This window comes from Nocardia sp. NPDC050378 (assembly GCF_040655675.1).
GTDB lineage: Bacteria > Actinomycetota > Actinomycetes > Mycobacteriales > Mycobacteriaceae > Nocardia > Nocardia coubleae.
The window spans coordinates 513,724-570,900 of record NZ_JBFAKI010000002.1 but is presented as its reverse complement, the minus strand read 5'-3'; the positions used below and the strand labels follow the sequence as shown (position 1 = coordinate 570,900).

Here is a 57,177-nt window from a genome sequence, read left to right as displayed (position 1 = left end):
CGGACACCGAGGAGTCACATCATGGGTTTCAAGGTCATCGGCATCGTCGTCGTAGCGGTCATCGCATTCTGGATCATCGGGGCGATCCTCGAGGCGGTGCTGCCGATTCTGGTGCTCGCCGCGATCGGCACCGGGCTGTACCTGCTGTACAAGGCGGTGACAGGGTCGGGAGACAAGACGCCGGTCAGCAAGATCTAGCCCTAGCATGGGCGGGGTGGAACAGCTACCCGAGGATTGGCAGCGCGGACTCGTGATCGTCGCGCATCCGGACGACATCGAATACGGTGCGGCGGCGGCCGTCGCGCGCTGGACGAAGCAGGGCAAGGACATTCGCTATCTGCTCGTCACCCGTGGGGAAGCCGGGATCGCGGGCGTTCCCCCCGCGCAGGCCGCGCCGTTGCGGGAGGCCGAGGAGATCGCGGGCGCACGCGAAGTCGGCGTGCATACCGTCGAATTCCTCGACTACCCCGACGGGCGCATCGAGGAGAGTCTTGCGCTGCGCCGTGACCTGGCCGCCGCGATCCGCAGGCATCGCCCCGAGATGGTCGTGCTGTTCAACTTCGGCGATACCTGGGCGCCCGGCTTCGTGAACAGCGCCGATCACCGGGCCGTCGGCCGCTCGGCGATGGACGCGATCTCCGATGCGGGCAACGAATGGATCTTCCCCGAGATCGCCGATCTCGCGCCGTGGTCCGCGCGCTGGGCCGCCGTCGTCGGCCCGGTCGCCACCCACGCGGTGGACGTGAGTGATCAGCTGGACCGGGCACGGGCCAGCCTGGCCGCGCATCGGCGCTATCTGCAGGTGCTGAGCTCGGTCCCGGTGGAAGAACAGGTGGACGAGATCGTGGCGATGGCAACGGGTCCCAAGGACGGATTCCCGGCCGCGCACGCGGTCGGTTTCGAACTGTTCACCTTCGCGGGCTGAGCGCACGCCGGAATCGGTGACGCGGCCCGATTGTCTTGGGCGCGTGGGCGAGTCGGCCCGGCATCGGCCGATGTGGGTCGTATCGACGGGGTCGCGACCGTGCGGCCTGCGGATATGGCATGGTGAGGCGCATGCGAGTAGCTGTGGTGGCCGGGCCCGACCCAGGGCATGCGTTTCCCGCGATCGCGTTGTGTCTGCGGTTGCTGGACGCCGGAGACGAGCCGGTGTTGTTCACCGGTCCCCGGTGGCTCGACGCGGCGCGGGCCGCGGGCATCGGTGTGCGCAAACTCAAAGGGCTGGCGCCGCGCTCGGTCGACGACGACACCGACGCGGGCGCCCGCATCCACGAACGCGCCGCCTACATCGCCACGGAGAACCTGCCCGAACTCGGTGCCATGCTGCCCGACCTGGTCGTCTCCGATGTGCTCACCGCCGGGGGCGGTCTCGCGGCCGAACGCCTCGGCGTGCCATGGGTGGAGCTCTCACCGCACCCGCTGTACCGCCCGTCGAAGGGCCTGCCGCCGATCGGGAGTGGCCTGGCACCGGGCGAGGGAGTGCGCGGCCGGCTGCGCGACACCGTGCTGCGCACCATGACCGATCGTGCGGTGCGGGCCGGTGAGCGGCAGCGTTCGGCGGCACGGGTGAGTATCGGGCTGCCCGCCGAGGACCCGGGTCCCGCCGCTCGCCTCATCGCCACCCTGCCCGCGCTCGAGCTGCCACGTCCCGACTGGCCCGCCGACACCTACGTCGTCGGCCCGCTGCTCTGGGAGCCCACCGATGCCGTGCTCGAACTGCCACCCGGCGACGAACCACTGGTGATGGTTGCCCCGTCCACCGCCCACACCGGGGTGGCGGGCATGGCCGAGACCGTGCTCGACGGCCTGTCCGGACTCGGTGTGCGCGCGGCGGTTTCGATGCTCGACACCCCACCGGCAGACCTGCCCGCCTGGGCGACGGCAGGGCTGGGCCGTCAGGACGAACTGCTCACCCACGCCGCGGTGGTCGTCGGTGGGGGCGGGCACGGGTTGCTCGCGAAATCCCTCTCCGCCGGGGTGCCGGTGGTGACCGTGCCCGGCGGCGGCGACCAGTGGGAGCTGGCCAATCGTGCGGTGCGCCAAGGCAGTTCGCTGCTGATCCGGCCGCTCACCCCGGACGCCGTCGCCGCGGCCGTGCGGCAGGTCCTCGACGACAAGGCGTTCGCCGCCGCCGCGCGCCGGGCCGCGGACGGCCTCGACGAGGTCGCTGACCCGGTCGAGATCTGTCATCGCGTCGGGGCCACGGTCTGAGGAACCGGCCGGGCTCGCAACGGCCGCATCTTCGGTCGACCGTCGAACGCAGGCGGCACTGGACCGGCGTCCTGACGGGTGCGCGACAGCGCGAGTATCTTGGGCAAGGTGCGGTTGACCGAATTCCAGGAGCTGATGCACACCGAGTTCGGCGTTGCGCGCGCCGACGCCATGCTGGCCGATCATGTCATTCCGGCCTTCGGGATGACCGGTGTGGCCGCGATCGAGGCGGGAGTCGACCCGCGCGAGGTATGGCGGGCGCTGTGTGCCGACTTCGACGTCCCCAGAAACCGGTGGTGACCAGACTATGTCCGTGACAGCGCAGAACTCGTCGGCACGCCCCTACCGGTTCGACGAACGATTGCGGATGATCCCGGTCGACGCCGAATCCCTCGCCGCCCGTGTCGCCGCCGCCGATCCGCACGACTTCGGTGGGCTGCGCAGGCTCGGCATCGCGCTGATGCTGCTCGGGCGCCATGACGAGGCGCTCGACCGCCTGGATCAGGCCCTCGAACTGGCAGATACCGAGCGCCGCCGCATCACCGTGTGGATCAATCTGGCCGATGTGTACCGCTATCAGGGCGAACCCGGTCGCGCCGAGATCCTCTACCGCCGCGCGTTGGACGCCAGCCGGGCCCTCGACCCCGAACTCGTCTCCTTCGCCGCTCATCACCTGGGCAAATCGCTGGCCGAACAGCATCGGCCCGCCGAAGCGCGCGAGCTGCTCAACGAGGCGATGCGATTGCGGGTGGCCGATGGCGACTCCGAGCTGATCGAGTCGACCAGGGCGGCGCTCGACCACCTCGACGAGCTGGCTCTGCCCTTGCCGCCCGAGGTGATCGCTTTGGTCGGACCGCTGGCCGATTGGTCCGACGAGCACGAGGGCCGCGGCGGCAATGTGCTGCGGGCGGGGGAGTACTGGATCAAACGCGGCCCGCGCGCCGTCGCCGAACACGAGCGCCTGATCTGGTTGCGCGACAAGGGCATCGCCGTTCCCGAGGTGGCGGCGTTCGCCGAGGACGTGCTGGTTCTCGCGGACGTGGGCGGTGGGTCGGTGTCGTCGCAGGCACCCGACCCGGCCGCCGCCGGTACGCTGCTCGGTTCGCGGCTGCGGGCCCTGCACGACCTGCCGGTAGCGGACTGCCCGTTCGACGCCGGGCTCGACGTCACCCTCGCCCGGGCGCACCGCGATGTCGTCGAGGGGTTCGTCGACGCCGACGATTTCGACGCCGATCACCGCGGTCGGACACCGGCCGAGCTGCTCGCCGAACTGGTCCGCCGCCGACCGGCGAGCGAGGACCTCGTCGTCGCGCACGGCGATTTCACCCCGGGCAATGTGCTGGCCGGTGGCGTGCTGATCGACGTCGCCGAGCTCGGCCGCGCCGACCGCTACCGCGACCTCGCGCTGGCCGAACGCGACCTCGGTGAGGATTTCGGTGCCGAGGCGGTGACGGCGTTCCGCGCGGCCTACGGCCTGACCGAACCCGATGCGGACAAGCTCGACTACTACCGCCTGCTCGACGAATTGTTCTGAACGCTCACCCGCTCTTGGCGTAGTGGCGGGCGGCCTTGGCGCGGTTGCCGCAGGTCGCCATGGAATGCCAGCGGCGGGTGCCGTTCTTGGACGTGTCGTAGAAGAAGAGCACGCAGTCGGGGTGGGCGCACTGGCGGATCCGTTGCGGCGCTTCGGCGATCAGGTGCAGCAGGTTGTCGGCGGCGAGCCAGCCGGGCAACCAGGCGGGGTCGGCCACTTCGGGGATGTCCCGTGGGCCGTCGTCGGCGAGTTCGCGCCGGATGCGGCCCTGGTCGAGAACCCGGTTGAGGGCGGTGTGGTCGGCGCGGGTGACCGCGTCGTGGACGGCGTCGCGGGCGGTGTGCAGCGCGGTGAGGGTGTGCTCGTCGGCGGGCACCCGGTCGGTCAGGTCGAGCAGGGCCAGCCAGGTACGCAACCCGTCGAGATCGGCCAGCAGATCGCCCGGTTCGGCGCCCGCCCATCGGGTGTTGAGCAGGTCGAGAGCAGGTGGTTCGCCGGGGTGCGGACGGGGATCGCGCATGTCTGAGGCTATCAACTCGCGCTCCTAACCATCAAAAAGTATTTCAAGGGTTGACGACAGCGTTTTGTCGTCTTATGTTCTAACCATCAAAACAATTTTCGGTAGTTACACATTCCTGGAGGACTCATGACCGCCGTCACCGCTCCCGTGCTCACCACGGGCCACATCGGGCTCAATGTCACCGACCTGGACCGCTCCGCGGAGTTCTACCGCCGTGGTCTCGGCTTCGAGGAACTCGGCAGCGGCGCCGACGGTGCGCGCCGCTGGGCCTTCCTCGGTGTCGACGGCGTGCTGATGCTCACGCTGTGGCAGCAGAGCACCGGCGAATTCGGCACCGCCACACCGGGACTGCATCATCTCGCCTTCCAGGTTGCCGACCTCGACTCGGTGCGCGCCGTCGAGTCGGCGCTGCGCGAACTGGCCACCGAGTTCTTCCACGAAGGAGTGGTCGCCCACGGTGAGGGCGCGTCCTCGGGCGGGATCTTCTTCGCCGACCCCGACGGCATCCGGCTCGAGGTGTACGCCCCGGCCGGCGCCGAAACCGCACCCGCCCCCGCGGGTAGCGCACCGACCTGCGGCTTCTTCTGAGGAGTCGTCATGTTCCATCCGGGTGAGCTGGCCGTGCAGCAACGCCTCGGCCAGGCCGGGATCGCCGATCGCGTCGGGCGTTCGATCCGCACCGGGATCCCGGCCGTCGCCGCGGACTTCCTCGCCGAGCAGCCGATGGTCGTCCTCGCGGCGGCCGACGCGGCGGGGCGGCTGTGGGCGAGCCCGCTCACCGGACCTGCCGGATTCGTCCACGCGATCGACGACACCACCATCGACATCGCCGCGCGGCCCGGTGACGACGACCCCCTGTTCGACGCGCTGACCGGCGATATCGCGGTCGGGATGATCGCCCTGCAGGCGCAGCGGCGGCGCCGGATGCGCGTCAACGGGACCGCGACGCCACTACCCGGCGGCGTCCGGATCACCACCGAACAGGTGTACGCGAACTGCCCGAAATACATCGCACGCAGAGCGATCCGCGCCGTGTCGACCGGGCAGGCCGGTCCGGCGCGGCACGATACGGAACTCACCGCCGAGCAGGGCGCGATGATCGCCGCCGCCGACACCTTCTTCGTCGCCACCGCCGACGTCGACGGGCATGCCGACGCCTCCCATCGCGGCGGCAACCCCGGCTTCCTCGAGCTGCTGTCGCCGACCCGGCTGCGCTGGCCGGACTATCGCGGCAACTCGATGTTCATGACCCTGGGCAACCTCGCCGTGTACCCACGGTGCGGATTGCTGATCGCCGACTGGTCGACCGGTACGCTGCTGCAACTCGCCGGCCGGGCCGAAATCATCTGGGACACCGCCGATCTCACCACCGGTGCGCAATGCGCCGTCGACTACACCGTCGAGCGGGTGATCGAACGCCCCGGCGCGCTACCACTGCGCTTCGGCGCCCCCGAACTGTCACCGCACAACCCATGAAAGGCGAAACCGTGCGACCACCGCTGCCTCCCTTCGACCTCGACTCCGCCCGCGCCAAGGTGCGGGCCGCCGAAAATGCCTGGAACACCCGTGATCCCGAGCGGGTCGCCGCCGCCTACACCGAGGATTCGGTGTGGCGCAACCGCGACGAATTCTTCACCGGCCGCGCCGCGATCGTCGAGTTCCTCACCCGCAAATGGGCCACCGAGAACGGCTACGCACTGCGCAAGGACCTGTGGGCCTTCCACGACAACCGCATCGCCGTGCGCTTCCAGTACGAATGGCACGACGACACCGGACAGTGGTGGCGCAGCTACGGCAACGAACAGTGGGAGTTCGCGCCCGACGGGCGGATGGCCCGGCGCGAGGCGAGCATCAACGATGTGCCCATCGAACAGTCGCAACGGCGCATCCTCGGGCCGCGTGCCGAGGGCGACGAATCGGTGCTGCCGCAGCACTGACGGCAGTCGTGGCGTGTTTGCGGGCGCGTCGCTTGACTCGAAAGAGTGTTCGAGTAATCTGGGCGACAGAACTTGTCGGTGCCGCCCTCTACTGTGGGCGCCAACCAGAGAGACACTCACCTCGAGAAGGGGACCACATCATGGCACCGCAGGCCTACGATCGCGACAAAGCGCTGGAACTGGCGCTGGCTCAGGTGGAGAAGAGCTTCGGCAAGGGCGCGGTCATGCGCCTGGGCGAAGAGGCCCGCCAGCCCATCTCCGTCATCCCGACCGGTTCCATCGCCCTCGACGTCGCGCTCGGGATCGGCGGGTTGCCGCGCGGTCGCGTCGTCGAGATCTACGGCCCGGAATCCTCGGGTAAGACCACCGTCGCGCTGCACGCGGTGGCCAATGCCCAGGCCGCGGGCGGTGTCGCCGCCTTCATCGACGCCGAGCACGCGCTCGATCCCGACTACGCCCGCAAGCTGGGCGTCGACACCGACGCGCTGCTCGTCTCCCAGCCCGACACCGGTGAGCAGGCCCTCGAGATCGCCGACATGCTCGTGCGCTCGGGTGCCATCGACATCATCGTCATCGACTCGGTCGCGGCCCTGGTGCCGCGCGCCGAGATCGAGGGCGAGATGGGCGACAGCCACGTCGGCCTGCAGGCCCGCCTGATGAGCCAGGCGCTGCGCAAGATGACCGGCGCGCTGAGCACCTCGGGCACCACCGCCATCTTCATCAACCAGCTGCGCGAGAAGATCGGCGTGATGTTCGGTTCGCCCGAGACCACCACCGGTGGTAAGGCGCTCAAGTTCTACGCCTCGGTGCGCCTGGACGTGCGCCGTATCGAAACCCTCAAGGACGGCAGCGACGCGGTCGGTAACCGCACCCGCGTGAAGGTCGTCAAGAACAAGGTGAGCCCGCCGTTCAAGCAGGCCGAGTTCGACATCCTCTACGGACACGGCATCTCCAAGGAGGGCTCACTCATCGATATGGGTGTCGAGCACGGCTTCATCCGCAAGTCCGGCTCCTGGTACACCTACGAGGGCGACCAGCTGGGCCAGGGCAAGGAGAACGCCCGCAAGTTCCTGCTGGAGAACACCGATGTGCGCGACGAGATCGAGAAGAAGATCAAGGAAAAGCTCGGTATCGGCGCGGACCTGACCGCCGAGGCCGACGCACCCGCCGACTTCTGAGCCGATGCGCACGCCGAACCCCGGCCGCGCGCGCCGCGACCCGGCCGATCCGGTCGAGGACATGAGACGTCAGCTGGCTCGCCTCGGTATCGAGGTGCCACCGCAGCCGCTGACGTCCGAGGTGACGCGCGAACCGGGGTCGGCCGCCGAACTCGCCCCGGCGTCTCGTGCCGAACGAGCCGTCTCGGGCGCGAAGGGAATTCGGTCGGGTGCGGGCGATCCGCAGCGCGCGCACCCGACCGGATTCACCGATGAACACAATCGGGCCGATTCCGCCCCGCGAACCGGTGTTGATCATGAAGAGTGGGGGAGCGGGGCCGCGATGCCCCGCCGCGCCCGGCGTTCTCGCCGATCCACGCGGCGCGACACAGACTCCCTGTCGACCGTCGTCGGTGGTGACGACGGGCGGCAGGTGGATCCGGTGGCGGCCGGATCCCCACCGGGAGAGCCCGAGAGGCGAGCCGGCACACGCCGGCTCGCCCCGGGTGACCGGCCCGAAGCCACCGTGGAACAGGCCAAGGACGCCTGCCTGCGGTTGCTGGCCGTGCGGGCCCGCAGCCGCGCCGAACTGGAAAAACGGCTCGGCGAGAAGGGTTTCCGGCTCGAGGTCACCGCAGCGGCCATCGACCGGCTCACCGAAGTGGGCCTCGTCGACGACAGCTCCTTCGCCGAACAGTGGGTACACGCCCGCCACACCTACTCCGGCAAGGGAAAGAAGGCCCTTCAGCGCGAACTGCGCGACAAAGGAGTAGCCCCCACCGACGCCGAACAGGCTTTGTCGATGGTCTCCGACGACGCCGAACGCGACCGCGCCACCGACCTGGTCCGCCGCAAACTGCGCACCCTGCCCCGCGACCTCGACCGTGACAAGGCGGTTCGTCGCCTGGTCGGCATGCTGGCCCGTCGGGGCTACGACCAGTCCACCGCCTTCGCTGTGGTCACCACGGAACTCGATGCCGCAGGTTTCGCCCGAACCTCGGTCACCGGCCCCGATTACCGCGCGAACCACGCCGGCGCCGAGCAGCCCGGCACCGACGACGGCCGCGCCCGGCAGGCCCGGGCCGACACTGCCCGAGGGCCCGCTCGTGACACCGCCGCGCCCGCACGCCGCACCCGTCCGGAGCCTGGCGACGACGAGACCGCCGCCGATCTGGTCCGCCGCAAACTCCGCACCACACCCCCCGACCTCGACCGAACCAAACTCACCCGCCGCCTGGTCGACATGCTCGCCCGCCGCGGCTACGACCCCTCCACCGCCTACACCGTGGTGAAAGCGGAACTGGCCGAAGCTGGTCGGTAGTGAGTCGGCGCGATATGAAGCTCGAGCCGAACCCCGGCGCCGTGGGATGTGGAACCAGCAAATACACAGTCAGCTGGTGAGCTCGGCGCGCCGCCTGTGCCTGTAGCGGGACACGCTGGTGTGGTGATCAGGGGGTGCGGGCCGGGGCGCTCGAACGGCCACGGGTGTCGGGGTGGGGCGTTAGCATGAGGCGGAAGTGAAACGCGGGTCCGCGCAGGTGGATTCGGGTGCATGCTTGGCCGAGGGTGTGGGACGGGTTGTTTCGCCCGGGTTGTGGGTGGGCATCTTGGGGCAGGGCCCGTTGGGCCGCCGGACGATGGGGAGGTGGGGATCCTGGACGCACTGTGGTCGTTCGTGGTGAACCGGCGTGAGCAGTTGCTGGTCGATTCGTATCTGCATGTGTCGGCGGTGGTGCAGTCGCTGCTGCTGGCGACGGTGATCGCTGTGCTCGTGGGAATTCTGGTCTACCGGAGTCCGCTCGGATCGGCGGCGGCGACCGCGACGGCGGGCGCGATTCTCACCGTGCCGTCGTTCGCGCTGCTCGGGCTGCTGATCCCGTTCCTCGGACTCGGCGTGGCACCGACCATCGTCGCGCTGGTCCTCTACGCGCTGCTGCCGATTCTGCGCAACACCGTGCTCGGGTTGTCCACCGTCGACCCGGCCGCCGTCGATGCCGCACGTGGCGTCGGGATGGGCCGGTGGCAGTTGCTCACCAGGATCGAATTGCCGCTGGCGTGGCCGTCGATCCTCACCGGGATGCGAGTGAGCGCCCAGATGATCATGGGCATCCTCGCGCTCGCGGCCTACGCGAAAGGCCCGGGGCTCGGCAACCTGATCTTCTCCGGGCTCGCGCGCCTCGGTAGTCCCAACGCGGTGCCGCAGGCACTCACCGGCACCATCCTCATCGTCGTGCTCGCACTCGCGCTCGACGGCGTCCTGGTTCTGCTCGGACGGTTCACCATCTCGAGGGGTATTCGTGACTGACACCAGCACCGCCGAAACCAGCGCCGCCTCCGCCGTTTCCGGAGTGGAGATCGTCCTGGACCGGGTGACCAAACGGTATCCGGAGCAGCCGGACCCCGCGGTCGAAGAGGTGAGCATGACGATCCCCGCCGGGGAGATCGTCGTGCTCGTCGGCCCGTCCGGCTGTGGCAAGACCACAACCATGCGGATGATCAACCGCCTCATCGAACCGACCTCGGGCACGATCACCATCGGTGGCCGCGACGCGCTCGCCATCGACGCCGACGAGTTGCGCCGTGGCATCGGCTATTCCATCCAACAGGCCGGGCTGTTCCCACACATGACGGTCGCCAAGAACATCGCCACGGTGCCGGGCCTGCTCGGCTGGGACCGGCGCCGCGTCGCCGCCCGCACCGACGAAATGCTCGATCTCGTAGGCCTCGATCCCGACACCTATCGCGACCGCTACCCGCGCCAGCTCTCCGGCGGCCAGCAGCAGCGCGTCGGAGTCGCACGGGCGTTGGCGGCCGACCCACCGGTACTGCTGATGGACGAACCGTTCGGCGCCGTCGACCCCATCACCCGCGCCCTGCTGCAGGACGAATTGCTGCGCCTGCAGAGCGAACTCGGCAAGACCATCGTGTTCGTCACCCACGATTTCGGTGAGGCGGTGAAACTGGGCGACCGCATCGCGGTGCTCGGCGACCGCTCCCGCATCCTGCAGTACGACACCCCCGCCGCGATCCTGGCCGCTCCCGCCGACGACACCGTCGCCGGCTTCGTCGGCGCCACCGCGACCATCGACCGCCTCGGTCTCGCGGTCCTGGCCGACCTCGACCTCGACCAGGGTGTCGCCGTCACCGAGGACACCGCCCCCACGGCACTGACCACCGCATTGCACGAGGCGGACCGTCCCTGGGGGATCCTCCTGGACTCCCAACGGCGACCACTTCGCCGGATCTCCAGAGATGAACTCGCACAGGCGGATTCCCTCACCACCGCGGGCACCCCCATCGGTGCGACCCTCCCCGCCGACGCCACCCTCCAAGACGCCCTCGCCGCCCTGCTCACCGAACGCACCGCCTCGGCGATCGTGCTCGACGCGAGCGGCGGCTACGCCGGAGTCGTCACCGTCGACACCCTCATCGAACACCTGGCCACGTCGGAAAAGGCGTCGTCATGATGCGGGCTCGCGTTGTGGAGGGGGTGCGCTCATGGTGACCGCTGCTCCCTCCACGCGTCCGGTCGTCGACCTCCCCGCCGTCGCGTCCGCACCGGCGACCCAGCGGCGCGCCGAACTCCTGCGTTTGCTCGCCCAACCGGTGATCGTGCTGATCCTCACCGTCGGTGTGCTGGTGTGGGCGTTCCGGCGTGAGCTCACCACCATTCAACAGGCCAGTATCAGTGCGGGCAATATCGCCGAGGTCACCTGGCAGCACGTGCTCATCACGGCGGCCGTGGTCGCGATCGTCGTGGTGGTCGCGGTGCCGTTGGGCACGCTGCTCACCCGCCGCCGATTCCGCCGTCTCGCACCGTTTTTCGTCGGGATCGCCAATATCGGGGCGGCGGCGCCCGCGATCGGGTTGATCGTGCTGTGCTACCTGCTCACCCGGACCACCGGGTTCTGGGTGGGTGTCGCGCCGATCGCGTTCTGTTCGTTGCTGCCGGTGTTGCGCAACACGATCCTCGGCTATCAGCAGGTGGACCCGGCTGTCATCGATGCCGGTCGCGGCCAGGGAATGTCGGCCGTGCAGGTGTTGCGGCGCATCGAGTTTCCGCTCGCCATTCCCTACATCCTCGCCGGGTTGCGCACATCGCTGGTGCTCGCCGTGGGTACCGCGACGCTGTCGTTCATGGTGAGTGCGGGTGGTCTCGGCATCCTCATCGACACCGGCTACAAACTGCGCGACACCGTCACCCTGACGGTCGGCGCGGTGCTCGCGGTGGCACTGGCCCTGTTCGTCGACTGGCTCGGCGCGCTGGCCGAACAGTTTCTCGGGCCGAGGGGGCTGCGTTGAGAAAGAGCGGATGGTTGCGTGGGCTGATCCCAATCCTCGCGGTGGTGCTCGCCGGATGCGGTCTGCAATCGGGCGGTTCGGTGCCGCTGCCGGTGGGGCCGGGCAGCATCACCCCGGTCCCGGAACTCGACGGTGTCGCGGTGACGGTGGGTTCCAAGGATTTCACCGAGGCCAATATCCTCGGCTACCTCATCGAATTCGCCCTCACCGCCGCAGGCGCGAACGTGCGCGACCTGACCAACATCCAGGGCTCCAACAGCCTGCGTGACGCGCAACTCAACGGCCAGATCGATGTAGCCTACGACTACACCGGCACGGGCTGGATCAACTATCTCGGCAACGAGACCCCCGAACCCGACGAACGCAAACAGTTCGACCTCGTCCGCGACGCCGACCGCGCACAGCACGACATGGTCTGGGCGGCCATGGCACCGATGAACAACACCTACGCCCTGGTCACCAGCAGGCGTACCGCCGAGGAAACGGGGGTGCGCACCCTGTCGGACTACGCGGAACTGCTCGCCGCCGACCCGGCCGCGGCAGCCACCTGCGTCGGCACCGAGTTCAACGTCCGCCCAGACGGCTACCCGGGCCTGGCGCAGAAATACGGCATCGACGCGGGCCGAGCGCAAAAGCAGATCGTGCAGGACGCCCTGGTCTACCAGGCCACCGCCGACGCGAAACAGTGCCGCTTCGGTTCCGTCGCCGCCACCGACGGTCGCATCCCGGCCCTGGACCTGGTGTTGCTCGAAGACGACAAGGGCTTCTTCCCCAAGTACAACGCGGCCCTGGTGATGCACGGCCCGTTCGCCGACGCCAACCCGCGTGTGGTCGACATCATGGCGCCGATCTCGGCCCGGCTCACCAACGAGGTCATCACCGAACTCAACCGCCAGGTCGACATCGACGGTCGCGAACCCGCCGACGTCGCCCGCGACTGGATGATCGCCGAGGGCCTCGTCACGGCCGGCTGACCCGCCCCGGCGCTCGGGCCGGACCACCTCCCCACGATGCCGACCGTTCGGGCCATGATGGACGGTGGCTACACACCGGCACACCGACATCGCTGGGAGGAACACGCATGACCATCGCATTCCGCAAGGTGACAGTTCTGGGAACCGGCGTCCTCGGTTCCCAGATCGCGTTCCAGACCGCGTTCCACGGCTTCGACGTGACGTCCTACGACATCGACGACAAGGCGATCGCGGCCGCCCGCACCCGGTTCGACGAGCTGGCGAAGACCTACCAGGCCGAAGTGGACGGAGCCGACAGCGCCAAGACGGAGGCGACGGCGGCGGGCATCACGCTGACCACCGATCTGGCCGCCGCGGTCGCCGACGCCGACCTCGTCGTCGAGGCGGTGCCGGAGGTGCTGTCCATCAAACGCGACCTGTACACGAAGCTGGGCCCCCTCGCCCCGGAACGCACGGTCTTCGCGACGAACTCCTCCACCCTGCTGCCCAGCGACATGGCCGGTTTCACCGGGCGCGCCGACCGTTTCCTCGCCCTGCATTTCGCCAACCACGTGTGGAAGTTCAACACCGCCGAGGTGATGGGCACACCGGAGACCGACGCGGAGGTGTTCGCCTCGGTCGTGAAGTTCGCCTCCGACATCGGCATGGTGCCCATCGAATTGCACAAGGAGAAGGCGGGTTACGTGCTCAACTCGCTGCTCGTCCCGTTCCTGAACGCCGGCATGGGGCTGGTAGCGGGCGGCTATGCCGAACCGAAGGCCGTCGACGAGACCTGGCGCATCGGCACCGGCGCACCGATGGGACCGATGCAGATTCTCGACATCGTCGGGCTCACCACGCCCTACAACATCCTGGCCAACGGCGGCCCGCAAGAGCAGAAGCTCGCCGACTGGCTGAAGCAGAACTATCTCGACAAGGGCAAACTCGGCCTGTCGACCGGTGAGGGCTTCTACCGTTACACCGAATGACGCGAACGGGGCCCGGTCCAGAAGATGGACCGGGCCCCGTCGGTTCACCGGGCCTATTTCTTGGTGATGTCCACGCCGGGCGCGGCGTCGGTGACGATCGAGTCGGCGGCCAGCACCGCACCACCGCCCTTCTTGCGCCGCGACCGCAGCCGCTTCTCCAACCGGGTCGCCAGGAACGACAGTGCGATATTGAGCGAGATCATGATGATCGCGATCACCATCAGGGCGGGGATCGTGTTCTGCTCCGCCGCACCTACCTGCTGACCCGAGCGCACCAGCTCCACATAGGTGATCTGGTAGCCGAGCGCGGTGTCCTTGAGCACCACCACCATCTGCGAGACCAGTGCGGGCAGCATCGCGGTGATCGCCTGCGGCAGCAGCACCAGGCGCATGAGCTGGGTCTTGCGCATGCCGAGCGCGACGGCGGCCTCGCTCTGGCCCTTGGGCAGCGACCGGATACCGGCCCGCACGATCTCGGCGATGACGGAGGCGTTGTAGACGATCAAGGCGATGACCACCGCGGCCAGCGCGAGCTGATCGGACGGGAACACCTTGTAGTCGCCGAACACGGCGAACAGGAAGATCATCAGGATCAGCACCGGGATGGCCCGGGCCAGTTCGACGATCGCGCCCGCCACCCAGCGCACCCAGGTGTGATCCGAGAGGCGAAGGATGCCGAAGATCATGCCGAAGATCAGCGCACCGATGATCGAGAGCACCGCGGCTGTGAGCGTGCCCTCGAGACCGGGCAGCAGGTAGGTCTCCCAGACCTCGGCCTCGAGAAACGGCTTCCACTTCTCGGCGGTGAACTGACCTTCCCGCTGGAAGGCCAGGAACATCCACACCGCGATCGCGACGAGCACCGCCGCTACCAGGACCGAGTAGATCCAGTGCCGCACCCGGGCCTTGGGGCCGGGAGCGTCGAACAGAACCGAAGCGCCTGAACTCACCGGACAACCTCGAATCGCTTGGCCAGCCAGCCGAAGAACAAGCCGGTCGGCAGGGTGAGCACGACGAAGCCGAGCGCGAAGATCGCACCGATGGCGAGCACCGCCGCCTCGTTCTCGTTCATCTCGCTCATCAGGAACGCGGCCTCACCGACGCCGATCACCGAGGCGATCGTCGAGTTCTTGGTCAGCGCGATCAGCACGCTGCCCAGCGGGGCGATGACGGCCCGGAAGGCCTGTGGCAGCACGATCAGGCGCAGATTCTGGGCGAACCCGAAGCCCAGCGAGCGGCCCGCCTCGGACTGCCCGATGTGGACGGTGTTGATGCCCGACCGCAGCGATTCGCACACGAAAGCCGCGGTGTAGACGCTCAATCCGATGATCGCCCACCAGTAGTTGTTGTCCTTGATCGAATCACCGGCCAGCTCCCACCGCAGCGTGCTGTAGAGGCCGAGCGAGCAGAACACGATGATCAGCGTGAGGGGGGTGTTGCGAAAGATCGACACGTAGGCGGTGCCGACCCAGCGCGCGACGGGGATGGGAGACACACGCATTCCGGCGACGATGGTGCCGAGAATCAGGGCGCCGATCGCCGAGAGGAACGTCAGCTTGATGGTCACCCAGAAGGCAGCGAGGATTCGGGAGTCATACTCCGAGATCAGGTCGAACACGGACGCGCGTCCTCCGATCGATGAGAAAGGCCAGCAGGACAAAGACCGTCGCGGTGGCACACGGCCACCGCGACGGTGTTCGGGATCAGTAGCGGTCGACCTTCGGCGGCTCCGGGACCTTGAAACCGGTGCCGGGGAAGGACTTCTCCAGCGCGGCCTTCCACGAACCGTCGGCGATCATCGCCTCGATCGCGTCGTTGATCTTGGTGCGGGCCTCGGTGTCGTCCTTCTTCAGGCCGATGCCGTAGTTCTCGGTGGTGAAGGTCTTGCCCACCAGCTTGTAGGTGCCGGGCGCCTGCGCGGCGTAACCGGCCAGGATCACATCGTCGGTGGTCATCGCGTCGATGGCACCGCCACGCAGGCCCTCGAGGCACAGTGAGTACGTGTCGTAGGTCTGCAGCTGGGCCTGCGGGTAGTTCTTCTCGATGTTCTGGGCCGGGGTGGAGCCCTTCACCGAGCAGACCTTCTTGCCCGCGAGCGAATCGGGGCCGGTGATGTCGGTGTTGTCGGCACGCACCAGCAGGTCCTGGCCCGCCACGTAGTACGGGCCGGCGAAATCGACCTTTTCCTTGCGCTTGTCGTTGATCGAGTAGGTCGCGACGATGAAGTCGACCTGACCGTTCTCGATCATCGTCTCGCGCTGCGCCGACGGGGTTTCCTTGAACGTGATGGCCTCGGGCTTCACCCCGAGCTTGTCGGCGACGTACTTGGCGACCTCGACATCGAAGCCGCTGTAGGTGCCGTCGGTGTTGCGAAGGCCGAGACCCGGCTGGTCGAACTTGATGCCGACGGTCAGCTTGCCTTCCTTGGCGTGGTCGAGCGCGCTGCCCTCGTCACCGCCGCCGCAGGCCGCCGTCACGGTGGCGGCGAGAGCCAGAGCCACAGCGCCGACGCCGACGCGCACCGCACGATTGATCCTCATCGAGTTTCCTTCTCCCTCTTGTGGTGTCGCTACAAGTCAGTGGCTGAGAATTTTGCCGAGGAAGTCCTTGGCGCGGTCGGATCGCGGTGCGGTGAAGAATGTTTCGGGCTCCGCGTCCTCGACCACCTCGCCGTCGGCCATGAACAGCACCCGGTCGCCGGCACGGCGGGCGAAGCCCATCTCATGGGTGACCACGAGCATCGTCATGCCCTCCTTGGCGAGGGAAACCATCACCTCGAGCACTTCGTTGACCATCTCCGGGTCCAGTGCGGAGGTGGGCTCGTCGAACAGCATCACCTTCGGGTCCATCGCCAGCGACCGCGCGATCGCCACGCGCTGCTGCTGGCCGCCCGACAGCTGGGCGGGGTACTTGTCGGCCTGGTTGGCGATGCCGACCCGGTCGAGCAGCGCGAGCGCGTGCTTGCGTGCTTCGTCCTTCTTGATGCCGCGCACCTTCATCGGCGCGAGCATCACGTTCTCGAGAATTGTCTTGTGCGCGAACAAATTGAACGATTGGAAGACCATGCCCACCTCGGCGCGCAGCGCGGCGAGGGCCTTGCCTTCGGCGGGCAGATCCACCCCGTCGATGGCGATGCGGCCCGAGTCGATCGGTTCGAGCCGGTTGATGGTGCGGCACAGGGTGGACTTCCCCGAACCCGAGGGGCCGAGGACGATCACGACCTGCCCGCGGGGCACTTCCAGGTTGATATTGCGCAGAACATGGAGCTCACCGAAGTGTTTGTCCACGTTGTGCATCGAGATCATCGGCGGCGCGCCTGCAGTGGCAGCGGCGTCGGCTTTCCCGGTCGCGGGTGCGGCGTCGTCGGTCATGCTCAGAAACCTTAGGCGTTCTTCGGAGATTTGCCCTGCTTTCCGTGACTCGCCGTCTCGGCTCGCCGAGAAGACACCTGCCGGTAACCGGGCGGCAGCCTCCTCGTCGCGGTCGGCCTGCCCGACCGCGACGCAGGTCACCGGGGCGGTGGCCGTACCCTGGACGGGTGGATTCGAACGGACAGAATGCGACGCACGGCTCGGTCACCGAGGCGCGCACCTACGAGGTCCGCACCTTCGGTTGCCAGATGAACGTCCATGATTCCGAACGCTTGTCCGGCCTGCTCGAAGACGCGGGTTATGTGAAGGTCGCGCCGAGCGACACCCCGGACCTGGTGGTCTTCAACACCTGCGCGGTGCGGGAGAACGCCGACAACAAGCTCTACGGCACCCTCGGGCACCTCGCGCCGGTGAAGCAGGGCAGGCCAGGCATGCAGATCGCCGTCGGCGGCTGCCTGGCCCAGAAGGACCGCGACACCGTGGTGCGCAAGGCGCCGTGGGTGGACGTGGTGTTCGGCACACACAACATCGGTTCGCTGCCGGTGCTGCTCGAACGCGCGCGGCACAACGAGCAGGCCCAGGTGGAGATCCTCGAATCGCTCGAGGCCTTCCCGTCCACGCTGCCCGCCAAGCGTGAGTCGGCCTACGCGGGTTGGGTGTCGATCTCGGTGGGCTGCAACAACACCTGCACCTTCTGCATCGTGCCCGCGCTGCGCGGCAAAGAGGTCGACCGCCGCCCCGGTGACGTCCTCGCCGAGGTGCAGGCCCTGGTCGACCAGGGTGTGCTCGAGGTGACCCTGCTCGGCCAGAACGTGAACTCCTACGGCGTGAACTTCGTCGACCCCGAACAGCCGCGCGACCGGGGCGCCTTCGCCCAGTTGCTGCGCGCGACGGGGCGCATCGAGGGACTCGAGCGGGTGCGGTTCACCTCGCCGCACCCGGCGGAATTCACCGACGACGTCATCGAGGCGATGGCCGAGACACCCAATGTCTGCCCGCAGCTGCACATGCCGTTGCAGTCGGGTTCGGACCGGGTGCTCAAGGCGATGCGCCGCTCCTACCGCAAGGAACGCTTCCTCGGCATCATCGACAAGGTGCGCGCCGCGATGCCGCACGCCTCGATCACCACCGACATCATCGTCGGCTTCCCCGGCGAGACCGAGGAGGACTTCCAGGAGACCCTGGACGTGGTGCGCCGGGCCCGCTTCACCAGCGCCTACACCTTCCAGTACTCCAAGCGCCCCGGCACCCCGGCCGCCGAACTGGCCGATCAGGTGCCCAAGGCCGTGGTGCAGGAACGCTACGACCGGCTCATCGCCCTGCAGGAACAGGTGTCGCTCGAGGAGAACCAGGCGCTGATCGGCACCGAGGTGGAATTGCTCGTCGCCGAGGGCGCGGGCAAGAAGAACGCGGCGACCGCGCGGATGAGCGGACGCGCCCGCGACGGCAGACTGGTGCACTTCCGGCCCGGAACCGACGCGGGGATCCGGCCCGGTGACCTCGTCGTCGTCGACATCACCGCCGCCGCACCACACCACCTGATCGCCGACGGTGTCGTGAAATCGCATCGCCGCACCCGAGCGGGTGACGCGCACGAGCGAGGCGTCACGCCCAAGACCGCGCCGATCGGTGTCGGCTTGGGATTGCCGCGCATCGGCGCGCCCGCGGTCGAGCCGGTGGACAGCGGTTGTTCGACCGGGTGTCCGGCATGAACGCCGAGGACCCGGACTCTACTACCGGCCGTAGTGGGTCGGGTGCCGAGGACGGCGCAGGGGATGGCAGAGTGGAGCCCGGCGCACACGAGCCGAGTAACCCTGCGGACAGGAGCGATGTGAACCGGGTGGGCAACGATCAGGAATTCGAGCAGTTCCGCGGCGAGATCGACGCCGTCGAACGGCGGATCGCCGGTGAGATCGATCCCGGCGCACGGGCCATGGTGGTGGCGGGCGCGGTGTTCGCCCTGCTGGTCTCGCTGATCCTGCCGCACGCAGGTGCCGCGCGCGGCTTCGATGTGCTGCTGAGCACCGATGCGGCCCGCCTCGAACACATCGGGCTGCCCTCACGCGTCTTCGTGTGGCTGGTCATCGTGTTCGGTGTCGGCTTCTCGCTGCTGGCCCTGACCACCCGGCGCTGGGTGCTGGCCTGGCTGGCCTGTGCGGGCTCGGCCGTGGCGAGTGTGTTCGGCGTGCTGTCGATCTGGCACCGCCAGACCCCCGGCCTGGGCAACTACGAGGGCGCCGGGCCCGGCATCGGCCTGATCCTCGGCACCCTGGCCGTCATGGTGCTCACCTTCCACTGGATCCGCGTGGTCTGGAGTCGCACCGCCGTGCAGCTGGCAGCGGAGGAACAGCGCCGTAATGCCGCCCGCGAAGCCGAGGAACGCGACCGCAAACGCCTGATGGGCGAATAGCTGTTCCGCCTCCCCGGGACTCTTTGCCGGTCATGGGAAGGTAGCTGGTTCCTCGTCGGTCTCACCGGGGTGCGCCGCGAGTTCTGGGCGTGCCCGGTGAGTTACCGATGTACTGGCGAAATCAGTTGTCGCGCAAGCCAAGTGCTGCGCGATCGACATCAGAGGTTGCTGACGGCACCCTCAGCTGCCTCGGCCCACTCACGCCACTGCTTGGCCTGTTCGAGTGCCTTTTCCGCGTCGCGCTTCTTGCCCGCGGCCTCGGCCTTGGCGGCCTGCTCCTCGAACTGGGCGACGCGCTCACGGAACTGCGCGGCCCGGGCCACGGCCTCCGGGTCGGTGCGACGCCACTGCTGGTCGGCCGCGTCGCGCACCCGCTTCTCGATCGCGCGCAACCTGCCTTCGAGTTCCTGCATCCGCTCGCGCGGGACCTTGCCGATGGCGTCCCACTTGTCCTGCAGTTCGCGCAGGGCGGCGCGGGCGCCTTCGAGGCCGTTGGCCGGGTCGATGTGCTCGTAGGCGTCGAGCAGTTCCTGCTTGGCGACGGCGTTGTGCTCGAACTCCGCGTCGCGTTCGGAGACCGCCGCGTTGCGGGCGGCGAAGAACACGTCCTGCGCGCTCTTGAACCGGCGCCACAGCGCCTCGTCTGCCTCGCGGGGCGCCCGGCCCGCCGCCTTCCACTCGGTGAGCAGATCGCGGAACACCGCGGCGGTGCCGGTCCAATCGGTGGAGCCGGACAGCTCCTCGGCGCGCACGCACAGCTCTTCCTTGCGCGTCTTGGCCGTGGCGCGTTCGCGATCGAGCTCGGCGAAATGCGCGCCGCGGCGGCGGTTGAACGCCTCACGCGCCTTGGAGTAGCGCTTCCACAGCGCGTCGTCGACCTTGCGATCGACACCGCGGATCGACTTCCACTCGTCGAGGATCTCGCGCAACCGGTCGCCCGCGGCCTTCCACTGGGTGGATTCGGCGGCGATCTGCTCGGCCTCGGCGGCCAGGGCTTCCTTGCGTTCGGTGTGCTCGTGGCGGGCGCGTTCCTTCTCCTCCTTGGCGTGCGCGGCGGCTTCCTCGGAGTGCTCGGTGATGGCCTGCAGGCGGGCGGCCAGGCCGTCGATGTCACCGATGACGGCGGCGGTCGGCAGCGTCTCGGCCAGCGCGAGTGCGGCGGCCTTGGTCTTGCGGGCATCGGCGCCCGCGGCCAGGCGCGCCTCGAGCAACGCCACCTCGGTGGCCAGGTCGTCGAAGCGGCGGCCGAAGTGGGCAAGGCCCTCGGCGGCGTCACCGGCCTGCCAGGAGCCAACGACGCGTTCGCCGTCGGCGGTCTTCACCCAGGCGGTGCCGTCCTCGTCGACACGGCCCCACTTGCTCGGATCGGTGGACGCGGGCACCACGACGGCGTGCGGATGCGCCTGATCGGGGCCGGGGGCGGGTTTCACGGCATGCGGTTTGGGCGGGCGCGCGGCCTTGCCGCCGGGCTTCGGGGTGCCGGAGGGTCGCGGGCCCGGTCCGGGGGTGGGCTTCGCGGTTCCGTTGCTGTCGGTCATTGCTCTCCGTCCCTGCCGCGCGTCACGGCTGCCTGGTTACGCTCTAGCACATCCCATTGAACCCGCTTCGAGCCGAGGAAACCATCGATCCCGGGGATCGGATGCCGCGTTTCCTGGGATTTCGTCCCGGACGACGGGGGTGGTCGCATCAGAAAACACTAGCAATCTCGCGGGGCGTCACGGCGCCGGACACTCGCTGACCCCGGTGCGCTCCTCCTGCGCCGGATGCTGGTCGGGGCCACCGGTGCGGCTACGGTTACCTCGTGTTCTCGATAGCGGCCCTGGTCCCGTCGCCGCCGATGCTGGTGCCACAACTGTGCGGACACCAGGTGGCCTCCGGCGATGCTCCCGACGAGCCGGTGGTGGTGTTGCGCGCGGCCGCGCTAGGGGCCGCCGCCACCCTCGCCGCCCATGCCGATCGCTGGATCGTCGTCGGCGCCGGCGCGCGTGCCGAAACATTCGACCCCGGTGTGCGGGGTACTTTCCGTGGCTTCGGCGCCGACGTCGTCGTCGGTCTCGGCCCGGGCGCGAACGCCGACGCACCGGCAGACCCCCAGCTTCCGCTGCCCGTCCTGATCGCCGCGTGGTTGCGGGAGCAGGCCGCGCCCGGTGTCTCCGTGCGGGCGCGCGTGATCGCCGCGGACACGGCACCGCAGGAGTGCGCCCGCTTCGGTGCCGACCTGCGCGCCGAACTCGACGCCGATGCGGCGCCGTGGGCGGTTCTGGTCGTCGCCGACGGAGCCGCCACCCTCACCCTCAAATCACCGGGCTACCTCGACGAGCGCGCCGGTCCGTTCCAAACGGACCTGGACGCTGCCCTGCGGGAGGGTTCCCGAGCCGGGCTCGCCGCACTGGATCCCGACCTGTGCGCGCGATTGCGGGTCGAGGGTCGCGCCGCCTACCAGGTGCTCGGCGGCCTGTTCGCCACCGATCCGGCCGACCCGCGGGTTCGCACCCGCTACCAGGGCGCACCGTACGGCGTGGGCTACGACGTGAGCGTGTGGGAGGTCGGCCGATGACGAAGCGTCCCCTCGCGGTCGTCGGACCCACCGCGGCCGGGAAGTCCGATCTGGCCCTCGACCTGGCCGAACGGCTCGACGGCGAGATCGTCAACATCGACGCGATGCAGCTGTACCGCGGCATGGACGTCGGTACCGCGAAACTGCCGCCCCCGCAGCGGCGCGGCATCCCACACCACCTCCTCGACGTTCTCGACGTCACCGAGACCGCCACGGTCGCCGCCTACCAGAGCGCGGCCAGCGACGTCGTCGAGGACATCATGGCGCGCGGACGCACCCCGGTGGTCGTCGGTGGCTCGATGATGTACGTGCAGGCGCTGCTCGACCAGTGGGACTTCCCGGCCACCGACCCCGGGGTGCGCGCCCGCTGGGAAGCCGTGCTGGCCGACGGCGGTGTCGCGGCCGTGCACGCGGCGCTGCGGGCAGCCGACCCGGTCGCGGCCGACACCATCCTGCCCACCGACGGGCGACGGATGGTCCGCGCGCTGGAAGTCGTCGAACTCACCGGCAAACCGTTCGCGGCCTCGGCCCCGACCATCGGCGCCCCGCGCTGGAACACCGTCATCGTCGGCGTCGACCGGGCGACCGCCGCCCTCGACGCCCGCATCGAGGCCCGCACCGCGCACATGTTCGACTCGGGCCTGGTCGAGGAGGTCCGCACCCTGCTCGACGCCGGACTGCGCGAAGGCCGGACCGCCCGCCGCGCGATCGGGTACGCCCAGGTGCTGGCCTATCTCGACGGCGAATACGATCTCGCGCACGCCCGCGAACGCACCCTCATCGGCACCCGCCGCTATGTGCGACGGCAGCGCTCGTGGTTCCGCCGCGACCCGAGGGTGACCTGGGTCGACGGCGCCGACCCCGACCTCGCCGCCACCACGCTCACCCTGCTCGACGAACAGACAGGACGGACCGCGCAGTGACCCGACGAGTGAGTACCCGCAACGCCTCGGTGCAGGTGTGGCAGGCCTACCTCAACAACCGGACCAAGCGTCATCGCGACAGCCGCTTCCTCGTGCAGGGCGTACGCCCGATCACCCAGGCCCTGGCCAACGACTGGCCGCTGGAGACGCTGCTCTACCGGCTCGGCACACCCGATCTGTCCAGCTGGGCGCGCGAACTGCTCGACACCACCGACATACCGCAGGTGGGTCTGGTACCCGAACTGATGGCCGAGCTGGGGGAGAAGTCGGGCACGATTCCGGAGATCGTGGCGGTGGCCCATTCGCGGCAACCCGATCTGGGCGAGTACGCACCCGGCGAACCAGGTGAGGACTTCCCGGTCGTCGTGGTGTTCGATCGGCCCAACTCGCCCGGCAACCTCGGCACCCTCATCCGGTCGGCCGACGCCTTCGGAGCCTCGGGCGTGATCGTCACCGGTCACGGTGCCGATCAGTTCGACCCGCAGGCCGTGCGCGCCTCCACCGGTTCGCTGTTCGCCGTGCCCGTCCTGCGGGCGTCGGGCCCCGCCCAGGTCGTGGAGTTCCGTGACCGTCAGGTGGCGCGCGGTATCCCCACCCGCATCGTCGGCACCGACGAACACGCGCCGTCGACCATCTACGACTACGACTTCACCGAGGCCACGATCCTGGTGGTCGGCAACGAGACCACCGGTATGAGTTCGGCCTGGTCGCAGGCCTGCGACGACCTGGTGACCATCCCGATGGGCGGCACCGCGAGCTCGCTCGGCGCCCCGTCGGCCGGCGCGATCGGCCTGTACGAGATCGCCCGGCAGCGCCGCACCTTCGCCCGATGACGGGATCGGCTCCCGCACAGGGGACAATGGCGGACGTGTCCGACATCGAATTCAGCAAGGGCCACGGCACCCAGAACGACTTCGTGGTGCTGCCCGACCTCGAGGTGCGTCTCGACCTGAACGCCGACCGCGTCGCCGCCCTGTGCGACCGCCGTCGCGGCCTCGGCGCCGACGGTGTGCTGCGCGTAGCCAAGGCGGGTGCCCTGCGCGGGGCGGGCGTGCTCGCCGCCCTGCCCGACGGTGTCGCCGACGACGACTGGTTCATGGACTACCGCAACGCCGACGGGTCGATCGCCGAGATGTGCGGCAACGGCACCCGCGTGTTCGCCCACTACCTCAATGCCACCGGCCTGGAAACCCGCACCGAGTACGTGGTCGGCAGCCGCGCCGGTGGGCGACCGGTCGAGGTGCACAGCGCGGGCCCGGTCGACGGCGAGGTCACCGTCGACATGGGCGCCGTGCGTGAACTCGGCAGCTCCACCGCGACCCTGGCCGGCTGGGCACTGTCCGGAATCGGCATCGACGTGGGCAATCCTCACCTGGCCTGCGTCGACGAGAGCCTGACCGCCGACGCGCTGGCCAAGCTCGATCTCAGCGTGTCGCCCGGCTTCGACCCCGACCTGTTCCCGCACGGCGTGAACGTCGAGATCCTCACCGCGCTCGGCCCCGACAACGCCGTCGACATGCGCGTCTACGAGCGCGGTGTCGGCGAGACCCGTTCCTGCGGAACCGGAACCGTCGCCGCAGCGGCTGCCGCGCTGACCGCCGCCGGTGTGCCGGTCGGGTCGGGCCGGGGCGAGGTCACCGTGCGCGTGCCGGGCGGACAGGTGCGCGTCACCATCGACAACGGCCGCGCCTGGATGCGTGGCCCCTCGGTCCTGCTCGCCGCGGGCACACTGGCGCGCGACTGGTGGAACGCGCGAGCCCAGGGATAACCGGATGCGCCGTGTCACTGTGACGTGGCAGCATGGAAGGCGTATGACGAAACCAGAAGTACCCTCAGACACCACATCGGACCGCGACACCACCGCGGCCGATGCCGACGTGGCCGCCGACCGCGGCGACGTCGACGACGCGCTGGCCCGCCACGCGGCGCGGATGCAGCGCCCGGGCTGGTCACCCGAACCGACCGTCGGTGAGATGCAGCTCGACGAACGCACCTCGCTGCGTCGCGTCGCGGGGCTGTCCACCGAACTCACCGACATCACAGAGGTCGAATACCGCCAGCTGCGCCTGGAACGGGTCGTGCTCGTCGGCGTGTGGACCACCGGCAGCGCCGCGCAGGCCGAGGCGAGCATGGTCGAGCTGGCCGCGTTGGCGGAGACCGCGGGCTCGGAGGTCCTCGAAGGCCTCATCCAGCGCCGCGACAAGCCCGACCCGGCCACCTACATCGGCTCCGGCAAGGCCGAGGAACTACGCACCGTCGTCCTCGACACCGGCGCCGATACCGTGATCTGCGACGGCGAACTCACCCCTGCCCAGCTCACCGCGCTGGAGAAGGTCGTGAAGGTGAAGGTCATCGACCGCACCGCCCTGATCCTCGACATCTTCGCCCAGCACGCCACCTCCCGCGAGGGCAAGGCCCAGGTCGCGCTCGCCCAGATGGAATACATGCTGCCGCGGCTGCGTGGTTGGGGTGAGTCGATGTCCCGGCAGGCCGGTGGTCGTGCCGGTTCCAACGGCGGTGTCGGTCTGCGTGGTCCGGGTGAGACCAAGATCGAAACCGACCGCCGCCGCATCCGTGAGCGAATGGCCAAGTTGCGCCGCGAGATTCGCGAGATGAAGACCGCACGCGACACCATGCGCGCGCGCCGCAGCGCCAGCGGAGTGCCGTCGGTGGCCATCGTCGGCTACACCAACGCGGGCAAGTCCAGCCTGATGAACTCCCTGACCGGAGCGGGCCTGCTGGTGCAGGACGCGCTGTTCGCCACCCTCGACCCGACCACCCGCCGGGCCGCGCTCGACGACGGTCGCGAGATGGTGTTCACCGACACCGTCGGCTTCGTGCGCCACCTGCCCACCCAGTTGGTCGAGGCGTTCCGGTCCACCCTGGAAGAGGTCACCGGTGCCGACCTGCTGCTGCACGTGGTCGACGGGTCCGACCCGTTGCCGCTCGAGCAGATCCGCGCGGTGCGCGAGGTCATCACCGACGTGATCAAGGAGCAGGGCACGGCGGCTCCGCCGGAACTGCTGGTGGTCAACAAGATCGACGCCGCCGACCCCGACGAGCTCACCCGCCTGCGCGGGCTGCTGCCGGGCGCCGCGTTCGTCTCGGCCCACACCGGGGCAGGCATCGAGGAACTGCGCGAACGCCTCTCCGAGGTACTCGGCGGGCTCGACGTCGACATCAGTGTGCTGCTGCCCTACAGCCGGGGCGACCTGCTCGCCCGCATCCACGCCGACGGCCGGATCATCTCCTCCGATCACGAGGAGGGTGGCACCCGGGTGCGCGCGCGCGTCCCGCACGCCCTCGCCGCGGCCCTGTCGGAATACGCCCATTCCGGACCCGCGGGGGCGGCTCGGCAGTAGCCGGCGTGGCTTGTTTGCCGCCCGGTTGCGGCCGATCGCGATGCGACACAGCCATATTCGTTCGCTATGGTCGAATGTCGACAGCAGGAGGGTGTTATGTCGAACGACCGAACGAGCGTAGTCGAGCAGGGCGATCACGTTCTCACCGATGGCGCGCCGCTGGATCCGGCGCCCAGCGAGTGGGAGATCCGGGCTTTCGAGGCGGTGTTCGCGCCGCTGCGTGCCTGGGCGAGTCCGCGCTTCTACGGCCTGGACAACATTCCGGCCGAGGGCCCGGTGCTGATCGTGGCCAACCACAACCTGCTCGGCGGCATCGACGCCCCGCTACTGATGCCCGCGATCCTGCGCGAACGCGGGCGTCTGGTGCGCGGGCTGGCCGAGCACGTGCTGATGGTCCCCGGTGTGCGCGAGATCCTGCACCGCTTCGGTGCCGTGCGCGGCACCCGCTCGAACTGCCTGACGCTGCTCGAGCGCGGCGAGGCGGTGGTGGTGTTCCCCGGTGGTGGTCGCGAGGCGATCCGCCGCAAGGGGGAGAAGTACGTTCTCAAGTGGGAGGGGCGGACCGGTTTCGCCCGGATGGCGATCCAGGCGGGGGTCCCGATCGTGCCGTTGGCGATGATCGGCATCGACGACGCCTACGACATCGTCTTCGACGGCCAGCACGCGGTGATGGCCCCGCTGCGGTGGACCTGTCGGCTGCTCGGCATCAATCCCGAGCTGAACCCGCCGCTGGTGAAGGGCATCGGACCCACGCCGATCCCACGCCCGGAACGGTTCTATTACTCGGCGGGCACCCCGATCGATCCCACCCCGTGGCTGGGTGCCGAAGATCTCGACAGTGCCGCCGCCGACCTGCGTGATGTGGTGCAGAAGAGCCTGGAGGAGGAACTGCAGTTCCTGTTCTCCGAGCGTGAGCGCGATACCGGCCGCGGCCTGATCGGCCGTTTGCGCGGCGCGCTGCCCTTCTGACCTGGCCGGGCGGCGGGTGTTCCCGGAATACCCTCCGCTCACCTCGCGTTACGCGCTATACGGACCATGGTCCGAATAGCGGGAGGTGAGGTCGATGACGGCACAGGTGCAGGTGATCCCGGCCACGGAGCGCAGATACTGGCGCAACGAGTGGCTCGATTCGCGCCAGTCGTTCCCCGTGACCGGGAACTTCGTGCTCGAGGACTACGCGCACGGGCTGCTGCTGGTCCACAACGAGGACATCGTCGATCCGGGCGAGGGCTTCGACACGCATCAGCACCGGGACACCGAGATCGTGACCTGGGTGCTGGAAGGCACCGTGGTGCACCAGGATTCGGCGGGCAATTCCGGGCTGATCCGGCCCGGTCTGGCGCAACGGATGAGTGCGGGCACCGGCATTCTGCATTCCGAACGCAACGGCGCGGGCCTGTTGGAACGCGACAGACTGCACGTGGTGCAGATGTGGATCCCACCGGACACTTCCGGTGCGGCGCCGGGCTATCAGGAATCCGACATCGAGGGTGAGTTGCGTCGCAATTCCCTGATGCCGGTCGCCTCCGGAATGCCGAGGTATCGAGGCGAGGCCCCGATCGGTATCGGCAACCGCCACGCCACTTTCCATGTCGCGCGACTGGATCCCGGCCACAGCATCACCGTGCCCGACGCGCCGTTCGGTCATGTCTTCGTCGCCCGTGGCAGCGTCGACTTCGAAAGCCATGGAGTGCTGGGGCAGGGTGACGCCGTCCGGCTCACCGCGACGGGCGGCCACCGCGTGCGCGCGACGACCGCCGCCGAGGTGCTGATCTGGGAGATGGACGCGGCGGCGAGCCGCTGACCTCACACCTTGCGGATGACGGTGACGACTTTCCCCAGGATTTGCGCGTCGTTTCCTGGGATCGGTTCGAAATGTGGGTTGTGTGGCATCAGCCACACGTCTTTGCCGGTGCGCTTGAAGGTCTTCACGGTCGCCTCGCCGTCGATCATGGCCGCGACGATGTCGCCGCCCTCGGCGACGTTCTGCTGACGAACCACCACCCAGTCGCCGTCGCAGATCGCGGCATCGACCATCGACTGGCCGACCACCTTGAGCAAAAACAGCGACCCGTCGCCGACGAGTTCGCGCGGCAGCGGGAACACTTCCTCCACGGCCTGCTCGGCCAGGATCGGCCCGCCGGCGGCGATCCGGCCGAGGACGGGGACGAAGGTGGGGGTGGGGCGGCTCGGATCGGCCACGTCGTCGACGGGTTCGGCGGGCAGTGTGGTGACCGCGCGCACCGCTTCGTCGAGTCCGCGCACATTCACCGCGCGCGGCCGGTTCGGGTCGCGGCGCAGGTAGCCCTTGCGTTCCAGGGCGCGCAGCTGATGGGCCACCGAGGAGGTGGAGGTGAGCCCGACCGCGTCGCCGATCTCGCGGATGCTCGGCGGGTAGCCGCGTTCGGTCACCGAGGAGCGGATGACCTCGAGGACCGTGCGCTGACGCACGGTGAGATCCGCGCCGGATCCCGATGTGACGGTGCCGGTAGCGCTTTCGTCACCCGTGTCGTCTGTGTGGGTCACCTGTCCCGCCCTTCCGCTGGTCGAATTCGCCTCTCTCACGCTAGTCGGGCCACGCCGAAGTATCAAACATCTGTTCGAGCATGTCGGGCGTTTCGTGCTGACATGCGCGCCGCCGCGTGGTAGAAATCGAACATCAGTTCGTCGCACAGGTGTTCGAACAGGTTCGGTCATCGTCGCCTCACCTGCCCTTTCATCCAGCGGAGCACACCACCCCGGAGGTTCTTCCGATGAGCACAGCGATCAGCGCCCTGCGTTCCCACGATCCCGCCGAAGTCCCCGAACCGGTGCTGCGTCGCCGCCGAACCGCCCGCGCCCCACGTCCTTTCCGGCTCGTGCGCGGGTCGGCCAGGGCTGCGGTCGCGCGGCCGGGGGTTCCCGCCCGGTTCATCCCGCATCCGCCACGGCCGTCGGCCCCCGTCGAGACGATCGGCGACGCACGTGGCGGCGATGCGGCGCGCGATCCACGCGTCGCGGTCCGCGGCGCACGTGTGGCCGGGGCGGTGCGCGTCTCCCGTGGCGTTGATGGGTCGCCGGGTGTCGAGCCGCGGGCCAGGGGTGCGCGCACGTTCGACATCACTGTGGCCGAAGTCGATCTGGCGTTCGCCACGGTGCCGCGCTGGGACGCGCGGCCCCCGCGATCGGTGACGCGCGACGGCGCGGGCGAGGCTTCGGTTCGGGTGTCGACGATCGACGCGCCGACCCGCCGGGTGCGCGCGGACGTGCGGTCATCCGATCGGGGGCCCGGATTTCGTGGGCCCCGCCGCGCAGCGACGCTCTACGGGGAGTTACATGGCTCGGTCGCGCGGGGTGTCCACCCGACGGTCCGGGTGCGTCGGGCGCAGGCGGGCCTGGCGGCCTTGGCGCTCACCGCGTTGGTGACCGCGCTGGTGGTCGCGACTCTCCTCGGGCTGGCGCATCTACGGGCAGGCAGCCTCGGTGGCTGGACCGAGCCCTCGCCCGGAATCTCGCAGCCCGGCGACCACCCCCAGGTCGGCTTGTTCGAAACGCGACCCCAAAACTAGAACACGTTGCTACCGTGACGATTGTCCCTGCCGGGCGGGCCGGTCGGGGCACGGATGCGAGGTCACGTGCGCAGCTATTGGATCGTTCTGCTCCTGGGTGTGCTGCTGGCCGTGGCGCCCGCGCCCCTGGTCCGAGCCGAACCCGCCTACACGGCCTATCTGGACCTGCCCGCCATCAACGACGACGGTGAATTCGCCGGCGGCATCCATCCGGCGCTGCCCCTCAGCGCCGAACCACTGCGTACGGCACTCGACCAGGCAAGAGCCGACGGGATCGCGCCGAGCCGGTATTCCACACTGCTGCACCAGTATTGGCTCGTCGTCGCCACCGACAACGCGGGCATCGACCTCGCCGGCTGGGCACCGGAACGTGGCGTGGCGGCCAACACGGACACCTTCACCCGCGTGTACGTGAACTACTTCCGCATCGCCGCGGCCCGCCCGGACTTCTACTGGGCCGGATTGGCGGGCATCGCGGGCGGCTCGTTCGCATCGGGATTCTTCGATGTGGGCGATATCGGCGCGCTGCTGTCGGTGCCGGGGATTCACGAACTCGGTACGGCCGTCGCCGACCTGCTGCGCGCCACCCCACCGGAACTGGTCGCCGCCGTACCGCCCGATATCGCCGCGCTCGCCCTGCTCGGCCCGCGCCTGACCGCCGATGATCTGGCGTGGTACCAGACCAGGCTGATCATCATGCAGCGCCACATCTTCACGGATCTGGTGCCGATGCACGAGGCCTACCTCGCCGACGGGATGGCGGCGATCGACGAGATGCGAACGGCGGGCCTGCTCGACGACGCCATGCGCGCGGCCTGGGCCGGAATCGACAACGGCACCGGCCTCGCCGAGGCACTGGTGACCATGGCCGACCGCGAACAGAACCACATCGTCCCCGAGCAGTGGGACGCCACCGCCGCCGGGCGCGGTGGGCTGGGCCGGGTGCTCACCTACGTCACCACGGTCGCGGGCAAACCCGCCCTGGCGGGCGCCCGGGCACCCGGTGTGTTCGCACCCGCCACCGTGCGCTCGCCGATTCCGGGCAGCGGGCTCGGCCTGCGGATGCCGCTGCCCGCGTTCAACTGGGCCGACCGTGAGGACCGCTGGTCCTACCTCGCCGCCGACCTCGTGCCCCGCCACCTCGACCTGGCCACCGACCCCGCGCGGGCCGTGGCCGTGTACCGCGAGCCGTTTCCCGGCAAGCTCGACCGGGGCCGGTTGATCGCCCGGCTGCCGGACGTGATCGCGGACCTGACCACGCAGTGGCAGGTGACCCATACCTGAGCGGTATCCTGTCAAGAGTCATGGAGTAGCGAACTGAACTGCGCACCGACGAAGGAACCCCTCGGATGCATTGCCCGTATTGCCGTCACCCCGACTCGCGTGTCGTCGACTCGCGGGAAGTCGAGGAGGGCACGGCGATTCGCCGCCGACGTTCCTGCCCGTCGTGCGGGCGCCGGTTCACCACCGTCGAGACCGCGGTGCTGTCGGTGGTCAAGCGCAGCGGCGTCACCGAACCGTTCAGCCGCGAGAAGGTGATCGTCGGCGTGCGACGCGCCTGCCAGGGCCGCGAGGTGGACGACGACGCCCTGAATCTGCTGGCCCAGCAGGTCGAGGACGCGGTGCGCGCCAAGGGATCTCCGGAAGTTCCCAGCCACGAGGTGGGCCTCGCCATCCTCGGCCCCCTGCGCGATCTCGACGAAGTGGCCTACCTGCGCTTCGCCTCGGTGTACCGATCCTTCACCAGCGCAGACGATTTCGAACGCGAGATCACCGAGATGCGCGCCGCCCGCGCGGCCGCCACGTCCGCCGACTGAACCCGCGTCGGCGATCACCGCCGGATCGAGGCGATCGCCTTCTCGATGCGTTTGGTCGACACCGGGTACGGCGTCCCCAGCTTCTGCGCGAACAGGCTGACCCGTAATTCCTCGATCATCCACCAGATCTCGGTGACATCACGGGCGTTGCGGCGGTTGTCGGGAAGGCCGCGCACGAGTTTGTCGTACGCCGCGAGCATCCGGTCGACCTCGACCATTCCCTGACGGTCGCGCACCGCCGAACCGGGCAGCGATTCGAGGCGTTGGGCGGCGGCGAGCAGGTAGCGGGGCAGTTCGCGCAGCCGCGAGCGTCCCCATTCGGCGACGAAACCGGGGAACAGCAGGTCGTCGAGTTGGTGGCGGACGTCGTCGGCGATGTCGGTCTCGACGGTGTCTGCCAGAGCGGCGCGGGCCTGATGCGCGGCCGACAGCACCGGCGCCACCAGCCGGATCAGCTCGCTGACCGTGCCCGCCAGTTTCGGGCGAACGGCGGCGACGAGCTTGTCGAATTCCTCCGGTGTGCGCACCGGACCACCGGCGCGGGCGATGAGTTCGTCGGCCGCGGCGACCCGGCAGTCGTCCACGAGCTTGTCCAGGGACCCGTCGGGGTTCTGGCTCAAAGCCAGCCGGTCGGCGGCCGACAGCCCGGCGGTGACGGCACGGGTGGATGTCGGGACGGCGGCGAGCAGCAGGGTACGTACCCCCGCGCGCATGGCGGCGGCCTGTTCGGCGGGTGAACTCAGCACGCGCACGGCGACGCCTTCGCCCTCGGGAACCAAGGCGGGGTAGCCGGTGACGGTCTGCCCGGCCACCTCGCGTCGCACGGTGGGCGCGACGGAGCCGAGCGACTCGGACGTCCACACCGTGGCAGGCGCGCGTTCGGCACCGGCGGTGGCACGTGCCACCGACGCCGAAACCTGTTCGGCCAGCTGGGTTTTCAGCTGCGCGAGGTTCTTGCTCTTGGCGAGCACCTGCCCACTCCGATCGACGGCGGCGAAGGTCATTCGCAGGTGGTCCGGCAGGGCGGCGGGGGAGAGGTCGTCGGCGCTGATGGTCACCGATCCGAGCCGTGACAGCTCCCGCGCCAACCCGATCCGCAACGGTTCCGCGCGCGGCGTGAGCCCACGCAGGGCCGCCGACGCGAAGTCGGGCGCGGGAACCACCGCGCGGCGCAATGCCTTCGGCAGCGTCTTGATGAAGGCGGACGCGAGTTCCTCCCGCATGCCGGGAACCAGCCAATCGAAGCCCACCGCGCGCACGTGCGCGAGCTGCTCGACGGGGATGCGGACGGTGACACCGTCGTCGTCCTTGCCCGGCTCGAATTGATAGGTCAGCGGGAAGGAGAGTTCCCCCTGACGCCAGGCATCGGGGAAATCGGTGGGGTCGAGGGCGGCGGCACCGGCGTTGACCACGGTGTCGGTCGAGAAGTCCAGCAGCCCTGGGTCTTTGCGTTCGGTCTTGCGCCACCAGGAGTCGAAGTGGCGTACCGACACGATGTCGGCGGGGATGCGCTGGTCGTAGAACTCGAACAACACCTCGTCGTCGACGAGGATGTCGCGTCGGCGCGCCCGGTGCTCGAGGTCGGCGACATCGTCGACGAGCGCTCGGTTGCGGGCGAAGAACCCGTGCCGGGTCTGCCATTCACCCTGCACGAGGGCATGGCGGATGAACAGTTCGCGCGACAGTTCCGGGTCGATGCGGCCGTAGTCGACAGGGCGGCCGGTCACCAGCGGCACACCGTAGAGTGTGGCCCGCTCGTAGGCGCGAGCCGCACCACGCCTGGCCGACCAATGCGGTTCCGAATAGGTGCGTTTCACCAGGTCACCGGCGAGCCGCTCGGCCCACTCCGGTTCGATCCGCGCCGCGATGCGCCCCCACAGCCGTGAGGTCTCCACCAGTTCGGCCGCCATCACCCAGCGCGGCGGCTTCTTGGCCAGCGACGAGCCGGGGAAGATCATGAACTTGGCATTGCGGGCACCGAGGAACTCCCGCGACTCCGCTTCCCGCACACCGAGATGCGAGAGCATGCCCGCCAGCAACGACTGATGGATCTGCGCACTCGGCCACGGCATCGCGGCCTCCGCCTCGGCCGCCGCCGAATCCGTCGACGCTCCAGCATCTTTCGCGCCGGACCGATTCGATCGCCGCACATCGTCGGTTTGCTCACCGCGACCACGCGCCCTACGCCCGCCCCGCCGTGATTCGCCCGGCCCGGAACTCGTTCCGCTGCGGTCGGCATCAGCCCTGACGGGTGCTGCGCCCAGGCGATCCGCATCGGTCGACGCCGAGCTCGCGCCTCGGCGATCGGACCCGGTCGCCGTCGAGCCTGCCCCAGCGCTGCGGCTGTCGGCGGTCGCCGGGACCGCTCCGGCGACAGCCGAATCCGACTGGGCGCGTTGCGGTCTGCCACGTCCACGACGACCCTGGCTACCGTCGGCACCTCGGTCACCGTCCCCCGACGGCAGGTGGCCCGTGCTGTCCCACCCGAGCCCACGCGTGATCGTCCGCAATTGACCGTGCAGGTCCTGCCATTCCCGGATGCGCAGGTAGTGCAGGAACTCCTCGCGGCACATGCGGCGGAACTGGTTGGACGACAACGACTTGCGCTGCTCGGTCAGGTAGTCCCACAGGCGCAGGTAGGCCAGGAAGTCCGAACCCTCGACGGTGAAGCGGGCATGCTGGGTGTCGGCGGCCTGCTGATGCTCCACGGGCCGTTCCCGCACGTCCTGGATCGACAGTGCCGCGACGATCACGAGCACCTCGTCGAGGCAGCCGTTGCGGTTGGCCTCCACCAGCATGCGGGCCATCCGCGGATCGACCGGCAACTGTGCCATCTCCCGGCCGACCGGGGTCAGCGTGAGATGCCCGCCCGATTGTTCCTCGCTACCGACAGCTTTGGAGCTGCCGTGGGCGAGTGCGCCGAGTTCCTCGAGCAGCGCGATGCCGTCGCGGATCGCACGCCGGTCGGGGGCCTCCACGAACGGGAAGCTCTCGATATCGCCGAGGCCGAGCGCGGTCATCTGCAGGATGACCGCCGCCAGATTGGTGCGCAGGATCTCCGGTTCGGTGAACGCGGGCCGCGACTCGAAATCGTCCTCGGAGTACAGGCGGATGCAGATGCCGTCGGCGACACGACCACATCGACCCGAACGCTGCCGCGCCGAAGCCTGCGACACCGGTTCGATCGGCAGCCGCTGCACCTTGGTCCGCATCGAGTAGCGGGAGATACGCGCCGTCCCCGGGTCGATGACGTACCGGATGCCCGGCACGGTCAGCGACGTCTCGGCCACGTTCGTAGCGAGCACCACCCGTCGACCGGTGTGCGGGGCGAACACCTTGTGCTGTTCGGCCGCCGACAGACGCGCGTACAGGGGAACGATCTCGGTCCGCGGCAGTCTGAGGTCGCGCAGCGAATCGGCGGTGTCGCGGATCTCGCGTTCACCGGACAGGAACACCAGCACGTCACCGTCGCCCTCGGCGAACAGTTCGGTGACCGCGTCGCCGATGGCATCGGTGGGATCGCGGTCGACGACGCGGGTGTCGTCCTCGTCGTCGGTGCCCGGCAGCTCCAAAGACAGGGGGCGATAACGAAGTTCGACCGGATAGGATCGGCCCGACACCTCGACGATCGGGGCCGGGGTGCCGTCGGCGGCGGCGAAATGGCGGGCGAACAGTTCGGGATCGATGGTCGCCGAGGTGATGATCACCTTGAGATCGGGACGCTTCGGCAGCAACTGCTTGAGGTAGCCGAGCAGGAAGTCGATATTGAGGCTGCGCTCGTGTGCCTCGTCGATGATGATCGTGTCGTAGCGGCGCAGCAACCGGTCGCGCTGGATCTCGGCGAGCAGGATGCCGTCGGTCATGAGCTTGACCAGCGTGCGATCCGAGGCCTGATCGGTGAAGCGCACCGTGTACCCGACCACGTCGCCGAGTTCGGTGCCCAGCTCCTCGGCGATACGTTCGGCGACCGTGCGCGCGGCCAGCCTGCGCGGCTGGGTGTGCCCGATGGTGCCACGGATGCCGCGACCGAGTTCCAGGCAGATCTTGGGGATCTGGGTGGTCTTGCCCGAGCCGGTCTCACCGGCGACGATGACGACCTGATTGACGGCGATGGCGGCGGCGATGTCGTCGCGACGCGCCGAGACCGGCAGCTGTTCGGGGTAGGTGATCGACGGAACCGCCGCGCGGCGATTCGCCACGCGGGTCTCGGCGGTGGCGATCTCGGCGTCCAGCGCGGGCAGGTCGTCGGGGCGCGCCCGGTCCAGTTTGCGCCGGAGCCGATGTTCGTCGCGCAGCGAGACCTCCGCCAGGCGGGTGCGCAGCGCGCGGGTTCCGGTGCTAGCTGTCCTGGTCATTGCGCCTACCAGCCTAGCGAAGCACGCCACCGGTTTTCCCGGCGCGCCCATCGTCGTCGGCGTGCTACACCCGGATCACCGACATCTCATGCGAAGATGCGGCATGACCAAACACCGGTCTCGGCGCGTCTCCGCCTCTGGACTGACCGGAGGGTGCGACGAAGGAGTGCCCGGAGGGAGGGAAGAGGCGGGGTTTAGCGCCGAGACCCGCGGCGCCAGCCGCCAAAAGTTCCAGCTGAGCGGCTCGACGCGCACGGCGTGGTGGATCAGGGCATACCGGATCGGCTTCGGAGTGCTCGGTCTCGTCGCCCTGCTGTGGATCCCCCTGCGCAATCTGGACTCGCCGGCGTTCTCTATCGCGAACTACTTCAGTTACTTCACCATCGAGTCCAACGTCCTGGCCGTGCTCGTCCTGCTCGTCGGTGGCCTGCTCGCGCCGCAAGGACCCGGCTGGCAGGTGGTGCGCGGCGCGGTGACGCTGTACATGCTCATCACGATGGTGGTGTACGCGGTCCTGCTGGCCGATATCGACGTGATGCTCACCGACAAGTGGATCAACGACATCATGCACCGGTACCTGCCGCTCGTCCTCGTCGCGGACTGGCTGCTGGTGGCCATGGCGCGACGGCCGGCGGCGACGCCGGAGCTGGTCGGGAAGTGGCTGATCTTCCCGCTGCTCTACGGGGCCTACACGCTGATCCGCGGCCCGATCGTCGACTGGTACCCGTACCCGTTCATCGACCCGCGTCACCAGGGCTACCTGTCGATGACGCTCGGCCTGATCGTGTTGAGCATCGTGTTCGCGGTGCTCGCGGTTGCCATGGCGTCGCTGGGGGATATGCCCGCGTGGTGGAGGGCCCGACGAGCGCGCGAGGGCGAGCCGGTGTAAGTGTGGAGCCATGAATGCGCTCTGGCATGGATTCGCCGATATGGGTGCCGTCACTCGTGACGGTGCGTTCGTTGTCGCTCGAGGTGACGGCGCCTACGTCTACGACACCGAGGGCAACCGGTACCTCGACGCCACCGCGGGTCTGTGGTTCGCCAATGTGGGACACGGTCGCGGGGAGATCGCCGACGCGGTCGCCGAGCAGTTGCGCACCATCGCCCACTACTCCAACTTCGGTGACCTCACCGAGCCCGCCACCCAGGAGCTCGCCGAGAAACTGTCGGCCATCGCGCCTGTGCCCGGCAGCAAGATCTTCTTCACCTCCGGTGGTTCGGACTCGGTGGAGACCGCCGCGAAACTGGCGCGGCGCTACTGGCACGAACAGGGCCGCGCCGACAAGAAGATCCTGGTCGGGCGGCGCCTGGCCTACCACGGCATGCACTACGCCTCCACCTCGCTCGGCGGCCTCACCCCGAACAAGGAGGGCTACGGCGTCCTGGTCGAGGACACCCGCACTGTCGAATGGAACGACGCCAAGGCGTTGCTCGCGCTCATCGAGGACGTCGGCGCCGAACGGATCGCGGCGTTCTTCTGCGAGCCGATCATCGGTGCCGGTGGGGTGTATCTGCCGCCCGAGGGATACCTGGCCGAGGTGCGCCAGATCTGCCGCGACCACGACATCCTGTTCGTCGCCGACGAGGTGGTCACCGGCTTCGGGCGGATCGGCGGCTCCTGGTTCGCCTCCACCCGCTTCGATCTGCGACCCGATCTGATGACCACCGCCAAGGGCCTCACCTCCGGTTATCTGCCGATGGGTGCGGTGTTCATCGCCCCGCACCTGGCCGAGCCGTTCTACGCCGGCGGTGTGTGGTTCCGGCACGGTTACACCTACGGCGGGCACGCCGGTGCGGCCGCGGCGGCGCTGGCCAACCTCGCCATCGTCGAACGTGAGGGTCTGCTCGAGGAAGCGGCCCGGCTCGAGACCACCCTGCACACCGCCCTTGCCCCGTTGGCCGATCACCCGCGCGTGGCGGAGGTCCGCAGCGGTCTCGGTGCGGTCGCGGCCGTCCAGCTGACCGACCCCTCCGAAGGTCCTGGATTGGTGAAAGCCCTTCGTGCCCAGGGGATCTCGGGCCGTGCTGCCGGAGCGGGCGCTATGCAGATCTCCCCGTCCTTCGTGATGACCGACGCCCAGGTGGCCGAACTCGCCGAAGGGTTTTCGCGCGCCCTCGGCTGATGCGCGCACCGGTCCGTCGGCGAAACTCGCTGGCGGGCCGGGGGATCCGCCCGATACTCTCCTGCTCCGACGAAGGCAGGGGAGGGAACCACGTTGCAGGCTTCCGTCACGGTGACACCGGACCAGCTACCGGAGCTACTGCTACATGTCGCCGTGGTGCGTCCCGTATTCCTCTGGGGCGCACCGGGAATCGGGAAGAGTTCGCTGGTGCGCACCTTCGCCGACTCGCTCGGCCTCGAGTGTGTCACCCTGCTCGGCACCCAGCTCGCCCCCGAGGATCTCATCGGAGTGCCCCAGATCGTGGACGGCCGTAGCCGGTTCGCGCCGCCGGAACTGATCGCCCGCGCCCAGCCCTACTGCCTGTTCCTCGACGAACTCAACGCCGCCTCGCCGGAGGTGCAGAAGTCGTTCTACTCCCTGATCCTGGATCGGCGCATCGGCACCTACGAATTGCCCGAGGGGTCGGTGGTGATCGGGGCGGGCAACCGGGCCACCGACAACGCGCTGGCCCGCCCGATGGCCTCGGCGCTGGTCAACCGCATGGTGCACCTGCATCTGCGCGCCGATGTGGACGACTGGCTGACATGGGCCGCCGTCAACGACATCCATCCGTGGGTGGTCCGCTACCTCACCCAGCGCCCCGACCATCTGTGGTCGGCACCGCCCAAAACCGAGGCGCCCTTCTCCACCCCGCGTGGGTGGCACATGCTCTCCGACGCGCTGTACTCCTGCGGCGACGACATCGACGACACCACGCTGAATGTGCTGGCCACCGGCACCCTCACCCTCGGCCACGCCTCCGGCTTCCGCGCCTTCGTCAAGACCGTGCGCCACGCCTTCGACCTCGACGCCGTCTTCAAGGGCGAAGCCGCCTGGCCGCGCGATCCGGCCGACCGCGACCTGCTGTACTTCCTGGCCGAGACGATGCGGGCCCGCCTCGTGAAGGAACTGCCCGGCGACCGCGACCACGCCTCCGCCTCGGTGCGCCGCTTCGTACTGCGTGCCAAGTCGCTGCTGGTGGAGCTGGCCGAGATCTCCGTGGAATGCGCGCAGTTGGTGATCGCCGCCGATGCCGAGGGCGTGCCGGTGCTGCCGTCGTGGTTCCTCATCGAGGTGTCGCGTGATCTGCCGCGACTGGCCGCGCGGCGCTGAGCATGGGTGCACGCAAGACGCGCCGGGTCGATCCGTGGTACCAGGCCGTGCTGGACGGGTGGGCGATCGTACGCGCCCATCCGGCGTTGCGTCCGCTGGCCGGTGAGCTCTACCAGCTCGACAAGCGCACACCGCACGAGATGTGGGCACGGCTGGCGGGCGGCCGTCTCGAGTATCACCCGAATCGGCGTGCCACGGCGCAGGAGTGGGCGTGGACCTTCGCGCATTGCCTGCTGCACGCCGGATTCGGGCACCTCGATCCGCGTAATACCGTGCCTACCAACATCATCGGGTTGACCAGCGACGACGCGTGGTTCTCCGCCCGGGTGCGCGCACCGCATCCGGTGTACCGCGCCGCGTGCTGCGCCGCTGTCGACACCTATCTGGCGACGATGAAGATCGGCACCCCGCCCGATCCCGTGCCGCCCGCCTTGGCCGACGAGCACGCCGCCGCGGCGCGCTGGCACGACACCGCGGTGCCGGACGCGTTCGCGCGCACGGGACCTCCCGACTTCCTGCTCACCGACGCCGAGACGGCGGCCCGCGTCGACGCGCCCGCCCGGTTCGCGGCGGGGGTGTCCGACGCCGCCCGTGCCGCCCTGGCCACGGCCGGTGGCGACCACACACCCGACGGCAAGCGGCCACGCACACAGTGGGACGCGGCCCTCGGCTGGTTCGTCTCGTCGTTCCCGTTGCTCGGTGCGCTCGCCGCCGGGATGACCGTGGTCGCCGATGTGGAAGTCGTTCGGGCCGCGGATATCTCGATCGCCGCGGTGAACGCCGACGCCGCCGAGATCTATGTGAATCCCTATGCCGGGCTGAGTGAGGAGGAGTGGCGGTTCGTGCTCGCGCACGAAATGCTGCACGCGGCCCTGCGCCACGGCGAACGGGCGGACTGGCGCGACCACTACCTGTTCAATGTCGCCTGCGATTACGTCGTCAACGGCTGGCTGGTGGAGATGAATGTCGGGCAGATGCCCGAAGGACTGCTCTACGACCCGGAACTGAAAGGGTGTTCGGCCGAGGAGATCTACGACCGCATAGCCGGCGATCTGCGCCGGTTACGCAAGCTCGCCACCCTGCGCGGTCGCGGACGCGGCGATGTACTCGGCGAACCCCTGGCGCATCCCGGCAGCGCGGGCCGCTACGTCGACCTCGACGAGTACTACCGCAACGCGCTGGTCACCGGACTGGCCTACCACACCGGCAGCGGTCGCGGACATGTGCCGGCCGCGTTGGAGCAGGCCATTCGGGCCCTCGATCAGCCGCCGCTGCCCTGGGACGCGCGGCTGGCCCAATGGTTCGACGAGCACATACCCACCGTCGACAAACGCCGCAGCTACGCCCGCGCCTCCCGCAGACAGGCAGCCAGCCCCGACATCCCGCGCCCGGCCTGGGTGCGGCCGGAGGAGAGCGTGCGCCTGCCGACCTTCGGTGTGGTGCTCGATACCTCGCTGTCGATGAACGTCACCCTGCTCGGCAAGGGTCTCGGCGCCATCGCCTCGTACGCGCTGGCCAGGGACGTGCCACGCGCCCGTGTCGTCTACTGCGACGCCGCACCCTACGACGCGGGATACGTCGCGGTGGAAGAGATCGCCGCCGGAACGCGCGTGCGCGGCCGGGGCGGCACCGTGCTGCAACCCGCCATCCGGCTCCTCGAACGTGCCGACGACTTTCCGGCCGACGGCCCGATTCTCGTCATCACCGACGGCGACTGCGACCCGTTACGCATCCGCGGCGAACACGCCTTCCTGATCCCCGCGGGCGCGTCCCTTCCCTTCACCCCGAGAGGCCCGGTGTTCAGGATCCGGTGACGGCCAGTTCGAGGGTGAAGAACTGGCTGTACGGGTCGAGGGTGTAGTCGGCGAACGGTTCGCATTCGACGAAGCCGTGCCGCAGATACAGGCGCCGGGCCGGGGCGAAGAACTCGCTCGCTCCGGTCTCCAAGCTCAGGCGCCGGTATCCGCGCCGCTCGGCCTCCTCGATCAGGTGGGCGAGCACCGCGGCGGCGACACCGCGACCGGTGAATCCGGCGGCGGTCCGCATGGACTTGATCTCGCCGTGCTCCGGATCCAGTTCCTTCAAGGCACCGCAGCCGACAAGCACCGGCCCCGACCACGCGCTCCACACCGTGACCGCCGGATCGCGCAACCCGGTCAGGTCGAGGGCGTGCATGCTGCACGCGGGGGAGTTGCCCGCCATTTCGGTGTGGTGCTCGGTGAGCAGGGCGGTGATCTGATCGCCGGTGAGGTCGTCGACGGCGAGGGTGAGCTGCTCGGCCCGGGTGGTGTCGTGCATCTGCCCATTGTGCCCGGGGCGGATGCGACGCGGGAAAACGGCACACGGCCGGGGTGGGCGATGCGACTATGAGGACGCGGGGCGAGTGCGAAGGTGGTGGGGCGTGGCCGAATTCGTGGAGGACTATGCGGTTCTGCGGTGGGCCGTGGTGTCGGCGTTCGTGCTGGCGGCCGGGATCGTGGTCGTGCGGTTGAGCAAGCGGGTGGGCCGGGCCGACGCGGCGGCTGATGGCGCGCACCTGCTGATGTGCCTGGTGATGCTGGCCATGCTGGTGTTCCCCGCCGCCACCGACCCGCACGCGATGCGCGGTTTGCTGACCGCGCTCACGGTGGCCTTCGCGTTGCTGCTGGCCGAGCGGGTCGTGCAGTGGCGCAACGGGGCGGTGCCGACGGCAGACGGGGTGCTCGCGCTGGGATATCACACGGTGGCGGCGGCGGTGATGCTCTACGTCATGGCCGGGCACGGATCCGGTCACACCGGAATCCCACCCGGGCCCGGGCTGGTGCTGGCGGCGCTGTTCGTGCTCGACGCGCTCGTCGCCCTCGGCACCGTCGGTCACCGGCCGCGCTGGCACCGCTTCGCCCATCCGGCAGGCGCACACCCCCTGACCTCGGCCTTGGTACCCCATGTGGTGATGGACATCGGGACGGCATTCATGGTGATCGCCGCTGTCGGCGGGTGAATACCGATCCACAACCGTCCGGGCTGCGAATCGCCTTTGTGCGGACAGGAATTCGACTATGAGTGGACAACGCGTTTCAGGCATGTCACCCGGGCACCGGGGATTCGGTACGCCCCCACCGGAAATCCGGCCGACCGCCGCCGACCGCGAGGTGGTGCGTGCGCTCTACCGCGACGCGGGCCCCGCAGCCTACGGGCTCGCCCTGCGGATCCTGCGCAGGCGGGGATCGGCGGAAGAGGTTGTCCGCGAAGGATTCCAGCGCATCGCCGCGAGTCCGTGGCGAACCGAGGGCAACGGCCATGCCCCGGTCGGTGATGCGCGCCATGACCTCGCCACGCCGTGGGGTCGTTCGGCATTCGTCGCGAACGAACCACGCACCGACCTCGGAGGCCACCCCGGTCGCGTCGGGGGCTTCGACCACGAGGACCGCCCTGGTAACGCTGACCGTCGCGACGATGCCGGCCGGTGGGCTCACTCGACCGGACGAGATCATGCGGGAGGCCTGGACCGTTCGGGCGGATTGGGCAATTCGAACGGGTTCGACCGTTCGGGTGGCCTCGGGCACTCGGGTGGGACGTCTCGTTCGGGCGGGAGCGACCATGAGGGCCGCGACGGCTGTTCAGGTCGTCTCGGCGACACGGGCGGCCTCGGCTATGAGCCGTCGATAGCGGGGCCGCACGAGCGGGTGAGTCGTCTCGACGACACCGGTCGCCTCGACTTCGCGGCTCTGCACGACCCACGGCTCGGTTTCGCACGCCGAGACAGCGAGAGGGATCCCCACAGCCGAGCAGGCCGACCGGAAGACGCGGGTCGCGGAGACCACGCGGGCCGACTGGACGGCTCAGGTCTGGTGGGCGACGTGGTCGTGTTCGACGGTGTGGATTCGATGGACGGTGCGGGCCTGCTCGATCGCGCCGGGCGTCTCGATTTCGCGGGTGACCCCGACGGTGCCGCGTCCTTCGAGGTCACCGACCCCCTCGCCGACCCGGCCCACTTCGGCACACCCGGCGCGACCGGCACCCGGTACGCGCCGACCCTGCACACCCGACTTCTGGCCCAGGTGCACCGCCTCGCGATCCAGCGCCTGCGCCTGGACCGCAACGACCGCATCGACATCCCCTGGCTGGCCGCCTCGGCCCGGCTCGGATTCGACCCGCTCGACAGCCGCTGCGAAGTCTTCGTCCTCGCCTACTACGGTGGCCGCACCTACCGTTCGATCGCCCGGGAACTGGGCATGCGCGTCCCGGCCGTCACCCGTCTGCTGGCCGAGGGCATCGAACGCCTCGCCCACCAGCGTCTCGTCCGCGTCGCCGCGCGCCGCCCCTGGACCCCGCCCGGGTCGGTCCTCGCCCTCGCCGACGCCTACGCCCTCGACGCCGTCGCCGAACTCGAGCATCACCACATCGAGAACAAGCTGGCCACCACGACCACCACCGGCCTCGCCCAGTTCGACGCCAGAGTCGGCGGAGTGCACGAGCTGCTGGCCCAACTGGCCGCCGACGATCGGCAACCCCCACCCCGTAATCTGGAACAGCGCATCCTGGCCGCGATCGACAGCACGGGCCGACGCGGAACCCGGGCAGGCAGGCCGCCGTGGTTGCCCCGTTTCGGGAGTTAGCGGCGGACCGGAATCAGAGCACCACCACGTGGTCTTCGACGACCCGCCCGCCCAGGCGCACCCAGCCGTCGGAATCCCACTCGGTGTAGAGCTGGGACCCCTGCCCCTGGGTGATGACGAGCCCGCGCCGCAGTTTGGCGGTGAGCGCGACGGCGGCCGCGCCGGTCGCCTCGTCCTCGGCGATGCCCATGGCGGGTGCGAACATCCGGGAGCGCACGGCACCGCGCGATTCGTCGGTCCACGTCCACACGTAGTGCTGGCCCTCGGTGTAGTCCGAGGGGCGGAGCATGGCCAGTTCGTCGAGTGAACCGGCCTGGTGGAAGGTGAAATCCGGTGCCCACTCGGCACGGGCGGTGATCCAGGTGAGCCCGTCGGTCTCGGTCACCCGAACCGGGCCCGCCAGCACGTTCAGGGTGTGCACGGGGGTGCCGCGCGCGGCCATCCACCATCCGGTGCCCACGGTGGGGTGCCCGGCGAAGGGCAGCTCGACGGCCGGAGTGTAGATCCGGACGTCGGCGACACCGTCCACGGGTTCCCCGACCACCGTCGTCTCACTGAATCCCAGCCGCGCGGCGAGTTCCTGTTTGTCGAGCGCGACGACGTCGCCCGCGCGGGCGATGCCGAGCGCATTGCCGAGCCTGCCCGTCGGATCGGTGAACACGCGGACGACCTCGACCTGGATGTCAGGGGCTTCCGGCACATCGTGTGCGTTCATGCTCGCGAGCCTACCGCGCAAGATCAACACCGCCGTCCGGGCGGTTCTCGCGCCGCGTCAGGCGCGCGAACGCGAACGACCCCGACCCGGCACGCGGATCGGGGTCGTGCGACGAGCGGATCAGACGGCGGCCGCGGCCAGCGCCTCGGTGGCGGCGACGGCCTGGCCGACACCGGCCACGATCGCCGCCGCACGCAGCGACTCGAAGATCACCTCACGCGAGACACCGGCCTCACGCAGCGTCTTCTCGTGCGAATCGAGGCAGTGCGCGCAGCCGTTGATGGAGGAGACCGCGAACGACCACAGTTCGAAATCGGCCTTCTCGACGCCCGGGTTGCCGATGATGTTCATCCGCAGACCCGCGCGCAGATCGTCGTACTTGCCGTCCAGGAACGCCTTGCCCCGGTAGAACACATTGTTCATGCCCATGATCGACGCGGCACCAAGGGCGGCCTCGTAGGCCTGCGCGGACAGCACGTCGGCGGCTTCCTCGGCGATCTCGCGCAGCGTGGTGGCCGAGCGGGTCGCGGCCGCCGACGCCAGCAGGGTGCCCCACAGCTGCTGTTCGTTCAGCACGGTGGTGCGCGAAATCGAGGACAAGTTGAGCTTGAGGTCCTTGGCGTACTCGGGAAGAGAGTTCTTCAGGTTCTCGATGCTCATGGAAAAGGCGCTCCTGTCAGGGGGATCGGGTGGAGAAGGGTGGATCAGACGCTGGCGGAGAGCAACTCGCCCGCGTTGATGGTCGGGTCGCCCTTCTTCCAGTTGCACGCGCACAGCTCGTCGGACTGCAGGGCGTCGAGCACGCGCAGCACCTCGTCGACGTTGCGGCCGACGGAACCGGCGGTCACCGAGACGAACTGGATCTCGTTGTTCGGGTCGACGATGAAGGTGGCGCGGTCGGCGACACCGTCGGCGTTGAGAACGCCGGTGGCGGTGGCCAGTTCACGCTTGAGGTCCGACAGCATCGGGAAGGGGAGGGTCTTGAGATCCTCGTGCTGCGCACGCCACTGGAAGTGCACGAACTCGTTGTCCACCGAGGCTCCGAGGACCTGGGTGTCGCGGTCGGCGAACTCGTCGTTCAGCTTGCCGAACGCCGCGATCTCGGTGGGGCAGACGAAGGTGAAGTCCTTGGGCCAGAAGAACACGACCCGCCACTTGCCCGCGTGGTCGTCGCTGGTGATCTGGGTGAAGTAATCGTCGGGCTGCTGCGCGTCGACCTTCGACAGGTCACCTCCGATGACGGCCTTGAGGTTGTATGCCGGGAACTGGTCGCCAATGGTCAGCAGAGCCATGCTCATCTCCTCGTTGATGGTGTGGTCGTGCTCGTCGTGTGAGCCCGCAAAGATCTTGCCCAAAGCCTACTGAAAGGTAAAGCCGATCGCTCGTTCTACACTGATAGGCGTGACTGATCAGACTTATCAGCCAACCCTCTCGCAGCTGCGTGCGTTCGTCGCCGTCGCCGAATACCGGCATTTCGGCACTGCCGCAGCGCGTTTGGCTGTGAGCCAACCCACGTTATCGCAGGCACTCGCATCACTGGAAAACGGCCTCGGCCTGCAGCTGATCGAGCGCAGCACGCGCCGGGTGCTGGTCACCGCCGCCGGGATGCGGCTGCTGCCGCAGGCGATGGCCACGCTCGAGGCGGCCGACCGGTTCGTCGCCTCGGCGACCGGCGACAGCCTCGGTGGCGTGCTGCGGTTGGGCATCATCCCGACCGTCGCGCCGTATGTGCTGCCGGGACTGCTGCCCGAGTTGCGCCGCAAACTGCCCAACCTGGTGCCCCAGGTCGTGGAGGACCAGACGGCCCGCCTGCTCGACGGGTTGCGCACCGGTGTGCTCGACGTCGCGGTGCTCGCCCTGCCGAGCGAGGCCCCCGGTCTGGTCGAAATCCCGCTCTACTCAGAAGAATTCGTGCTCGTGACGCCGCGCGGGCACGACCTGGCCGGGCGCACCGACCTGGCCGCGCCGGTGCTGGCCGACCTCCCGCTGTTGCTGCTCGACGAGGGCCATTGCCTGCGCGATCAGACGCTCGAGCTGTGCCGGACCGGCGAGGTGCATCCGGGGTCGGTCGGCGACACCCGCGCCGCGTCGCTGACCACGATCGTGCAGTGTGTGGCGGGTGGGCTCGGGGTGACGCTCATTCCGGAGATGGCGGTTCCCGCCGAAACCGCGCGCGGCACCCTCGAGACGGCCCGGTTCGCGGCGCCCGCGCCGGGGCGAACCATCGGTCTCGCCTACCGGGCCTCCTCGGCGCGGGCCGACGATTACGAGTACCTCGCGGCGGTGATCCGCTCGAAGCGGCCCTTCTGACCCTTCGGTCGAACCCAGGGCGGCTCGTACCTGCCGCGCCGCGGCAGGTGTGCCCTCGGCTCGAACCCCTGCCCAGCTCGACTGCTATTTTGAACGTCGTTCAATTGCTTGTGCAAAGGAAGTCCGAACAGTGTCCGACCCACAGAACACCTCCACGCGCGCCGACCGCTTCGCCGCCCGCGACCTGGCGCAGATCGCGGTGTTCGCCGCACTGATCGCCGCTCTCGGCCTGCCCGGCGCGATCACGGTCGGATTCAGCGGCGTACCGATCACCCTGCAGACGCTCGGTGTGATCCTCACCGGCGCCGTCCTCGGCGCCCGCAAGGGCACGGCCGCGGTGGCGGTGTTCATCGCGCTCACCCTGATCGGTCTGCCGCTGCTCTCGGGCGGGCGCACCGGTTTGACCGCGTTGGCTTCGCCGACCGCCGGATACCTGATCGGCTGGATCCCGGCGACCCTGCTCATCGGCTGGCTCACCGCGCGCATCCTGCCGAAGTACCCCCTCGCGCTCGGCCTGCTGGTGAACGCGCTCGGCGGCATCGTCGTCATCTATCTGTTCGGCACGGCGGGCCTGCTGGTGCGCACGGATCTGGGGCTGTGGAAAGCGGTGTCGACCAACTTCGCCTTCATCCCCGGCGACCTCGCCAAGGTGGTGATCGCCACCGTGGTCGCCAAGGGTGTGCATCGCGCGTACCCGGGCCTGATCCGTGCGTGAGTCGTCGGCGCGGGGAGGGTCGGCGTGAGTGAGATCGTCGTCGACTCGGTCGGGCACCGCTTCGGCGACCGGATCGTGTTGCGCGACATCGACTTACGCATCACCGAACGCCGCGTCGGTTTCATCGGTGCCAACGGGTCGGGCAAGTCGACCCTGGCCCGCATGCTCAACGGACTGCTGAAACCCACCACGGGTACGGTCACCGTCGACGGGATCGACGCCGCCCGGCGCGGTGCCGAGGTGCGGCGCAAGGTCGGGTTCGTCTTCACCGACCCCGATACGCAGATCGTGATGCCGACGGTCGGTGAAGACCTGGCGTTCTCGCTGCGGCGCAGCGGGCACAGCCGCGCGGAGATCGCCCGGCGGGTGGGGGAGATGCTCGACCGCTTCGGTCTGGCCGGGCACGCCGATCACCCGTCGCACCTGCTCTCCGGCGGGCAGAAGCAACTGCTCGCGCTCGGCTCGGCGCTGATCCGTGAACCCGAGGTGATCGTCGCCGACGAACCGACCACCCTGCTCGATCTGCGCAATGCCCGCCTGGTGTCGGACGCCCTGAACTCTCTCGATCAGCAGGTGATCGTGGTGACCCATCAACTCGCACTGCTCGACGGTTTCGATCGGGTGGTGGTGCTGGACGACGGGTCGGTCGCCTTCGACGGCACCCCGGCCGCCGCGGTCGACGCCTATCGGCGCCTGGTCGAATGATCGGCCTGTACGCGCCCGGAGACTCGGTGGTGCACCGGCTGCCTGCCGGTCCCAAACTCGTGCTGCTCGTCGTCGCGATCGTCGCGATGACGGTCTTCGCCCGCACGCCTCTCGCCGTCGTCGGTATCGCGGTGCTCGTGGCACTGCTGTTCGCGCTGGCCCGGGTGTCCCTGCGCGTCGCCGTGGCCCAGATCCGGCCCGTCCTCTGGATGACGGTCATCATCGGCGTCTTCCAGGTGCTCACCACAACCCCCGCCCGAGCCTTCGTCGTGTGCGGCATTCTGCTCGTCTCGGTGGCACTGGCCGCCCTGGTGACGGTGACCACCCGCGTCACCGCCATGCTCGACGCCCTCACCCGTGCCCTCGGCCCGCTGCGGCGGATCGGCGTCGACCCCGAACGGGTGAGTCTGCTTCTGGCGCTGGCGATCCGGTGCGTTCCGCTGCTCGCGGGCATCGTGCACGACGTCGCCGAGGCGCGGCGTGCCCGTGGTGTTTCCTGGTCGGCTACGGCGCTCGTCACCCCGGTGGTGGTGCGCGCGTTGCGCACGGCCGACGCGATGGGTGACGCGCTCGCCGCGCGCGGCATCGACGACTGAAAGCTGCTGTCCGGCGACATTGTGCGCTCACATCCGCAGTACGGCTACACGCAAGCTTGCATTAGTAGACGACCGGTCGTATATTCGTCGCATGGCACGACCCAGGCGCAGTGACGACACGCGAGCCCTCCTCATCGAGGAGGGTGCTGCCGGACTGCTGACCAACGGCTATCACGGCACCGGCATCAAGCAGGTGCTCGACAAGGTCGGTGTGCCGAAGGGGTCCTTCTACAACTACTTCGACAGCAAGGAGAGCTTCGCGCACGCGGTCATCGAGCATCATTCGCTGTGCGTGCAGCGCAACCTGGCCGCCTCCTTCGCCGGTGCTCCCGACGCACTCACCGGTCTGCGCCGCTTCTTCGCCGTATTGACCGAGGATTTCGTCGCCCGCGATTTCACCGGCGGTTGCCTGATCGCGAATCTGGGTGGCGAACTCGAAGGCAGCGAAATCCTGCGCACCGCCCTGTCGACGGCCTGGGCTTCCTGGCGCGACGGCGTGGCCGACGCGCTACGAACCGCGCAGGCGGAGGGGACGGTGCGCGCCGATATCGACGCCGTCGAACTCGCCGATCTGCTGCTCGAGTCATGGGAGGGCGCGGTCATCCGGATGAAGATCGACCGCACTGTGGAGCCGCTGGACAAGTGTCTGCGGCGCCTGCTCGACGACTACTTCCGACCATAAACCGACTGGTCGACGGGATGTCTTTCCGGTTGCTGATTAGAAGACGACCGGTCGTATTGCTAAAGAAGGGACTGATAATGCCGACTTCGAAAACGGTCGTCGTGACCGGAGCGTCCAGTGGTATCGGACGTGACGTCGCCCGGGCCCTCGTCGCCCGCGGCGACGCCGTGATCCTGGGCGGGCGCGACGCCGACAAGCTCGCCGCTGTCGCCGCGGAACTGGCCGCACCCGAACGGGTGGCCACCGTAGTGGGCGATATCGGTTCGCCCGCAACGGGTTCGGCGTACGTGCGGGCCGCCCTCGACCGGTTCGGCCGGGTCGACGCGCTCGTCAACAGCGCCGGAGTCTTCGGCGCCACCCCGTTCGTCGACGTCACCGAGGAAGAACTCGACCGCTACCTCGGCGGTAACCTCAAAGGCACCTACTTCACCACCCAGGCTGTGGTGCGTCAGCTGCTGGACCAGGGTGACGGCGGCAGTATCGTCAATATCGGCACCGTGCTCATCGATCACGCGATGACGGGGCTGCCTGCTTCGGCCGCACTGGTCAGCAAGGGCGGCGTCCATGCTCTCACCACCAGCTTGGCCGCCGAACTCGCGCCTGCCGGGATCCGCGTGAACGCGGTCGCCCCCGGCATCATCCGCACCCCACTGTTCGGGGACGGCGATGAGCGCGCCGCCGCCGACGCGGCCCTGCTCGGTCGGATCGGCGTGGTCGCCGACACCACCGCGGCGGTCCTGTACCTGGCCGACGCCGAGTTCGTCACCGGCCACATCCTCCCCGTCGACGGCGGGTTCATCTCGGGTAGAGCGGCGTAGAAAGGGAACCAACCATGCCGTATGTGAATATCAAGGTCACCGACGAAGGGGTCACCCCGGAGCAGAAGGGGCAGCTGATCAAGGGGGTCACCGAGCTGCTGTTCGAGGTGCTCGGTAAGTCACCCGACAGCACCTATGTGGTGATCGATGAAGTGGCGCTGACGGATTGGGGTGTCGGTGGGGTGAACGTCGCGGAGTATCGGGCGCGGCGAAACTGAAGTGTGGCGCCGGGCGTGGGAAACTCTCATGCCCGGCGCCTCGCTGTGTCAAGCGGCGTCTTCGAACGGTATTGATCCGTCGAGCGCGAACCAGCCCATCGACACCTGTTTCGAGCGGGTGCGCAACAAGCTCGGGCCCAGCCAGAGGTCAGGTTCGATCGCGCGGAGTTCGTCGTAGATGTGGCGTGCGGGGCGGGGTGTGCCCACGCGGGGGTCGCTGTAGTCCAAGCGGACTGTCGTGATTCCGTCGATCACCGAATCACCGAGCGTGGCAACGAAGTTCAAGGTTCGCAGACCACCCAGTGAACGGAAGAAGTTGTGGCCGAAGGCAGTTCGTTCGTCGGTATGGCGGAACGACTTGCCGGTCCAGAAATACGTGGGGCGGGCCATCACACGGCTCAGGACGGCACCTCCGGCGGGAAAGGTCCGCATCACCAGGTCTCCCTCGAGGCGAGCGAAATCCTCGGGCGTCACGGCGGGTGCCTCGGTGAAGAGCCGACGCCATCCGGCGGGCCCCTCGGCCGAGAGACGGTCCAGGCGAGGGCGGTGGTGCGAGGGGCGCGGCGGCGGCATCAAGATGTTCGCCGACCTGGGTGGCGTCATGTGCTGACTCGATTCTGGTCGAAGCGGCTCGCCTCGCATGATGCCCAGTTCGCGCCCCGCACGGGTCTGCTTTCGCCGGAAACGGCGAAGGCGGTGACCCGGACATCCAGGTCACCGCCTTCGGTGGGTGCTCAGCGACGCAGGGCGTACGGCTCGATCGCACCGCGCTCGAGGGCGCGGGCGTCGATGGTCTCGGCCTTGTAGGGGAGCAGGGCCAGGCGATCGGTCATGCCGCGCACCGGGTCATCGATCTTCTCGTTCAGGCCGAACAGGAAGGTCCATTCGTGCTCGTCGCTGCCGTAGGGCACCACGGTGGCGAACTGTTCGTGGAACCGCCCCCACGACCGCTTGAGGGTCTCGTTGCGCCACATCGTCGCGCAGCCGGCCTGGGCCGACAGCACACCGCCGGGCGCGAGCAGTGCCTTACATCGGGACAGGAACTCCGACTCGTAGAGGCGGTTGTGCTGGGCGTCCTCGACGCGCTCGTCGGGCAGATCGATCACGATCACGTCGTAACGGGTGCCCGCCTCCTGCGCCTTGGCCAGGAAGTCCCAGCCGTCGGCGTAGTGCACGTGCACCGGGCCCTCGCCACGCACCGCGGCGGCCAGCTCCTCGGGGGTGTACCCGTAGGGCAGGTGCCGGGCGCACAGCTCGACCTCGCGCTGGTCGATATCGACGTGGTCGACGTGGGTCGCCCCGGCCGCCACCGACATCTGCGAGGCCACACCCTCACCGGAGCCGATGATGAGCACCCGGTCCAGCTTCTCGGCCAGCACGAACGCCGGGACCATCATGGCCTCGTGGTAGGTGACCTGGGAGAACTCGGTGGACTGGCGGTCGTCGTCGGAGAACAGGGAGATGCCCTGGTCGGTCCGCGCGATCACCATGTGCTGGTAGGGGGTGTTGGTGTCGACGATCACCTCGTGCAGATCCCAGATCCGGGTCAGGCCGTCGCCCACCGGTTCGTAGATCTTCTCGGCGCCGTGGCCGCGCTGGACGACCTTCATCCGAACTTCGGTGGGAGACAATTTGTCTCGGAGAAGTTCCACGGCCTTCGTCGCGCCCGCACCGATGCTGCCGCAGGTGAAGACGTCGACGAAGATCTCGCCGGACTCCGGATAGGTGTGAATCGAGGCGTGGGACTCCGACAACAGCGCGAGGACGGTCACCCCCTGCGGTTCGAACTTTTTGTGAACGACATCGCAGATGGTGACGCCCGCCGCGATCAGAGACTCACGCAACGCCGATTCGAGTCGTTCGAGATCGTCACACAGGTCTGTGTCGACACCACCGAACTCGGCCAGCACATGCCAGCCGGTGAATTCCGCCGTCATGGGCAAACTCACTCTCGCTCAGCGCCCGAGACATGAACGGTCAAGGGCGGAAAACCATTGAAGGACACCGACGAATAACTCGCGGTATAGGCGCCGGTGTCGAGAATCTGGATCTGATCACCGGCTCGCAACGTGGTCGGCAGAAGGACCTTCGTGCGTTGATACAGTACATCGTCGCCGTCGCAGGTCGGACCCGCGACCACCGCCTCGCCCACCGGATCGCCGTCGCGATCGGTGACGAAACGGTAGGCGATGTACTCGTTCTCCGTCTCGGCCATACCGTTGTATCGGCCGATGTCGAGATACACCCAGCGCCGCCCGTCCGGCGCGAAACGCACGCCGACGACCTCGGCGTGGATGGTGCCCGCGTTGCCGACCAGGGCACGCCCCGGTTCCACGATCAGCTCGACCGACGCGGGCAGGAATTCGGCCGCGGCACGGGCCGCGGCGGCCGCGATCGCGCCCGGCTCGGGCGCGGACTCGGCGTAGGAGATGGGCAGGCCGCCGCCGATGTTCACCGCGGCGACGTGAATGTCCTTGTCCGCCAAGGCCTTCACGATCTCACCGGCCTGCTCGATACCGATCCGCCAGGCGGCCGGATCGAGCTGCTGGGAGCCCACATGGAAGTACGGGCCGCCGACGCGCAGGCCGAGATCGCGCGCCCGTACGAGCAACCGCAGGGCCTCGCCGGGTGCGCACCCGAACTTGGTGCCGAACGGGGTGCGCGACTCCGGTGCCGAGGACAGGAACCGGCACTCCACTTCCGCGCCGGGCGCGTGCTCGGCGATGCGCGCGAGATCGTCCTCGGTGTCGAAGGCGAACCGGCGCACACCGGCGGCGTGGGCGTAGGCGATGTGGGCGGCCTTCTTGATCGGATTGCCGTAGCAGAGCTTGTCCGCCGCGATACCGAGGCCCACGCACTGATCGATCTCACCGACACTGGCGACGTCGAACTCGGCGCCCTCGGCGGCGAGCAGGATGAGCACCTCGTCGACGGGAGCCGCTTTCACCGCGTACCTGATCCGGGTGCCCTGCTCGCGCTGCGCCGAGACGGCGGCGGCGAGGGTTCGGTAGTTGGCACGTACCCGCTCGGGGTAGATGACAAGGTACGGGGATTCGGGCATAGTTGAACTTTCGGTCGGCGGCCGGGAGAGACTATCAGCGGCCACTACCCAACAACGAATCCGTCAAACATTCGTCATATACGTCATATCGATCGGGTATGACTCAACCGGCCGCAACCGTGACCTCGTCGAACACGACCTCTCCGGCGGCATCGGATTCCTCGAGGTCCACGATGGCCGTCAGCGCCCAGCCGTGGTCGCCCGCGGGGTCGTCGATCACCTGGCGTACGTGCCAGAAGCCGGGTCGCTGCTCCACCCGGAACAGCTGCGGGCCGCGCGCGTCCGGGCCCGTGCCGATGGTCTCGTACTCCTCGAAATAGGGTGCGAACTCCTCGGCCCAGTCGGGTCCGGTCCCGAGCTGATCCAGTTCGTACCACCGCTGCCGCGAGACCAGCTCCACCCGGCGGAACATGGCGTTGCGCACCATGATCCGGAAGGCTCGTTCGTTGGCCGAGATGGGGCGCACCTGGTCGGCGCCGAAGGCGACCTGGTCGGTGTCGATCTCGGCGCCGGGGTTGGTGAGCTGTTCCCATTCGTCGAGCAGGCTCGAATCGACCTGGCGGATCAGTTCGCCGAGCCACTCGGTGAGGTCGTCGAGCTCCTCGGTGCGCGCGGCGTCGGGCACGGTGCGGCGCAGCGCACGGTAGGCGTCGGCCAGGTAGCGCAGCACCACACCTTCGGAACGGGTGAGCTCGTAGAAGGAGATGAGTTCGGCGAAGGTCATCGCGCGCTCGATCATGTCGCGCACCACCGACTTCGGTGACGGCGCGAACTCCGACACCCACGGGTGCCCGGTCCGGTAGGTCTCGAACGCGGGCTCGATCAGCTCGGCGAGCGGCTTGGGCCAGGTCACTTCCTCGAGCAGCTCCATGCGCTCCTCGTATTCGATACCGTCGGCCTTCATCTCGGCCACGGCGGCACCGCGCGCCTTGTGCTGCTGGGCCATCAGCAGCTGCCGCGGATCCTCGAGCGTCGCCTCGATCAGGGACACGACATCGAGTGTGTAGGTGGGGCTTTCGCGGTCGAGGAGCTCGAACGCGGCGAGCGCGAACGGCGACAGTGGCTGATCGAGCGCGAAATCGCGTTGCAGGTCGACGGTGAGCCGCGCCATCCGGCCCTTGGCGTCGGGCTCGGAGAGTTGTTGCACCACACCGGCATCGCGCAGCGAACGGTAGAGGCGGATGGCGCGCAGGATGTGTTTGCGCTGGGCCGGGCGCGGTTCGTGATTGTCCTCGAGCAGGTGCCGCATAGCGTAGAAGCAGTTACCCGGCCGGGCGATGACATTGAGCAGCATCGAGTTGGTGACCGCGAAACGCGACACCATCGGTTCGGGTTGCGCGGCGACCAACCGGTCGAAGGTCTCCTCGCTCCACGACACGAACCCCTCGGGGGGCTTGCGACGCTGCACCTTTCGCTGCTTCTTCGGGTCGTCGCCCGCCTTGGCGATCAGGCGCGCGTTCTCCACCTCGTGCTCGGGCGCCTGCACGACGACGGTGCCCATGGTGTCGAATCCGGCGCGTCCGGCGCGTCCGGCGATCTGATGGAACTCGCGTGCCTTGAGCCTGCGGGTGCGCACACCGTCGTATTTGGTGAGTCCGGTCAGCAGCACGGTGCGGATCGGCACGTTGATCCCGACGCCGAGGGTGTCGGTGCCGCACACCACCTTCAGCAAGCCCTCCTGGGCCAGCTTCTCCACCAGCCTGCGGTATTTGGGCAGCATGCCCGCATGGTGCACACCGATACCGTGGCGGATCAGCCGCGAGAGGGTCTTGCCGAAACCGGAGGCGAACCGGAAGTCGCCGATCGCGGCGGCGATGGCGTCCTTCTCCGCGCGGGAGGCGAAGTTCACACTGGTCAGTGCCTGCGCGCGTTCCAGGGCCGCGGCCTGGGTGAAGTGGACGACGTACACCGGGGCCTGGTGGGTGGTGACCAGTTCCTCGAGGGTTTCGGTGATGGGGGTGCGCACGTAGGAGAACGTCAACGGCACCGGACGTTCGGTGCCCGCCACCACGGCCGTCGGCCTGCCGGTGCGCTGTTCGAGGTCGGTGGCGAAGAAATCCACCTCACCCAGCGTCGCCGACATCAAGAGGAATTGGGCGCGGGGCAGTTCGATGATCGGCACCTGCCAGGCCCAGCCACGGTCCGGGTCGGCGTAGAAATGGAACTCGTCCATCACCACCTGACCCACGTCGGCGGCGGCGCCCTCGCGCAGCGCCAGATTCGCCAGGATCTCGGCGGTGGCGCAGATGATCGGCGCGTCGGCGTTCACGGCCGCGTCACCGGTGACCATGCCGACGTTCTCGGCGCCGAACACCTCGCACAGCGCGAAGAACTTCTCGCTCACCAACGCCTTGATGGGTGCGGTGTAGTAGCTGCGCCGGCCGTTGGCCATGGCGAACAGGTGCGCGCCGACCGCGACCAGGGACTTACCGGAGCCGGTCGGGGTCGCCAGGATGACATTGGACCCCGACGCCAGCTCCATCAGCGCCTCGTCTTGCGCCGGATACAGGGTGGTGCCCTGCTCGGCGGCCCACAGCGCGAACGACTCGTAGAGCGCGTCGGCGTCGGTACCGGGAATGTCGAGCAGGTCGGTCAGATCCACTCCGACCACCCTAGTGGTCGGGTGCGGTGCGACCGTGCGTCAGTCCCGTCCGGTGTCGTCGTAGCCGCCCTGCTCGGCCAGGAAACGCTCGAACTCGGCGCCGAGCTCCTCGCCGCTCGGCAGTTCGCCGTCGCCGGCCAGCAGGCTGGACTGGCGTTCCTGAGCGGTGACGAAGCTGTCGTACTGGCGTTCCAGCGCCGCGACGACCGTCTCGACCTCCTCGTTGCCCGCGATGTGCTCGGCGACCTGTTCCCGCACCCGCGCGGCCGCCTCGCCGAGTGCGGCAAGCGGCAGCGCGAGACCGGTGTTGTCGGCGACGCTCTCGAGCAGGGTCTGGGCGGCCTCGGGGTAGTCGGTCTGGGCGAGGTAGTGCGGCACGTGCACGGAGAACCCGAGCGACTCGTGGCCGTGCTGGGCCATCCGGAACTCCAGCAGCGACGAGGCGCTGCCGGGCACCTGCAGCTCACCCGGCCAGCGCTGATGCTCACCGAGCAGTGACCGGTCCGAGGAATGCGCGGTGACACCGAGCGGGCGGGTGTGCGGGATCGCCATCGGGATCGCCGACAGGCCGATCGTGCGGCGCACGCCGAGCTGTTCGGCCAGCAGCCGCACGGCGGTGGTGAACTTCTCCCAGCGCAGATCCGGCTCGAGACCGGCCAGCAGCAGGAACGGGGTGCCCGCCGTGTCGCGCAACGCCCACAGGTTCAGCTCGGGCTCGGCGTAATCGGCGAAATGATCGGTCTTGAACGTCATCAGGGGACGGCGCGACCGGTAGTCGAGCAGCTCGTCCACGTCGAACGACGCGACCAGTTCCGATTCCAGGCTCTCGCGCAGGTGCGTCGTGGCCAGGCGCACCGCGTGGCCGGCGTCGGTGAAACCTTCCAGCCCGTGCACCAGCACTGGACCGGCGCCGTCGTCCGCGGACAACTGCGGTGC

At 68.9% G+C, this 57,177-nt stretch carries 56 protein-coding genes and 1 pseudogene (1 of these 57 only partly in view); 40 read left to right on the top strand and 17 right to left on the bottom strand.

The features are described from left to right. Positions 1–21: 21 nt before the first annotated feature. From AB0I35_RS06615 to AB0I35_RS06595, 5 genes are all read left to right on the top strand, one after another. Entirely contained in the window at positions 22–198 is a 177-nt protein-coding gene (locus AB0I35_RS06615; RefSeq protein WP_357394767.1) for a hypothetical protein, read from the top strand. A gap of 16 nt (positions 199–214) precedes the next feature. Beyond that, positions 215–925 carry a PIG-L deacetylase family protein gene (locus AB0I35_RS06610; RefSeq protein WP_357394766.1) on the top strand — a complete coding sequence of 237 codons (711 nt, stop codon included), beginning with the start codon at positions 215–217 and terminating at the stop codon, positions 923–925. Positions 926–1,056: 131 nt separating this feature from the next. Further along, positions 1,057–2,211 (top strand): nucleotide disphospho-sugar-binding domain-containing protein, encoded by a 1,155-nt coding sequence (locus AB0I35_RS06605; RefSeq protein WP_357394764.1) that lies wholly within the window; start codon positions 1,057–1,059, stop codon positions 2,209–2,211. Positions 2,212–2,319: 108 nt separating this feature from the next. Continuing rightward, positions 2,320–2,511 carry a DUF3046 domain-containing protein gene (locus tag AB0I35_RS06600; protein WP_357394762.1) on the top strand — a complete coding sequence of 64 codons (192 nt, stop codon included), beginning with the start codon at positions 2,320–2,322 and terminating at the stop codon, positions 2,509–2,511. 7 nt (positions 2,512–2,518) lie between these two features. After that, positions 2,519–3,745, top strand: coding sequence for a tetratricopeptide repeat protein (locus AB0I35_RS06595; RefSeq protein ID WP_357394761.1), 1,227 nt, complete (start codon positions 2,519–2,521; stop codon positions 3,743–3,745). Between the two features lie 4 nt (positions 3,746–3,749). Here the strand turns inward: AB0I35_RS06595 and AB0I35_RS06590 are convergent, their stop codons facing one another. After that, entirely contained in the window at positions 3,750–4,265 is a 516-nt protein-coding gene (locus AB0I35_RS06590; RefSeq protein ID WP_357394760.1) for a CGNR zinc finger domain-containing protein, read from the bottom strand. A 126-nt stretch (positions 4,266–4,391) separates the two neighbouring features. Here AB0I35_RS06590 and AB0I35_RS06585 point away from each other — a divergent pair, with 126 nt between their 5' ends. The 10 genes and pseudogenes from AB0I35_RS06585 to AB0I35_RS06540 all read left to right on the top strand — a co-directional run bounded on the left by AB0I35_RS06585 (position 4,392) and on the right by AB0I35_RS06540 (position 13,603). Next, positions 4,392–4,853 (top strand): VOC family protein, encoded by a 462-nt coding sequence (locus tag AB0I35_RS06585; protein ID WP_357394759.1) that lies wholly within the window; start codon positions 4,392–4,394, stop codon positions 4,851–4,853. Between the two features lie 9 nt (positions 4,854–4,862). Continuing rightward, positions 4,863–5,741 carry a pyridoxamine 5'-phosphate oxidase family protein gene (locus AB0I35_RS06580; RefSeq protein WP_357394758.1) on the top strand — a complete coding sequence of 293 codons (879 nt, stop codon included), beginning with the start codon at positions 4,863–4,865 and terminating at the stop codon, positions 5,739–5,741. Then, positions 5,738–6,202 carry a nuclear transport factor 2 family protein gene (locus AB0I35_RS06575; RefSeq protein ID WP_357394757.1) on the top strand — a complete coding sequence of 155 codons (465 nt, stop codon included), beginning with the start codon at positions 5,738–5,740 and terminating at the stop codon, positions 6,200–6,202. The genes AB0I35_RS06580 and AB0I35_RS06575 overlap by 4 nt, the downstream gene beginning before the upstream one ends. 140 nt (positions 6,203–6,342) lie before the next feature. Beyond that, positions 6,343–7,380, top strand: a complete 1,038-nt coding sequence (recA, locus tag AB0I35_RS06570; protein ID WP_181696944.1) for a recombinase RecA — start codon at positions 6,343–6,345, stop codon at positions 7,378–7,380. A gap of 505 nt (positions 7,381–7,885) precedes the next feature. Then, a pseudogene (locus AB0I35_RS06565) lies at positions 7,886–8,332 on the top strand (regulatory protein RecX); the annotation flags it as partial. A gap of 681 nt (positions 8,333–9,013) precedes the next feature. Further along, a complete protein-coding gene (locus AB0I35_RS06560) occupies positions 9,014–9,664 on the top strand; it encodes an ABC transporter permease (RefSeq protein ID WP_067636695.1) in 651 nt (216 codons plus the stop codon). Beyond that, a complete protein-coding gene (locus tag AB0I35_RS06555; RefSeq protein ID WP_357394755.1) occupies positions 9,657–10,826 on the top strand; it encodes an ATP-binding cassette domain-containing protein in 1,170 nt (389 codons plus the stop codon). Before AB0I35_RS06560 ends, AB0I35_RS06555 begins: the two co-directional genes overlap by 8 nt. 31 nt (positions 10,827–10,857) lie before the next feature. Then, entirely contained in the window at positions 10,858–11,661 is an 804-nt protein-coding gene (locus tag AB0I35_RS06550) for an ABC transporter permease subunit (protein WP_357394752.1), read from the top strand. Next, positions 11,658–12,635, top strand: coding sequence for a glycine betaine ABC transporter substrate-binding protein (locus AB0I35_RS06545; protein ID WP_357394750.1), 978 nt, complete (start codon positions 11,658–11,660; stop codon positions 12,633–12,635). The genes AB0I35_RS06550 and AB0I35_RS06545 overlap by 4 nt, the downstream gene beginning before the upstream one ends. A gap of 107 nt (positions 12,636–12,742) precedes the next feature. Further along, on the top strand, positions 12,743–13,603 hold the full coding sequence (locus AB0I35_RS06540) for a 3-hydroxyacyl-CoA dehydrogenase (RefSeq protein ID WP_357394748.1): 861 nt from the start codon (positions 12,743–12,745) through the stop codon (positions 13,601–13,603). Between the two features lie 53 nt (positions 13,604–13,656). Here the strand turns inward: AB0I35_RS06540 and AB0I35_RS06535 are convergent, their stop codons facing one another. The 4 genes from AB0I35_RS06535 to AB0I35_RS06520 form a co-directional block, all read right to left on the bottom strand. Beyond that, a complete protein-coding gene (locus AB0I35_RS06535) occupies positions 13,657–14,553 on the bottom strand; it encodes an amino acid ABC transporter permease (protein WP_357394745.1) in 897 nt (298 codons plus the stop codon). After that, positions 14,550–15,221, bottom strand: coding sequence for an amino acid ABC transporter permease (locus AB0I35_RS06530; protein WP_357394744.1), 672 nt, complete (start codon positions 15,219–15,221; stop codon positions 14,550–14,552). Before AB0I35_RS06530 ends, AB0I35_RS06535 begins: the two co-directional genes overlap by 4 nt. Positions 15,222–15,306: 85 nt before the next feature. Next, positions 15,307–16,143, bottom strand: coding sequence for a glutamate ABC transporter substrate-binding protein (locus AB0I35_RS06525; RefSeq protein WP_357394742.1), 837 nt, complete (start codon positions 16,141–16,143; stop codon positions 15,307–15,309). Between the two features lie 36 nt (positions 16,144–16,179). Then, positions 16,180–16,908 carry an amino acid ABC transporter ATP-binding protein gene (locus AB0I35_RS06520; RefSeq protein ID WP_166655747.1) on the bottom strand — a complete coding sequence of 243 codons (729 nt, stop codon included), beginning with the start codon at positions 16,906–16,908 and terminating at the stop codon, positions 16,180–16,182. 233 nt (positions 16,909–17,141) lie between these two features. On the opposite strand from AB0I35_RS06520, the gene miaB reads away from it, so the two are divergent. After that, positions 17,142–18,686 (top strand): tRNA (N6-isopentenyl adenosine(37)-C2)-methylthiotransferase MiaB, encoded by a 1,545-nt coding sequence (miaB, locus tag AB0I35_RS06515; RefSeq protein ID WP_357394741.1) that lies wholly within the window; start codon positions 17,142–17,144, stop codon positions 18,684–18,686. A gap of 119 nt (positions 18,687–18,805) precedes the next feature. Next, positions 18,806–19,384: a hypothetical protein gene (locus AB0I35_RS06510; protein WP_225280482.1), complete on the top strand. Its 579-nt coding sequence runs from the start codon at positions 18,806–18,808 to the stop codon at positions 19,382–19,384. Positions 19,385–19,542: 158 nt separating this feature from the next. Here AB0I35_RS06510 and AB0I35_RS06505 read toward each other — a convergent pair whose 3' ends face one another. Next, entirely contained in the window at positions 19,543–20,922 is a 1,380-nt protein-coding gene (locus AB0I35_RS06505) for a DUF349 domain-containing protein (RefSeq protein WP_357394740.1), read from the bottom strand. 263 nt (positions 20,923–21,185) lie between these two features. On the opposite strand from AB0I35_RS06505, the gene AB0I35_RS06500 reads away from it, so the two are divergent. The 7 genes from AB0I35_RS06500 (at position 21,186) to AB0I35_RS06470 (ending at position 28,030) form a co-directional block, all read left to right on the top strand. Further along, positions 21,186–21,941: a hypothetical protein gene (locus AB0I35_RS06500; protein ID WP_357394738.1), complete on the top strand. Its 756-nt coding sequence runs from the start codon at positions 21,186–21,188 to the stop codon at positions 21,939–21,941. Beyond that, positions 21,938–22,864, top strand: a complete 927-nt coding sequence (gene miaA, locus AB0I35_RS06495) for a tRNA (adenosine(37)-N6)-dimethylallyltransferase MiaA (protein WP_357394736.1) — start codon at positions 21,938–21,940, stop codon at positions 22,862–22,864. The genes AB0I35_RS06500 and miaA overlap by 4 nt, the downstream gene beginning before the upstream one ends. Beyond that, positions 22,861–23,697, top strand: a complete 837-nt coding sequence (locus AB0I35_RS06490) for a TrmH family RNA methyltransferase (RefSeq protein WP_357394734.1) — start codon at positions 22,861–22,863, stop codon at positions 23,695–23,697. Before miaA ends, AB0I35_RS06490 begins: the two co-directional genes overlap by 4 nt. Positions 23,698–23,741: 44 nt before the next feature. Beyond that, complete coding sequence (dapF, locus tag AB0I35_RS06485) at positions 23,742–24,632, top strand: diaminopimelate epimerase (RefSeq protein ID WP_357395018.1); 891 nt, start codon at positions 23,742–23,744, stop codon at positions 24,630–24,632. Between the two features lie 163 nt (positions 24,633–24,795). Next, positions 24,796–26,226 (top strand): GTPase HflX, encoded by a 1,431-nt coding sequence (gene hflX, locus AB0I35_RS06480; RefSeq protein WP_357395017.1) that lies wholly within the window; start codon positions 24,796–24,798, stop codon positions 26,224–26,226. A 96-nt stretch (positions 26,227–26,322) separates the two neighbouring features. Next, on the top strand, positions 26,323–27,195 hold the full coding sequence (locus tag AB0I35_RS06475; RefSeq protein ID WP_357394732.1) for a lysophospholipid acyltransferase family protein: 873 nt from the start codon (positions 26,323–26,325) through the stop codon (positions 27,193–27,195). Positions 27,196–27,289: 94 nt separating this feature from the next. Continuing rightward, positions 27,290–28,030 (top strand): pirin family protein, encoded by a 741-nt coding sequence (locus AB0I35_RS06470; protein WP_357394730.1) that lies wholly within the window; start codon positions 27,290–27,292, stop codon positions 28,028–28,030. Positions 28,031–28,032: 2 nt separating this feature from the next. Here AB0I35_RS06470 and lexA read toward each other — a convergent pair whose 3' ends face one another. Further along, complete coding sequence (lexA, locus tag AB0I35_RS06465) at positions 28,033–28,752, bottom strand: transcriptional repressor LexA (RefSeq protein ID WP_181696961.1); 720 nt, start codon at positions 28,750–28,752, stop codon at positions 28,033–28,035. 227 nt (positions 28,753–28,979) lie between these two features. On the opposite strand from lexA, the gene AB0I35_RS06460 reads away from it, so the two are divergent. The 3 genes from AB0I35_RS06460 to nrdR all read left to right on the top strand — a co-directional run bounded on the left by AB0I35_RS06460 (position 28,980) and on the right by nrdR (position 31,591). Continuing rightward, the gene (locus tag AB0I35_RS06460) at positions 28,980–29,774 is read left to right on the top strand and encodes a hypothetical protein (RefSeq protein WP_357394729.1); all 795 of its coding nucleotides are present in this window, start codon (positions 28,980–28,982) and stop codon (positions 29,772–29,774) included. A 66-nt stretch (positions 29,775–29,840) separates the two neighbouring features. Continuing rightward, positions 29,841–31,058, top strand: coding sequence for a hypothetical protein (locus AB0I35_RS06455; RefSeq protein WP_357394727.1), 1,218 nt, complete (start codon positions 29,841–29,843; stop codon positions 31,056–31,058). A 65-nt stretch (positions 31,059–31,123) separates the two neighbouring features. Next, complete coding sequence (gene nrdR / locus AB0I35_RS06450) at positions 31,124–31,591, top strand: transcriptional regulator NrdR (RefSeq protein ID WP_067980826.1); 468 nt, start codon at positions 31,124–31,126, stop codon at positions 31,589–31,591. Positions 31,592–31,605: 14 nt separating this feature from the next. On the opposite strand, the gene hrpA is transcribed toward nrdR, so the two are convergent. Next, entirely contained in the window at positions 31,606–35,946 is a 4,341-nt protein-coding gene (hrpA, locus tag AB0I35_RS06445; protein WP_357394726.1) for an ATP-dependent RNA helicase HrpA, read from the bottom strand. Between the two features lie 235 nt (positions 35,947–36,181). Here hrpA and AB0I35_RS06440 point away from each other — a divergent pair, with 235 nt between their 5' ends. From AB0I35_RS06440 to AB0I35_RS06425, 4 genes are all read left to right on the top strand, one after another. Further along, a complete protein-coding gene (locus AB0I35_RS06440) occupies positions 36,182–36,835 on the top strand; it encodes a Pr6Pr family membrane protein (protein WP_357395016.1) in 654 nt (217 codons plus the stop codon). A gap of 10 nt (positions 36,836–36,845) precedes the next feature. After that, positions 36,846–38,069: an aminotransferase class III-fold pyridoxal phosphate-dependent enzyme gene (locus tag AB0I35_RS06435; protein ID WP_067636307.1), complete on the top strand. Its 1,224-nt coding sequence runs from the start codon at positions 36,846–36,848 to the stop codon at positions 38,067–38,069. Between the two features lie 93 nt (positions 38,070–38,162). Further along, the gene (locus tag AB0I35_RS06430) at positions 38,163–39,221 is read left to right on the top strand and encodes a MoxR family ATPase (RefSeq protein ID WP_357394724.1); all 1,059 of its coding nucleotides are present in this window, start codon (positions 38,163–38,165) and stop codon (positions 39,219–39,221) included. A gap of 2 nt (positions 39,222–39,223) precedes the next feature. After that, complete coding sequence (locus tag AB0I35_RS06425) at positions 39,224–41,035, top strand: hypothetical protein (RefSeq protein WP_357394723.1); 1,812 nt, start codon at positions 39,224–39,226, stop codon at positions 41,033–41,035. On the opposite strand, the gene AB0I35_RS06420 is transcribed toward AB0I35_RS06425, so the two are convergent. Then, a complete protein-coding gene (locus AB0I35_RS06420; RefSeq protein WP_357394721.1) occupies positions 41,022–41,519 on the bottom strand; it encodes a GNAT family N-acetyltransferase in 498 nt (165 codons plus the stop codon). The two genes, AB0I35_RS06425 and AB0I35_RS06420, sit on opposite strands and share 14 nt — an antisense overlap. A gap of 103 nt (positions 41,520–41,622) precedes the next feature. On the opposite strand from AB0I35_RS06420, the gene AB0I35_RS06415 reads away from it, so the two are divergent. Together AB0I35_RS06415 and AB0I35_RS06410 are read left to right on the top strand one after the other, a co-directional pair. Continuing rightward, positions 41,623–42,201 carry a DUF5134 domain-containing protein gene (locus tag AB0I35_RS06415; protein ID WP_357394719.1) on the top strand — a complete coding sequence of 193 codons (579 nt, stop codon included), beginning with the start codon at positions 41,623–41,625 and terminating at the stop codon, positions 42,199–42,201. 58 nt (positions 42,202–42,259) lie between these two features. After that, the gene (locus AB0I35_RS06410) at positions 42,260–43,819 is read left to right on the top strand and encodes a hypothetical protein (RefSeq protein ID WP_357394718.1); all 1,560 of its coding nucleotides are present in this window, start codon (positions 42,260–42,262) and stop codon (positions 43,817–43,819) included. 13 nt (positions 43,820–43,832) lie between these two features. Here AB0I35_RS06410 and AB0I35_RS06405 read toward each other — a convergent pair whose 3' ends face one another. The 3 genes from AB0I35_RS06405 to AB0I35_RS06395 form a co-directional block, all read right to left on the bottom strand. Then, a complete protein-coding gene (locus tag AB0I35_RS06405) occupies positions 43,833–44,534 on the bottom strand; it encodes a PhzF family phenazine biosynthesis protein (protein ID WP_357394716.1) in 702 nt (233 codons plus the stop codon). A gap of 120 nt (positions 44,535–44,654) precedes the next feature. Further along, complete coding sequence (locus AB0I35_RS06400; RefSeq protein ID WP_357394715.1) at positions 44,655–45,194, bottom strand: carboxymuconolactone decarboxylase family protein; 540 nt, start codon at positions 45,192–45,194, stop codon at positions 44,655–44,657. A gap of 44 nt (positions 45,195–45,238) precedes the next feature. Beyond that, on the bottom strand, positions 45,239–45,826 hold the full coding sequence (locus AB0I35_RS06395) for a peroxiredoxin (RefSeq protein WP_067493007.1): 588 nt from the start codon (positions 45,824–45,826) through the stop codon (positions 45,239–45,241). A gap of 109 nt (positions 45,827–45,935) precedes the next feature. Here AB0I35_RS06395 and AB0I35_RS06390 point away from each other — a divergent pair, with 109 nt between their 5' ends. The 7 genes from AB0I35_RS06390 (at position 45,936) to AB0I35_RS06360 (ending at position 50,578) form a co-directional block, all read left to right on the top strand. Further along, complete coding sequence (locus AB0I35_RS06390) at positions 45,936–46,844, top strand: hydrogen peroxide-inducible genes activator (RefSeq protein ID WP_357394713.1); 909 nt, start codon at positions 45,936–45,938, stop codon at positions 46,842–46,844. A gap of 130 nt (positions 46,845–46,974) precedes the next feature. Continuing rightward, complete coding sequence (locus AB0I35_RS06385) at positions 46,975–47,559, top strand: biotin transporter BioY (protein ID WP_357394712.1); 585 nt, start codon at positions 46,975–46,977, stop codon at positions 47,557–47,559. Between the two features lie 24 nt (positions 47,560–47,583). Beyond that, entirely contained in the window at positions 47,584–48,264 is a 681-nt protein-coding gene (locus AB0I35_RS06380; RefSeq protein WP_357394709.1) for an ABC transporter ATP-binding protein, read from the top strand. Further along, on the top strand, positions 48,261–48,860 hold the full coding sequence (locus tag AB0I35_RS06375) for an energy-coupling factor transporter transmembrane protein EcfT (RefSeq protein WP_357394706.1): 600 nt from the start codon (positions 48,261–48,263) through the stop codon (positions 48,858–48,860). Before AB0I35_RS06380 ends, AB0I35_RS06375 begins: the two co-directional genes overlap by 4 nt. A 91-nt stretch (positions 48,861–48,951) precedes the next feature. Then, the gene (locus AB0I35_RS06370; RefSeq protein WP_357394705.1) at positions 48,952–49,542 is read left to right on the top strand and encodes a TetR family transcriptional regulator C-terminal domain-containing protein; all 591 of its coding nucleotides are present in this window, start codon (positions 48,952–48,954) and stop codon (positions 49,540–49,542) included. Between the two features lie 77 nt (positions 49,543–49,619). Then, the gene (locus AB0I35_RS06365; RefSeq protein ID WP_357394703.1) at positions 49,620–50,360 is read left to right on the top strand and encodes an SDR family oxidoreductase; all 741 of its coding nucleotides are present in this window, start codon (positions 49,620–49,622) and stop codon (positions 50,358–50,360) included. A gap of 14 nt (positions 50,361–50,374) precedes the next feature. Beyond that, positions 50,375–50,578: a 4-oxalocrotonate tautomerase family protein gene (locus tag AB0I35_RS06360; RefSeq protein WP_357394702.1), complete on the top strand. Its 204-nt coding sequence runs from the start codon at positions 50,375–50,377 to the stop codon at positions 50,576–50,578. A 48-nt stretch (positions 50,579–50,626) separates the two neighbouring features. Here the strand turns inward: AB0I35_RS06360 and AB0I35_RS06355 are convergent, their stop codons facing one another. The 5 genes from AB0I35_RS06355 to AB0I35_RS06335 all read right to left on the bottom strand — a co-directional run. Then, complete coding sequence (locus tag AB0I35_RS06355) at positions 50,627–51,181, bottom strand: hypothetical protein (protein ID WP_357394701.1); 555 nt, start codon at positions 51,179–51,181, stop codon at positions 50,627–50,629. Between the two features lie 131 nt (positions 51,182–51,312). Beyond that, a complete protein-coding gene (speD, locus tag AB0I35_RS06350) occupies positions 51,313–52,515 on the bottom strand; it encodes an adenosylmethionine decarboxylase (protein ID WP_357394699.1) in 1,203 nt (400 codons plus the stop codon). Positions 52,516–52,523: 8 nt separating this feature from the next. Then, a complete protein-coding gene (locus tag AB0I35_RS06345; RefSeq protein ID WP_357394698.1) occupies positions 52,524–53,639 on the bottom strand; it encodes a type III PLP-dependent enzyme in 1,116 nt (371 codons plus the stop codon). A 103-nt stretch (positions 53,640–53,742) separates the two neighbouring features. Next, entirely contained in the window at positions 53,743–56,241 is a 2,499-nt protein-coding gene (locus tag AB0I35_RS06340) for a DUF3516 domain-containing protein (RefSeq protein WP_357394696.1), read from the bottom strand. Between the two features lie 39 nt (positions 56,242–56,280). Continuing rightward, positions 56,281–57,177, bottom strand: partial view of a PAC2 family protein gene (locus tag AB0I35_RS06335; RefSeq protein WP_357394695.1) — the 3' portion only. It continues 39 nt past the right edge of the window; 897 of the gene's 936 nt are visible here — the last part of the coding sequence; its start codon lies off the right edge, out of view; its stop codon occupies positions 56,281–56,283.

Coding starts and splice junctions, on each gene's coding strand:
- AB0I35_RS06615 (WP_357394767.1), top strand. CDS start 22: ATGGGTTTCAAGGTCATCGGCATCGTCGTCGTAGCGGTCATCGCATTC.
- AB0I35_RS06605 (WP_357394764.1), top strand. CDS start 1,057: ATGCGAGTAGCTGTGGTGGCCGGGCCCGACCCAGGGCATGCGTTTCCC.
- AB0I35_RS06595 (WP_357394761.1), top strand. CDS start 2,519: ATGTCCGTGACAGCGCAGAACTCGTCGGCACGCCCCTACCGGTTCGAC.
- AB0I35_RS06590 (WP_357394760.1), bottom strand. CDS start 4,265: ATGCGCGATCCCCGTCCGCACCCCGGCGAACCACCTGCTCTCGACCTG.
- AB0I35_RS06585 (WP_357394759.1), top strand. CDS start 4,392: ATGACCGCCGTCACCGCTCCCGTGCTCACCACGGGCCACATCGGGCTC.
- AB0I35_RS06580 (WP_357394758.1), top strand. CDS start 4,863: ATGTTCCATCCGGGTGAGCTGGCCGTGCAGCAACGCCTCGGCCAGGCC.
- AB0I35_RS06575 (WP_357394757.1), top strand. CDS start 5,738: ATGAAAGGCGAAACCGTGCGACCACCGCTGCCTCCCTTCGACCTCGAC.
- recA (WP_181696944.1), top strand. CDS start 6,343: ATGGCACCGCAGGCCTACGATCGCGACAAAGCGCTGGAACTGGCGCTG.
- AB0I35_RS06550 (WP_357394752.1), top strand. CDS start 10,858: ATGGTGACCGCTGCTCCCTCCACGCGTCCGGTCGTCGACCTCCCCGCC.
- AB0I35_RS06540 (WP_357394748.1), top strand. CDS start 12,743: ATGACCATCGCATTCCGCAAGGTGACAGTTCTGGGAACCGGCGTCCTC.
- AB0I35_RS06525 (WP_357394742.1), bottom strand. CDS start 16,143: ATGAGGATCAATCGTGCGGTGCGCGTCGGCGTCGGCGCTGTGGCTCTG.
- AB0I35_RS06520 (WP_166655747.1), bottom strand. CDS start 16,908: ATGATCTCGATGCACAACGTGGACAAACACTTCGGTGAGCTCCATGTT.
- AB0I35_RS06505 (WP_357394740.1), bottom strand. CDS start 20,922: ATGACCGACAGCAACGGAACCGCGAAGCCCACCCCCGGACCGGGCCCG.
- miaA (WP_357394736.1), top strand. CDS start 21,938: ATGACGAAGCGTCCCCTCGCGGTCGTCGGACCCACCGCGGCCGGGAAG.
- hflX (WP_357395017.1), top strand. CDS start 24,796: ATGCAGCGCCCGGGCTGGTCACCCGAACCGACCGTCGGTGAGATGCAG.
- AB0I35_RS06475 (WP_357394732.1), top strand. CDS start 26,323: ATGTCGAACGACCGAACGAGCGTAGTCGAGCAGGGCGATCACGTTCTC.
- AB0I35_RS06470 (WP_357394730.1), top strand. CDS start 27,290: ATGACGGCACAGGTGCAGGTGATCCCGGCCACGGAGCGCAGATACTGG.
- AB0I35_RS06460 (WP_357394729.1), top strand. CDS start 28,980: ATGAGCACAGCGATCAGCGCCCTGCGTTCCCACGATCCCGCCGAAGTC.
- nrdR (WP_067980826.1), top strand. CDS start 31,124: ATGCATTGCCCGTATTGCCGTCACCCCGACTCGCGTGTCGTCGACTCG.
- hrpA (WP_357394726.1), bottom strand. CDS start 35,946: ATGACCAGGACAGCTAGCACCGGAACCCGCGCGCTGCGCACCCGCCTG.
- AB0I35_RS06435 (WP_067636307.1), top strand. CDS start 36,846: ATGAATGCGCTCTGGCATGGATTCGCCGATATGGGTGCCGTCACTCGT.
- AB0I35_RS06425 (WP_357394723.1), top strand. CDS start 39,224: ATGGGTGCACGCAAGACGCGCCGGGTCGATCCGTGGTACCAGGCCGTG.
- AB0I35_RS06420 (WP_357394721.1), bottom strand. CDS start 41,519: ATGCACGACACCACCCGGGCCGAGCAGCTCACCCTCGCCGTCGACGAC.
- AB0I35_RS06410 (WP_357394718.1), top strand. CDS start 42,260: ATGAGTGGACAACGCGTTTCAGGCATGTCACCCGGGCACCGGGGATTC.
- AB0I35_RS06405 (WP_357394716.1), bottom strand. CDS start 44,534: ATGAACGCACACGATGTGCCGGAAGCCCCTGACATCCAGGTCGAGGTC.
- AB0I35_RS06400 (WP_357394715.1), bottom strand. CDS start 45,194: ATGAGCATCGAGAACCTGAAGAACTCTCTTCCCGAGTACGCCAAGGAC.
- AB0I35_RS06395 (WP_067493007.1), bottom strand. CDS start 45,826: ATGGCTCTGCTGACCATTGGCGACCAGTTCCCGGCATACAACCTCAAG.
- AB0I35_RS06375 (WP_357394706.1), top strand. CDS start 48,261: ATGATCGGCCTGTACGCGCCCGGAGACTCGGTGGTGCACCGGCTGCCT.
- AB0I35_RS06370 (WP_357394705.1), top strand. CDS start 48,952: ATGGCACGACCCAGGCGCAGTGACGACACGCGAGCCCTCCTCATCGAG.
- AB0I35_RS06365 (WP_357394703.1), top strand. CDS start 49,620: ATGCCGACTTCGAAAACGGTCGTCGTGACCGGAGCGTCCAGTGGTATC.
- AB0I35_RS06360 (WP_357394702.1), top strand. CDS start 50,375: ATGCCGTATGTGAATATCAAGGTCACCGACGAAGGGGTCACCCCGGAG.
- AB0I35_RS06355 (WP_357394701.1), bottom strand. CDS start 51,181: ATGACGCCACCCAGGTCGGCGAACATCTTGATGCCGCCGCCGCGCCCC.
- speD (WP_357394699.1), bottom strand. CDS start 52,515: ATGACGGCGGAATTCACCGGCTGGCATGTGCTGGCCGAGTTCGGTGGT.
- AB0I35_RS06345 (WP_357394698.1), bottom strand. CDS start 53,639: ATGCCCGAATCCCCGTACCTTGTCATCTACCCCGAGCGGGTACGTGCC.